The sequence below is a fragment of the Ruegeria discodermiae genome (assembly GCF_030758345.1).
Taxonomy (GTDB): domain Bacteria; phylum Pseudomonadota; class Alphaproteobacteria; order Rhodobacterales; family Rhodobacteraceae; genus Ruegeria_C.
In genome coordinates this window covers 115,344-171,211 of sequence record NZ_JAVAMO010000006.1, presented here as the reverse complement: position 1 = coordinate 171,211, position 55,868 = coordinate 115,344, and the positions used below count along the sequence as shown (strand labels likewise).

Here is a 55,868-nt window from a genome sequence, read left to right as displayed (position 1 = left end):
CACCGATCACTGCCACTTTTGACGCTGCCTGTGCCACGTCCGGGGTGCGCAGATCGGCGCGATTAATATCCTCGGGCAGCAGGCTGCGCGCCGCAGCAACCGGGTCTTCGCCGCCCAGCATCCGACACCCGACGGCGCGATAAAGCAGGCCGGTATCCAGATGACCAAACCCGAAATGCGCCGCAAGCCCTTTGGAGAGTGTCCCCTTGCCCGCCGCTGCCGGGCCATCAACGGCTATGGTGAACGGCATCCGGCTGCTCACCGGTTGTTGCGCTGCAGGCGCGCGCCCAGACCTGCCATCAGCGGCTCGAAGATCGGGAAGGAGGTGGCGATCGGGCCGCCGCTATCAATCGTGACCGGCGCTTTCGCGCCCATGCCCATCACCATGAAGGACATGGCGATGCGGTGGTCCAGAAAGGTCTCGCAAGTGCCACCGCCCGGAACCTGTCCGATACCCAGGCCTTCGACCGACCACCAGTCCTCGCCATCCTCAATGGTCACACCATTGGCGCGCAGCCCGCGCGCCATGGCGTCGATCCGGTCACTCTCTTTGACTCGCAACTCTTTCACGCCCGCCATCATCGTGGTGCCGGTGGCATTGGCGGCCACAACCGACAGTACAGGATATTCATCGATCATCGAGGCGGCGCGTTCCGGCGGCACCTCGATCCCTGTCATGTCGGGCGAGTATTTCGCCCGCAGATCGGCGACCGGCTCGCCGCCCTCGACGCGTTCGTTCTCATAGGTCAGGTCCGCACCCATCTCGCGCAACGTGGTGAAGAGGCCTGCACGGGTCGGGTTCAGCCCGATCCCCGGCACCAGCACATCAGAGCCCGGTGTGATCAGGGCGGCGCAGACCGGAAAGGCCGCGCTGGAGGGATCGCGCGGGACCGCGATGACCTGCGGCTTCAACTCGGGCCGCCCGGTGAGCGTGATCACCCGGCCTTCGTCGGTCTCTTCGACCGTGATCTCAGCCCCAAAACCCGCCAGCATCCGCTCGGTATGATCGCGGGTTGCCTCCTGCTCGATCGCCACGGTCTGGCCGGGCGCGTTCAAACCCGCCAGCAGCACTGCGGATTTCACCTGCGCCGAAGGCACCGGAACCTCATAGCGCACCGGAATCGGATCAGCAGCGCCGACCAGCGTCATCGGCAAGCGCCCACCGGCACGCCCCACTGCCTGCGTCCCAAACAGCGCCAGCGGATCGGTGACCCGCGCCATCGGGCGGCCATTGAGGCTGGCATCCCCGGTGAAGGTCACCGAAATCGGACAGGTCGCCATTGCCCCCATGATCAGCCGCACCCCGGTGCCGGAATTGCCGCAATCGACCACTTGATCCGGCTCGGCAAACCCTCCTACACCCACGCCATGCACCGACCATTCGCCACCGCCATGATTGATGACCTCTGCCCCGAAAGCCCGCATCGCCTTGGCAGTGTCCAGAACGTCATCCCCTTCCAATAGGCCAGTGATCCGGGTCTCGCCCACGGACAAGGCACCCAGGATCAGCGACCGGTGCGAGATCGACTTGTCGCCCGGCACCTCGGCGGTTCCGGACAAGGGACCACAGGGATGCGAGGTCATCGGGATAGGCGTACCGTGTCCGGACATGGGGGCTCCTTCAATTCAGCGACCACAGGCCGATTACCGAATTGGTCAGGCCGGGTCCAGCAGGAATGGCGCAAGGCCGTTCGAACGGCCTTGGCGGCGGGGACACAGGCTCCGTTCAGGTCTCGCCCAACCATTTCGCCGGGTTCTCTTCGGCGATCCGTTGGAACACCTCTTCACCCAGCGCATTGCGCAACCGGAAGCACACGGCCTTTTCCGACAGCACCTCTTGCCGCGTCATGTAGAAATCCGACCCGAACAGAACCCGGCTGCGCAGGCGTTCCGACCCTTCATCCTCGCCCAGCAGAAACAGACGCAGGAAGGGGATGAAATCCTCGAAGTGAAACAAGGTGTAAGATATATCGGTCCAAAGGCCGGGATAGTCACCGCTTTCAATCATCCGGCGGATTCGCACCTGCCAGTTGCTGCGGTATTCATCGGCAAACGGGGTGCGGCGGTCAGGGTTCACATAGGCCGACCAATCGCGCTGTCCGCCGAAATGGGCGAGGCAGATCCGCAGGTTCGGATGCGCCTTCAGTATCGGCGCATAGGCATCCGGCTCGGTGTACCGGTCCGCCCAGTGATCGCTCAACGCCCGCCCCTGCACGCCGCCGCGCGAGCAATGGGTCATCAGCGGCAGGTTTTTCTCTGCCATCTTCGGGTAGAGATGCCGCATCAGGCGCGGATCATCGGGGGCAAAGCCCAGCCGCGGATAGATTTTCACACCCCGGAACCCCAGCTCATCCACCGCGCGCCAAAGCTCGCTCGCCTGTGGATCTGCGCGCGGGTCGATGGTGGCAAACGGAATCACGCGGCCTTGCAACTCCGGATCACGGGCCAGTTCCGCCAACTCATCATGCTGTGCGGACATCGGAAGGCGTGGGCTGCCATAGCCAAAAGCCGACAACTCCATCGGCAGCACCACGAAGCGTGTATTGCCGGGATAGTGCTTCTGCACATTTTCCAGGATCACCCGCTGGCTTTCCGATTGGGTTTCCTTCTGAAAGCGGTAGAGCCGGTCCAGCTTTTCCGCCACCGGATGCTGACCAATCACCCGCATGAGAAAGGCCAGCCCGCGTACCAGAAACGGCGCTTTCTTGAACAGGCGCAGGAACCGGTAAGGGTAATCCTCGGGCACATGGCCGGCGTGAAACAGGTGGATATGGCAGTTGGTGATGCGAAATCCGGACATGGAAAATACCTTGTGAGGCGATATTGACGCAATCAGTCTACCGCCTGCGCCTCACCTGTCGATGCCGCAGACCCCGGCCCGGACATCCCATCTTCGCCGCACCCAGGGGTTGTGCTATGTTGGCTTCATTGTCGGGTCTATTTGCGAGCACCCCATGTCTTTGATGAAAACGTTTCTTGAAAAAGGCCCCGAGCGTCTGTTTCAGCCGCAACAGACCCATATCGACAACACGGCTATCCTCAACCGATTGGCAGTTCTTGTCGGTGGCGTCGCAATCGGATTGCCTTTGGTTCTGGGCATGGGGTCAATTGGGCTGGGCAGCTGCTTTCGTGACAGTATCAGCCATTTCTATTACGATCAGATACTTGGGCCGGTTTTTGTTGGCCTGCTCTATTTCATTGGCGGGTTTCTCATCGCCTATACCGGCGAGCATATTCTTGAAGACAGGGGCAGTACCATCGCCGGGTTCGGAGCGTTTATCGTGGCAACGGTCGCGACATTGGGCACTGGTTGCGAGGGTCGCGATATATTCCTGTCACGGGTCTTCGCGCAGGTCACCAATGGTGATCCTCTCACCGTCGCCGAGGCGCCCGGGCAGGGATTTTTCAATCTCTTCAGCGCGGCCAGCGATTGGCACTTAACGGCGGCGGGTATCCTGTTCATCTATCTCGGTCTTTACTGCCTGATCGTCCTGAAGCGGGTGGTCCCTGCCCGACACGAGCAGAACGGTGCTCTGATCGAAAGCAAGCGCAAGCGTAACCGGCTCTACAGCTATTGCGGCCTGACCATTCTGGCATGCGTCGCGCTTTTGGCCTTCAAGGGTGCGATCGGAGGTCCGGGCTTCCTTAACTGGTGGAACAGCCTAAACCTGACCTTCTTTGTCGAGGCAACCGCGCTTTGGGCTTTCGGGATCGCCTGGTTCGCAAAGGGCCGCGTGTTCAGCACGCTGAACGACGCCTAACCCGCGCGGCGGAAGGTCAGGTAATGCGGCACCCGGCCTTCGCGCAGCGCCTTTTGCTCGTAGCGGGTCGACAGCCAGTCGTCCCAGGGCGCGCGCCAGTCGGCGGGGCGCTCGGCCAACCAGTCAAAACCGGCCTTGGGCACTTCTTCCAGCGTCTGGCGCACATAGTCGGGGATGTCGGTGGCCACGCGAAAGATCGCGCCGGGCTTCAGGACCCGCGCCAGTGGCCCCAGATGCTCCTGCGTCACGAAACGGCGGCGGTGGTGGCGCTTCTTGGGCCAAGGGTCAGGATAGAGCAGGAAGGCTCGCGCGATCGAGGCCTCGGGCAGCACATCCATCAGATCACGCGCATCGCCGGGATGCACGGCGAGGTTACTCACGCCCGCGCGCCTGATCTTGCCCAGCAGCATCGCCACACCATTGATGTAGGGCTCTGCCCCGATAATGCCCACATCCGGGTTCGAGGCTGCCTGATGCACCATATGCTCGCCACCGCCGAACCCGACCTCCAGCCAGACCAGCTTGCCGTCAAAGCGCGCGTCCAGATCAAGCGGGGTGCGTTCGGGGTTTTCCTCCCAATTCACCGCGCCGGGTGACAGCGCGGCAAGGTCTTCGTCGAGATAGGCCTTCTGGCTCTGCTTGAGGGCCTTGCCCTTCAGGCGGCCATAGAAGTTTCTGTGCGGGCGGGCGGGCGACTTGGTGCTCATGGCGAGGCCCTTAAAGCCTTGCGCGGCGCGCGGCAATAGCGGGCTGAAAAACCAAAGGCGGCCCGTTGGCCGCCCCTGCGAATTCGCTTGAGGCCAGTCAGGCCGCGCGCTTGAGCGCTTCTGCAAGGTCGGTGCGTTCCCAGCTGAACCCGCCATCTGCGCTTGGCTCGCGGCCGAAATGGCCATAAGCGGCGGTGCGCTGATAGATCGGCTTGTTCAGGTCCAGATGCGAGCGGATGCCGCGCGGGGTCAGGTCCATGATCTGGTCAATCGCCTTTTCGATCTGGGCATCAGGCAACAGACCTGTGCCATGGGTATCGGCATAGATCGACAGCGGCCGGGAGACACCGATCGCATAGCTGAGCTGGATCGTGCAGCGTTCCGCCATGCCCGCCGCAACCACGTTCTTGGCCAGATAGCGCGCCGCATAAGCCGCCGAACGATCCACCTTGGTCGGGTCCTTGCCGGAAAACGCGCCGCCGCCATGGGGGGCCGCGCCGCCATAGGTATCCACAATGATCTTGCGCCCGGTCAGGCCGGCATCCCCGTCGGGTCCGCCAATGACGAACTTACCGGTGGGGTTCACGTGCCACTCCGTCTCGGGGCTCAGCCAGCCATCGGGCAGAGTTTCGCGAATGTAGGGTTCGACGATCTGGCGGATATCGTCCGAGGTCAGCGCCTCGTCCAGATGCTGGGTCGACAGCACGACCGAACTGACACCGACCGGCTTGCCATCGCGATAAATCACCGATAGCTGCGACTTGGCGTCCGGGCCAAGCGCGGGTTCGGTGCCGTTCTTGCGTACTTCGGCCAGCCGCCGCAGGATCGCATGTGAATACTGGATCGGGGCCGGCATCAGCGCCGGAGTTTCGGTGGTAGCGTAGCCGAACATGATGCCCTGATCGCCCGCGCCTTCGTCCTTGTTGTCAGACGCATCGACGCCTTGCGCGATATGAGCGGATTGTTCGTGCAGCAGGTTGGTGATCTCGCAGGTATTCCAGTGGAACTTGTCCTGCTCGTAGCCGATATCGCGAATGCAATCGCGGGCGATCTGGTCGATCTTGCCCATATATTCGTGCAGCTTGTCCTGATCCGACAATCCGACCTCGCCGCCGATCACGACACGGTTGGTTGTGGCGAAGGTTTCTGCGGCAACGCGCGCTTCGGGTTCTTCGCTCAGGAAGGCATCGAGAACCGCATCCGAGATCCGGTCGCAAACCTTATCGGGATGGCCCTCGGAAACGGATTCCGAAGTGAAGATGTAATTCTGTCGGGACATGTAAGTGCTCCATTAAATGTTTCCCAACCACGCCAGGAAGCCGTTGTGGTGGGTTCGACCCCGGATACGCGCGGCGCAGGCGCGGGTCAATCGCAAAATCAGCCAGAGCGCTTGCGTTGCAGGGCGATCACGCCGCCGAGTCCAAAGAGAAGGAACAGAAGTGCCGGCAGATCACCGCTCTGCGCATAAAAGGTCGGTCCGCGTGGTGCGGGCAGGTTTGCATCGACATATCCGTCGACGCCCAATGGGATATCAGCGATTGTCCTGCCATATGGGTCAATCATGGCCGACACGCCGGTATTGGCCACACGCACCATGGGCAGCCCCTGCTCGATCGCCCGCATTCGGGCTTGCGCCAGATGCTGATAGGGGCCAGACCACGACCCGAACCAGGCATCATTGGTCACTTGCAGCAACATGTCGGGGCGCGGCGGGGCCGCGCCCACATCCTGCGGGAACACCGCTTCGTAACAGATCAGCGGCAGGGCGGTACCGATGGGTCCCAGTGACATAAGCTCCGGTCCCGGCCCCGCGCTGAACCCCTGCCCGGCATTGGTGGCGAAGCCTTGAATACCGACTCGGGCCAGCAGATCGCCAAAGGGCACATATTCTCCAAACGGCACCAGATGATGCTTGTCATAAACACTTAACGGCGCACCTTTGCCATCCAGATAGACTGCCGAGTTGTAAATCCGGGTCCCATCATAGCGGCGGATGCCCAGAACAACCGGGACATCGCCTGCGGCATCACTGATGGCCTGGAACACATCCCCGGCCTCGTCCAGCCAGGTCGGTATAGCTGTTTCCGGCCAGACGATCAGATCGGGCCTTGGCCCGGCTGCTGTGAACTCGATCTGGCGCCGGAAAAAGCGCGGAATATGCGCAGGGTCCCATTTCTGGTGTTGCGGCGCATTGGGTTGCACCAGCCGCACGATCTTGTCAGTCAGCATGGCCGGAGGCTGCCCGGCGCTGAACAATACCGCAACCGCCAGCAGGCAGAGCGCGGGCGCGGCGTTCAACACGCGCGGCAGCGCGGGTCCCGTGCCGCTTATCGCGGCCCCCAATGGCAGCGTGGCCGCCAAGGTGGAGATGGCCAGCCCCTGCGGGCCGATATAGGCCAGCGATTGCGCCAGCGAGGTGTCGACCCAAATCTGTCCGAACGCGGCCCAGGGGAACCCGGTCAGCACATAAGCCCGCGCGAACTCAGCCAGCGACCAGCTGAAAACAAGGAACCAACTGCGCCCGATGCTCCCCAGGCGCGGCGCTGCCGCCGCCCAGAACGCCGCCGCCCAGAACAGCGCAAGCCCGCCTGCCATGAACACCAGCGCAAAAGGTGCCATCCAGCCATGGCGGGGAATGTCCACCAGAAACGGTTCGACGATCCAGGACAGGCCATGGCCGAAATATCCCAGCCCGAAGGCCCAGCCGATCAGGGCCGCCTGCTTGCGCGTGCGGCCTTGCAAACCAAGAACCGGAAGACAGATCAGCGCACCCAGCGTCGCCGGCCACAGATGATAGGGCGCCAGACCCAGCGCCGCCACGATGCCAAGCACCACTGCGAGCGCCAGCCGCGACCGCTGAGACCAGCGCAACCGCTGGCTCATCCGGCGCTGTCCGACAGCATGACGCGCAATCGCTTGATGCGGCGGGGGTCGGCCTCGATCACTTCGAATTCGGGGCCGTCGGGATGCACCACCACCTCGCCCCGCGCGGGCACACGCCCCGACAGCATGAAGACCAGCCCGCCCAGCGTGTCGATTTCTTCCTCGTCCACGTCTTCGTGGCTGGTCAGGGATTGACCGATCTCAGCCTCGAATTCATCCAGCGGAGTTCTCGACTGCGCAATATAGCAACCCGGCTTGACCTTGATCCAGGTCTGATCCTCGCCCGGATCATGCTCATCCTCGATCTCTCCGACCACCTGTTCCAGCAGATCCTCAATGGTCAGCAACCCGTCAACGCCGCCATATTCGTCTATCACCAGCGCGATATGGCATCGATCGGCCTGCATCTTGGCCAGCAGCACGCCCAGCGGCATCGACGGCGGCACATAGAGCATCGGACGCAGCATCGTGGTCAGATCGAAGGCAGCGGAATTGCCGTTGAACCCATGGGTCAGCGCAAAATCCTTGAGATGCACAAATCCCAGCGGGGTGTCGAGTGTGCCCTCATAAACCGGCAGCCTCGTCAGCCCGCTTTCGCGGAAGACCTTCACCAGTTCCTTTCGGGCAATCGAGTCTGGAACCGACACGATCTCGGCGGTGGGGATGGCAACATCCTCGACCCGCAACCGCCGCAAGTTGACGAGGCCGGGCAACTGCGTTGCGGGCAGGCCGGGTCCGTTTTGTGGTTTTTCTTCCGGTGGCTCACCCGGAGACAGGGCCCCCATAATCCGACCGAGCAATCCTGCCCTGTCGCTGGTCTGGTCACTGTCAATCTCACTCTGCGCGCGATGCGCTGCGCTAGAACTGCCTTCTATGTCGCCCATTAATCCTGATCCAAATCCCGCGGTCCATCTGGCCCCGCAAACTCATTATATGGGTTATCCAGACCCAGTTTGCCAAGTATCTCGACCTCAAGCCCCTCCATAAGAGTGGCATCAGCGTCACGGACGTGATCATACCCCAGCAAATGTAATACACCATGAACGATCAAATGGGTCAGGTGATCTTGCAGATTTTTGCCCGCCGCATCGGCCTCTCTGGCGCAAGTATCAAAAGAAATCGCAATGTCTCCCAAGGCGATTTCGCCGGTGAAATCGGGCTTTGGCAATTCGGGCGTGCCGCCATCCCTGTCTGCGGCCAAGTCGACCGAGGGCCAGCTGAGCACGTTTGTGGGCGTCACTTTGTCGCGAAAGGCCGCGTTCAGCTCGGCAATCCGTTCGTCGCCGCAGGCAAGCAGGCTCACCTCGCAACTCTCCGATTCGATCCCCAGATGGTCCAGCGCCGCGACGACAGCCCGTTCTACCAGCGTCGACAGGTCGCCCCAGCGGGTGTCTTCCAGTGTCAGGTCCAGCTCCATGCATGCCTCGGCAAAATCAGGGACATTGCCGCGCTGCCGGACCGCGCCTAGCCGGTCCGGGAGGCGGAATCGCGTCCGGAGTCGGCCTCATACGCTTCAATTATGGCGGCGACAAGCGGGTGACGCACCACATCCTTGGCGGTGAAGTAGTTGAAGCTGATCCCAGGCACATCACCCAACAGGCGTTCGGCATCGGCCAAGCCAGAGGGCACACCGCGCGGCAGGTCCACCTGACTGCGGTCGCCGGTGATCACCATGCGCGAGCCCTCACCCAACCGGGTCAGGAACATCTTCATCTGCATGGTTGTGGCGTTCTGCGCCTCATCCAGCACCACAAACGCATTGGCCAGCGTCCGGCCCCGCATAAAGGCCAGCGGCGCGATCTCGATCTTCTTTTCCTCGATCAGCTTGGCAAGCTGTTTACCCGGCAGGAAATCGTTCAGCGCGTCATAAAGCGGCTGCATATAGGGATCAACCTTGTCCTTCATGTCGCCCGGCAGGTATCCCAGCTTCTCGCCCGCCTCGACCGCCGGACGGCTGAGAATGATCCGGTCCACCAGCCCGGTGATGAACATCGACACGCCCACCGCCACGGCCAGATAGGTCTTGCCTGTCCCGGCGGGTCCGATTCCAAAAGCCAGTTCGTTTTCAAACAGCGACAGCACATAGGCTTTCTGCGCATCCGTGCGAGGCTCGACCAGTTTCTTGCGGGTCTTGATCTCGACCTTTTCGCCGGTGAACATTTCGAGCTGGTCGCCGTCGCGCGCGCCGGTGCCCTGCTCGGAATTGCCCATGCGCAATTCGCGGTCGACATCGGCCGCTTCGACCGGGCGGCCATCCTGCAGCCGCTCATAGAGCGACTCGAGCACCTCCTCGGCCTGCTTTTGCGCGGTCTCATCGCCGAGAATCGCCAGCTGGTTGCCGCGCCGCAGAATCTGCACGCTCAACTTCTCTTCGATCTGGGCGAGATTGCGGTCGTATTCTCCGCAAAGATCAATCAGCAAACGGTTGTCGGGAAACTCAAGAAGCACCTCGTTCGGCGCATCTTCCTGCGGTGGGTTCAGGGCACCTATGGCCATCCGCTCTCCTGTGTTGGCAGTCTGGGCCGAGCGTAGCCAACATCCCGTCCCGCGTGCAAGCGCATGTCGCGCTTTTTCATCTCGCTGAAACAAATCGTGGTAGTGCAGCCCGATTGTTGCGCTGCACCCCCAGCTGATCAGAACCGAAAATTCAGCCCAAGCCTCAAGCCATGAAATCCTGGCGTTGACTTGGTCGTAACGTCATCCGTCACCTGGACGGATTTGGAGTTCAGGTTGACGTATTCGTATTCCCCGGTGAGCGACAATTGCTCGGTCAGCTTGTGCTCGACCCCCACCCCGATCGCATATCCATCGCGGCGGTCGTCGCTTGCACCCGAGAGCGTGCCACCCCCGGCGCTGCTGTCGATACTGGTTTCGACCTCTGAATTCACATACCCGATGGAACTGAAATACAGCGTCCTGCCAGAACGATTGGTGATCCCGCCCTTGAAGCGCAGGGCGAACATATCCTTGATTTCCGAACGCCCTTCGAGGGTCGCGCCAAGCGCATCGCCAGTGACGGAATCCTCAATACTGGCAACATCGTAGCCGACCTCGAATCCGTAAACGTACTGACGTCCCGTGGCAAATCGAATAGAATCGCGCCAACCGCCACGCACCCCCCCGTAAAGGCCATCGGGCTCCATGTCGCCAAGGCTTTCAGCTCCTCCGCCATTGCGCGAGACGCCAAACCTGTCTTCAAAACCGAACCCGTAGCCGAGGGAGCCACCTGCATAAAACCCGTCCCAGTTCGGCGGCTCCGGCGCATCGACAACCGGGTCCTGCAAGGGCGATTGCACATTACCCGCAAGGGCGGAACCCGCAGCGCTGGCCGCCAACAGGATTGCCGGGATCGCTTTGAATCCCAGAACGGATTTCCATTTGTTCATCGTGAGCCCCCTCACATACTCGAAGTTTCGCACTTGATTGACCAGCGCATCGCTTTACCTGCCCTGCCACACGTAGACTACTACATCTGGGCCGGTGTAGCGCAAAAAACACAACCTGTACACTGCCACCACAACGCCATTTACGGCGCGGCGGCGTTTTTATGCCAGAACGCCCCGCAGGGAATTTGCTGCCGAGTCAACGATGCGCACGCGGCGCAGATCACCGATCTCGACATCGGCGTCATCGACATGCACCGCATGCAGATAGTCTGACTTGCCCCCCATCTGCCCCGGAAGACGTCCGGGCTTTTCAAACAGGACCTTGACCTCACGACCTACCATCGAATCCTGAACAGATCGTTGATCCCTTGTGATCAGGGCTTGCAGACGCTGTAGGCGATCATCGGCCTCAGCCGGGTCGACCTGGGGACGCTCCGCCGCTGGCGTTCCGGGCCGGGTCGAGTATTTGAAGGAATAGGCGTAGCCATATTTGACCTCTTCCACCAGATCGAGCGTGGCCTGAAAATCCGCCTCGCTCTCTTCGGGGAAACCGACAATGAAATCGCCCGACATCAGGATATCGGGCCGCGCCGCGCGGATGCGTTCAATCAACCGCAGATAGCTTTCGGCGGTGTGTGAGCGGTTCATGCGCTTGAGGATTCGGTCTGAGCCCGATTGCACCGGCAGATGCAGATAAGGCATCAACTTGTCACATGTGCCATGCGCCTCGATCAGGTCATCGTTCATGTCATTGGGGTGCGAGGTGGTGAAGCGGATGCGTTCCAGCCCGTCGATCTTGTCCAACTGCCAGATCAGTTGCGCCAGAGTCATGTCGCCCGCTGGCCCGGCACCGTGATAGGCGTTGACGTTCTGGCCCAGCAGCGTGATCTCGCGCACGCCGCGTTCGACCAGATCGCGGGCCTCGCTCAGGATGCGATCAACCGGGCGGCTGACCTCGGCCCCACGGGTATAGGGTACCACGCAGAAGGCGCAGAACTTGTCGCAGCCTTCCTGCACGGTCAAAAAAGCGGTGGGACCGCGTTTCGCCTTGGGGCGCTTCTTTAACTGCTCGAACTTGTCCTCTTCGGGAAAATCCGTGTTCAGAGCCTTGCCGCCCTGGCGGGTCTTGGCCTCCATCTCGGGCAGGCGGTGATAGCTTTGCGGGCCGACAACCAGATCGACCAGAGGCTGACGGCGCATGATCTCTTCGCCCTCGGCCTGCGCCACGCAACCCGCAACGCCGATTTTCAGATCGGGTTTTTCCGCCTTCAGCCCCTTGAAGCGGCCAAGCTCGGAATAGACCTTTTCCGCCGCCTTCTCGCGAATATGGCAGGTGTTCAACAGGATCATGTCGGCGTCATCGGCGCATTGGGTTTCGACATAGCCCTGCCCGCCCAGCGCCTCTGCCATGCGTTCGCTGTCATAGACGTTCATCTGACAGCCATAGGTCTTGATGAATAGTTTTTTGGGTTTGGACATCGGGCATTGCCTTTGCACTGGCGGGATCGACGCAGGCGTCTATACGCAACGCGCATCGCTTGCAATGCGGCTGCAATTAACCGAATTTGTGCCAGCATGCCAGCGCGGCAAATCACAGGACCCTGATGCAGCACCCTACTCTCGACCGATTTCTGGAACAGGACACCGCCCTGCCGGGGACCGCGCCGCTGGCGATGATCTTCGTCGAGGATGACGTCGAGGTCGCAACGACGTTACGCCATCACCTGCAATGCGGCTTTGGAACGGTCCTGGCGCTGATGCCGGATGCGTTTTCACTGCCTCAGGATGTCGAGTCGCGGGTGCATCGCATCAGCTTCGACTGCGGCCCCGACGGCGCGGTCACCGCCGCCGTCAACAAGGTGATCGCAGCCACACCGGGGCGCTGGATGTATTACTGCTATAATGCGGAATACCTATTCTATCCGTTTTGCGAGACCCGCAGCGTGGGCGAGATGCTGGCCTTCCACCAGGAAGAGCGCCGCGACGCCATGCTGACCTATGTGATCGACCTTTATGCCGACGATCTGGGGCATGCGCCCAACGGCGTGTCGCTGGATCGGGCACATCTGGACAAATCAGGCTACTACGCCCTTGCCCGAACCGACCCGGTCACCGGACAACCGAGGGAACGCCAGTTGGATTTCTTCGGCGGCGTGCGTTGGCGGTTTGAAGAGCACATCCCAAAAGACAGCCGCAAGATCGACCGGATCGCCCTGTTCAAATCCGCACCCGGTCTGGAACTGCGCCCAAATCACACCTTTGCCGAGCAGGAATACAACACCTATGCCTGCCCATGGCACCATAACCTGACGGCGGCGATCTGTTCCTTCCGCACCGCCAAGGCGTTGAAGCGCAATCCCGGATCAAAATTCGATATCCACAGTTTCCACTGGCACAATTCAACTCCCTTTGAATGGCATTCCCGCCAATTGCTGGATCTGGGGCTGATGGAACCCGGACAGTGGTTCTGAGCGCAGAGGAGCCGGCCGGCGCGCGGATTACATAGGTGAATCAGGGCTTTGCCCGGAGGCTAAGGATCGTTGTATAGGTGGCCCTTACAACTCATGCATGCAATAAAAATGTGAACTGCTCAACACGTAAAAGCAATTTCCAAGAACAGTCAACGATGGTTTTTTAATAGTTGCTCAAAACGGGAGAATTGAGACGTGGCAAGGATTATTCGCACTGGTGATTTCGGCGGCCCCAATTTTGTAAGGGGCCTCGCCCTGCAAAAAGAGAGTTTTGTTGTCGTGAGTGACAGCGTCGCCACGCTCGGGCCGTTTCAGGGCGGATTTGATTCCACGTCTTCGATCACGATGGTCGTCTTTGGCAGCGGCTTCGGTCTTACAGGTGACGGGCGCTATACCGGGCGGGTGTCAAGCTTCATGGCAACTGACAATGACGGCAACAGCTGGCATGTCACTGATTACGGGCCAACGCTGAATACGTTGAACACCGCCGCGATCGAGCAGACCTTTGTCGAGAATCTGCTTGGCCCGACTCAATGGGACTATGTCGGGAACGATTTCGATGATGTCTTTATCGGCGCGACCTTTGCCGACAAGTTGCGTGGTTTTGGCGGCAATGACAGTTTCGAGGGGCTGGGCGGGAATGACACCATCTGGGGCGGCAAGGGCAATGACAGTCTGCGTGGCCAACAGGGCGATGACACCATAGGGGGTGGAACCGGACATGATCTGATCGAAGGCGGAACCGGGCAGGACCTGTTGTTCGGTGCCAAGGGGAAAGATCAGATCAACGGTGGCGACGGGGCCGATCTCATCTTTGGTGGCGCGGGAAGCGACGGGCTGCGCGGACTTACCGGGGCCGATACGATTGTCGGTGACTCAGGTTGCGACCGTATCTTCGGCGGCGATGGAGCAGATCTTCTGGAAGGGGCCGGTGGTACAGACAGGCTGTTTGGGCAAAATGGCGGAGACACGATTCTGGGCGGCGAAGGAAACGACTTTGCGCAAGGCGGCGGCGGCGTCGATCTGGTGTTTGGAAATGCAAATGATGACACGGTTCAGGGCGGCGAAGGCGCTGATTTTATCATTGGCGGTCGTGGAAACGACACGATCTCCGGCAACACATCTCTGAATGTCTCCTATGACGGCGCACCCGATACGTTCCTGTTCAACGGAGCTTTCGGTGATGACACGATCAGCGATTTTGAGATCGATTGGGATGCGATCTGGTTGATCGGCGTCACGGAAGCGGACGTCGAGGTAGTGACCGCCGGATCAGATGTTCTGATCCGGGTCCAAAACGACGGCGAGCAAAGGATACTTGTGGAGGGTGTGGCGTCAGAGTTCGATCGCGATGTCGATATCGTTTATCTTGAGCGCGACGATGATCAGGTTACGGACGCGATCGGCGATTTCTGGATTTGAAAGGATATCCCGAGGGAAGTCGCAAGGTGCCGCGCGTGGCTTGAACAAAAAACGCTCGCCGCGCCCGGACCAGCAGAAGAGCCCATCAGAGGCATTTGCAAAAGCGATGGTCAGGGACCATCGCCGCCGCCCGGTCCAATATCGTCCAGATAATCCTCGTCGATCGCCGCCTGTACCGCGCCTGTCACGGCCTCTTTCTGGTTTGGTGACAGTTCTTCTTCCTTTTTGCCATCGGCGAGCCGCACCGTCACCTCGCGATGCGCAAAACGGATGCCTTCGCGTTCAAAGAGCGCGCGGATTTCCTCGAACACCTTCTTGCGCACCAACCATTGATCGCCCGGCTTGGTCATGAACTTGACCCGGATGATCATCGCCGAATCCTGCATCTCGATCACCCCCTGCGATTTAAGGGGCTGGATGAAGTTCTCACCGATCACCGGGTCTGTCAGCAGCTCTTTTCCGAGGTTCTTGATCAGTTTGCGTACCCGTTCCACATCGGTGTCATAGGTCACCCGCAACGGCAGCTTCATGATGACCCAATCGCGGGAATAGTTAGTCAGCACCTTGATCTCGCCGAAAGGAATGGTGTTGAGCGCGCCCAGGTGGTGGCGCAATTGGAACGAGCGGACCGAGATCTTTTCGACCGTCCCCTTCACCTCACCGATATCGATGTATTCGCCCTTGCGGAACGCATCATCGACCAGAAAGAACGCCCCTGAAAAGATGTCGCGCACCAGGGTCTGCGCCCCGAAACCAACGGCCAGACCAACCACACCGGCACCGGCGAAGAGCGGGCTGACATTGATGCCCAATTCCATCAAAGCAATAAGCGTGATCGTCACAACGACCACCGCCAGGATTGCCCCGCGAAACAGAGGCAGAAGCGTCGCCAGCCGCGATGCGCTGCTGCCGCCGCCTTCATCGCCCAGTTCGGCCTCTCCTGCATCGACGGTTTCCTCGGCGATCTTGCTGTCGATCCAGATACGGAAGAAATGATAGACGATATACCCGATGAACAGGATCACCATCACATCCAGCGCCCGTTCGACCGGCAGGTCCTCAGTCCAGCTGGCATCGGGATACCAGATCACCACCAGCGCATAGGCACCAACCACAAAGGCAAGCGCCCCTGCGACGCGGCGGGCCAGATCTTCGTAAGTGGCGATCGGGTGGGCCTTGGGGGCGGGAACCTCTTCTTCCCAATCCTCTTCGGCATCTGCAATTGCCAGTTCCTCGTTGATCTGCTGCACATGGCGCGAGCGGGCAAAATACCGCTCCAGCAGGTAGTTCATTGCGCCATAAGCCACCACCACGGACATGAAGATCGCATAGGTTCCGGCGATCAGCGGGATCGGTGAGGGTTTTTCCAGAACCAGATCAAGCGCCAGATCGAACCAGCCGAACACGATATAAAGCAGGATCACCGGGGCCCAGGCAAACGAGATCAGCCGCAGCAGAAAAGATACCTGCTCAATCGCTCTGCCCCCCCGGATCGCATGGGAAATCGCGCGCGCATTGAACAGCACCATCAAAATATTGGCCAGCGCTCCGACCAATGAGAGCACGCCGTAGACCATCGCATAGACGTTGTAGTTCAGCCCGAAATCAGCGACCCAGGTAGAAAACAGCACCGCTGAAACATCATAGGTCGCCACAAAGCTCGCCCAGATATACAGCCGCTTGGCATCACGATCCGAAAACGGCGGCAGGCGATATTGCGACAGGTAGGGCGACAGAATCATGCGCCACAGATCCGAGATCGTGCGCGACAGGAAATAGGCGGTGAAAATCGCCGTCACCGAAAACTGGATCGAGATATCGTCGGTGGGACCAAAGATCAGATACCCGATGATCGCCGCAAAGAGCATCGCAAACACGGTGCCACCGATCCCCATGAGGAAGCGATAGACCAGGAACGGCATCTTGTCGCGAAAGCCCTGCGGGTCCTCCTTGATCCGCGCGACCACATAGCGTTTCGCGATCCGCTTGCCGTAGATCTCGACCGACAGCCAGCGCCCGACAAGCAGCAAAAGCACGTTCCAGAACAGCACCTCAGCATAGGTCATGATGCGCCCGTCCGGGCTGGTCTGCCGCAGGATGTACTGCACTTCGAAGATCGAATAGGGCAGTGCTTCCAGCCGCGAATCCAATGACTTGCGGAATTCCGAGAACCGCTCCTGCGCCTTCATCAGCTGCGAGCCTTCGGCCATCGGATCGGCGTTTTCAGCCGTGTCGGCTTCGGTGTTGCCCGAAGCGCTGACCAGCCTGCCGGTACTGTCGATCACGATCACGCTTGCACCAGCTTCTGACGCGTTGCGGATCGCGGTGGCCAGATCCCCCTCGGTGGTGGTCGCGATCTCTTCCGATGACGACACCCCGGGCAAATAGGATAACTGCGCCCGAGACGGCCCGGTCAGGGCCAGCGACAGCCACACAGACAAGGCCAGGCAGAACAGAATGCGGATCATGGGATCGTGACTTCCGGAATTGTTTACTGACAGGACGTTACAGGACTGTGTTGCACTGTTCAAATGACATGGAAGCACCGCTGCGCGAGCGTGTATTGAGGCCACAGCTTGGATCGCCTATGTCGGTTTCGAGTTTCCAAAGCCCGGGCTTTTGACTAACAGGGCGCGGTGGCGAGCGCGGGCGCCGGAAACAAACAGATTGCCGTCGGAGATCAACAGCGTGACAGGCCAAACCGCAGGGGAAAAAATTGCCGTTCTGGGCCTTGGCTATGTTGGGCTGCCGCTGGCGCTCGGGCTGGCGCGCGCGGGCTTTGACACGTTGGGCTTCGATATCGACCAGGCCCATGTCACCGCGCTGTTGAGCGGCCACGACCGGGCCGGTGAAGTCTCGGGCCAGAGCTTGCGGGAAACCAGCGCGCATTTGTCAGCCGACCCTGCGGATCTGGCCGATTGCACCACTTACATCCTTGGAATACCAACCCCGATCACCCCCGCCAAGACGCCGGACCTTGGCCCTTTGCGTGCTGCCTGCCGGATGATCGCGCCGCATCTTGTGCCCGGCGATCTGGTGATCCTGGAATCCACCGTCTATCCCGGTGTGACCGAAGAGGTCTGCGGCCCGCTGCTGGCCGAAGAGAGCGGGCTGCGGCTCTATGATGATATCCGACTGGGATACTCGCCAGAACGGGTCAATCCCGGCGATGCGGCGCATGGGCTGGAAAGCCTGATCAAGGTAATCTCGGCGCAGGATGAGGCCACACTGGACCGGGTCGAGGCGATCTATGCGCCGGTGATCAAGGCGGGCGTGCACCGGGCCAGCTCGATCAAGACAGCCGAAGCTGCAAAGGTGATCGAGAACACCCAGCGCGACATCAATATCGCCCTGGTCAACGAGTTCTCGCTGATATTCTCACGCCTGGGCCTTGATACGCTGGAGGTGCTGGAGGTGGCGGGCACGAAGTGGAACTTCCTGCCTTTCAAGCCCGGACTTGTCGGCGGGCATTGCATCGGGGTCGACCCCTATTACCTGACCTATCGCGCCGAGCAGGCAGGTTATCACCCCGAGGTGATCCTGGCCGGGCGCCGCATCAACGATACGATGGGCCGCCATGTGGTCGCCGAGCTGATCAAGCTGATGCTGGCGCGTCAGATCAACCCAAGCACGGCGCGGGTTCTGGTCATGGGTTTCACCTTCAAGGAAAACTGCACCGATATCCGCAACACACGTGTGGCCGATATCCTGACCGAGTTGCAGGATTACTCCGTCACCGTCGATCTGCATGACCCCTGGGCAGATGCCGAGGCGATCAAGCAGGAATACGGGTTCGATGTGACACCCGCGCCCGAAGCCGGCAGCTATGACGCAATCATTGTGGCTGTCGGCCATCGTCAATTCGTCGACATGGGCGCGCCGAAAATTCGCGCACTTGGCCGTCCGGGGGCGGTTTTGTTTGACATCAAGGGCGTTTTTGACAAAACCGAAGCTGATCTGAGGCTTTAGGCAAGGCATGAACTGGGGCAGCACACACGACGAAACCGGGCGCGCGCCACGCATCATGCTCTATAGCCATGATACGTTTGGTTTGGGCCATCTACGCCGGTCGCGCGCGCTCGCCGCCGCGATCACCGCCGCGCAACCCAGCGCCTCGGCGCTGATCCTGACCGGATCGCCCATTGCCGGGCGTTTCACCTTCCCGCGGCGCGTCGATCATGTGCGCCTGCCCGGCGTGACCAAACGCAGCGACGGCTCTTACGCCTCGCGCACCATCGGCATGGGCATCGAAGAGGTCACCGAACTGCGCGCGCGGCTGATTCAGACCACCGCCGAGCAATATGACCCCGATATCCTGATCGTCGACAAGGAACCGACCGGATTCCGCGGCGAGTTGCTGCCGACCCTTGAAAAGCTGCTGCGACAGGGCCGCACGCGGCTGGTGCTGGGGCTGCGCGATGTTCTGGACGCACCCGATGTGCTGGCCGCCGAATGGGAGCGCAAGGATGCGGTTGCCGCAACCGAGCGTTTCTATCACGAGATCTGGGTCTATGGCCTGCGTTCCATCTATGATCCGACAGCCGGGCTGCCGCTGTCCAACGCGGCACAGGCAAGGATGCACTGGACCGGCTATCTGCGGCGCGAATTGGGCAGCACCGACGAGCCCCCCGAACAGCCCTATGTGCTGGTAACTCCCGGCGGCGGCGGCGATGGCCGCGCCTTGGTCAATCTTGTGCTCAGTGCCTATGAACAGGACCCCGACCTCAAGCCGCGTGCCGTGCTGGTCTATGGCCCTTTCCTATCGGGCGATCTGCGCGCTGAGTTCGAGGCCCGCGTCGCCGCGCTGAACGGGCGGGTGACGGCGGTGGGGTTCGAATCCCAGATCGAAACGCTGTTTGCCGGGGCCGCCGGTGTGATCTGCATGGGCGGCTACAATACGTTCTGTGAGGTACTGTCCTTTGACAGCCGCGCCGTCATCGTGCCGCGCATGGTGCCGCGTATGGAACAATGGCTGCGCGCCTCGCGGGCTGAACAGCTGGGCCTGATCCGCATGCTGGACGAAAAACGCGACGGGCTGTCGCCCGAGGCGATGATCCGCGCCATTCGCGAATTGCCGCAGCAACCCCTGCCCTCGCAGGCGATCCGTGACGGGTTGCTGGACGGGCTGGATTACGTCACTCACCGGGTGGCGGTTCTGCTGGGTGAAGTGGGCGAGCAGGCCGCCGAATGAGCCACACCCCGCCAAAGCTGGCGGTGCTGGTCAAGGGCTGGCCGCGCCTGTCAGAGACCTTCATCGCGCAGGAACTTGTTGCGCTGGAAGAGGTGGGCCAAAGGTTCGACATCTGGTCCCTACGCCACCCGACGGATGTGAAACGCCACCCGCTGCATGACCGCCTGCAAGCCCCGGTGCACTACCTGCCGGAATATCTCTACCAGGAACCGGACCGGGTCTGGGCCGCCCGCGCCATCGCCGCCGCTCTGCCCGGATATGCCGAGGCCTGGCGTGTCTGGCGCGCCGATCTGCGCCGCGACCCGACCCACAACCGCATCCGCCGCTTCGGACAGGCCTGCGTGCTAGCCGCCGAACTGCCCGATACGATAAACGGGCTTTACGCCCATTTCCTGCATACGCCCTCGTCGGTGGCGCGCTACGCCGCCATCATGCGCGGCCTGCCCTGGAGCTTTTCGGCCCATGCCAAGGATATCTGGACCTCGCCGGAATGGGAGCTGCGCGAAAAACTCACCGCCGCGAGCCATGGAGCAGCCTTTGGGGCCACCTGCACCGCCTTTGGCGCGCGGCATCTGCGGTCGCTCTCGGATGACCCGACGCGGGTCGATCTGGTCTATCATGGGCTGGACCTGACCCGCTTTCCGCTGCCCGATCCGCGCACGCCCCGCGCCGCCAACGCGCCGTTTCATATGCTCTCGGTCGGGCGCATGGTCGAGAAGAAGGGGTTTGACCGGCTGCTGGACGCATTTGCACTGCTGCCGGATCATCTGGACTGGCGCTGGACCCATATCGGCGGTGGCGAACTGACCGGCAAGCTGACCGAGCAGGCGCACCAGCTTGGCCTGTCCGACCGGATCACCTGGCGCGGAGCCTGCGATCAGCCCGAGGTGATCGCCGCTATGCGGCAGGCCGATCTGTTTGTGCTGCCCAGCCGCATCGCCGCCAATGGCGATCGCGACGGCTTGCCCAATGTACTGATGGAAGCCGCCTCGCAGCGTTTGGCGATCCTGTCCACTCCGGTCTCGGCGATCCCCGAATTCATCACGTCCGGCACCCATGGGCTGCTGGTGGCAGATGATCCGCAATCGCTGGCAACTGCCATCACGCAGATGGCGGCTGACCCCACAGGGACGCAACAGATGGCCGAGGCCGCACTCGAACGCCTGCGCGACGCCTTTGGCATGGCACCCGGCATAACCCGCCTGTCCGCCCGGTTGTCCGATCTGTGCGGGGCGGCCTGACCCATGCCGCGCGCTGCGTTCTACGCACCGATGAAATCGCCGCATAGCCCGGTTCCCTCGGGCGATCGCGAAATGGCCCGCAACCTGATGCGGGTGCTGCAGCGCGCCGGGTACGAGCCTGATCTGGTCTCGGACCTGCGCATCTATGACAAGCACGGCGATGCCGCAAAACAGAATGGGCTTCGCGCTAAGGCCCGGGACGAAGCCGCGCGTCTGATCCGCGACCTGCCCGATGAGACCGCGATCTGGGTCACCTATCACAGCTATTACAAATCCCCCGACCTACTCGGCCCGGCGGTGAGCCAAGTGCGCGATATTCCCTATGTGCAGATCGAAAGCACCCGCGCCAGCAGTCGCCTCACCGGCCCCTGGGCGGGGTTCGCACGGGCTGCACATCAGGCCAGCGACGCGGCTGATGCCATCTTCTACCTCACTGCCAATGATCTGATCACGCTGGAGCGCGAGCGCTTTGGCGACCAGAAGCTGGTTCATCTGCCCCCCTTTCTGCCGGATGAGGCGCTGCCGCCCGCCGCCGCGCTGGATGGCCCGATGCTGACGGCAGCGATGATGCGCGCGGGCGACAAGCTGGCCTCTTATACGCTGATTGCTGAAACGTTGGCCCTGTTAGAGGGCGACTGGCAGTTGCAGATCGCAGGAGACGGCCCTGCCCGATCCCAGGTCGAAGACCTGATGGCCCCGTTTGGAGATAAGGTGCGGTTTCTGGGCCAGCTTGACCCCAACGCCATGCGAGACGCCTATCGACGCGCCGCGCTGTTCTTCTGGCCCGGCCTAAACGAGGCGTTCGGCATGGTCTATCTCGAAGCACAGGCCGCGGGCCTGCCGGTGGTGGCTCAGGACCGCCCCGGCACCCGTGACATCTTGTTGCCCGCGGTCTACCCAGACCCAAGCGAAGGCCCGCAAGCGCTGGTGCAACGGATCAGAAACTTGCGTGAAACGCCTCAGATGCGGCGCGACCTGGGCGCGCGGGCTCGTGCCATGATTGCGCGGACCCACCTGCTGCCCTCGGCGGCGGCCATCCTGCGCGACACGCTTGATGATCTGGTGAAAGGCTGAGCGATGCCCAAACTTGCCCTTCTGCGCCACGGTCATACCGAGTGGAACCGCGCCGGTCGCATTCAGGGGCGCAGCGATATTCCGCTGGATGACGAGGCGCGCACAACCCTGATGCAGTACCGCCTGCCTGCCGAGTGGCAAGACGCACAGCTCTGCTCAAGCCCGCTTGCCCGCGCGGTCGAGACCGCACAGATCGTCTCGGGCCGCGATCCGGAGCCGGTTGCCGCGCTGACCGAGATGGATTGGGGCGACTGGGAGGGGCAGCGCGGCACCGATCTGCTGGCCACGCCCGATAGCGGCTTTCGCCATATCGAGGATTGGGGCTGGGACTATCACGCGCCAGGCGGTGAAAACCCGGCCCGGCTGCGTGACCGGTTGCATCCCTGGCTCAACAGGCTGGATAACGACACGCTGGCGGTTTGCCATATCGGCGTGATGCGGGTGCTGCTGGCGCAAGCCTGGGGGTGGAATTTCTCCGGCCCCGCCCCGTTCCGGATCAAACGCAACCGGCTCTATGTCCTGTCCCTGCCCGACCTGACGCCCGAGCCCGAACCCCTCCGCCTTTCCGCCAGAGACGCCCCGCAATGAAGCTGCTGATCGCCGTCACGCATCTGCTGGGCACCGGCCATCTGAGCCGGGCGCTCACGCTGGGCCGGGCCTTTGGCGCGGCGGGACATCAGGTCTTTCTGATCTCGGGCGGCATGCCAGCGCCGCAGTTGAACCATGACGGCCTGAACACCCTGAACCTGCCACCCCTGCGCTCGGACGGGGTGGATTTCACCCGTCTCTTGGACGAAAACGGGCAAGCGGCCACGCCTGAGTATCTGAGCGCGCGCACTGCCGCACTCTGCACCGCGCTGCGCCAGTTCGAGCCCGATATCATCATCACCGAATTGTTCCCCTTCGGCAGACGCATCCTCAGCGCCGAATTCACCGCCTTTCTCGACACCGCCGCGACGCTGCCCAAAGCGCCCATGATCCTCTCCTCGATCCGCGACATCCTCGCGCCACCTTCGAAACCCGCCAAGGCCGAGAAGGCCGAACAGATCATCGCGCAGCACTATAGTGGGGTTCTGGTCCATTCCGACCCGGCCCTGACCCCGCTTGAGGTCAGCTGGCCGATCACCCCCGCCCTGCGGGCCAAACTGCATTACACCGGCTATGTCGCCCCGCCCCCATCCGGCCCGCATCCCGAGGGAGCGGGCCATGGCGAAGTACTGGTCAGCGCCGGAGGCGGCTCGGTCGGGACACCGATCTATCGCGCTGCCCTTGGAGCAGCGGCATTAACGCCAGATCTGTACTGGCGGCTGCTGGTCGGGGGCAAAGATGCCGCTGAGCGCATTGCGAGCCTTCGGGGCGCGCATAATCTGGCAAATGTAGCGCTGGAAAAAGCCCGCCCGGATTTCCGGCAGATGCTCTATCATGCCGCCGCCTCGGTCAGCATGTGCGGCTATAACACCGCGCTGGACCTGCTGCAGGCGGGTACGCCCTCGGTGCTGGTTCCGTTCGATGATGGCAACGAGGTCGAACAGGGGCTACGCGCCGAGAGCCTTGCCCGTGAACCCGCGATGGAGGTGCTGCGCAGCGGTGAGCTGAGCCCCGAAGCGCTCGCCGCGTCGGTCCGACAGGTCGCGCGTCAGCCGCGTCAGACCGGCTCGACCGGCCAGTTCGATGGTGCTACGCGCAGCGTCGAGATCGTCGAAACCCTACTGGGGTCGGAACCATGACACATGATTGGAGCCCGCTCGACGCCGAACTGGCCCTGTGGAAACGCGCAGGCCTGACCCTGCCGCTCTGGTGGCGAGATGATGATGCCACCGCACCCTCACCCGCGCTTGACCGGCTGAACGACCTGTCCGTTGAAACCGGGCTGCCGGTGCATCTGGCGGTGGTACCGGAACCGGCGGTTCCCGAACTGGCGGCATATCTCTCCGGGCGCGAAAACCTGATCCCGGTGGTGCATGGCTGGGCGCATCGCAACCATCAGAAGCCTGATGCCAAAAAATCCGAATTTGGCGCCGGTCGGCCTGTCAAAGCCGCCCTAGAAGATGCCCAGCGCGGTCTGGCCCGGATGTGCGATCTGTTTGGGGATGATCTCTCCTCGATGTTCGTGCCGCCCTGGAACCGCATCTCGGATACGGTGAGCGCAGGGCTACCGCTGCTGGGCTATAACATGCTGTCGACCTTCACCCCGCGCAAAGCACAAGAGGCCGCCCCCGGGCTGACCCGGATCAACACCCATCTCGACCCGATCGACTGGCGCGGCACGCGCGGGCTGGCTGACCCTGATGCGCTGATCGCTCAAGCCACGACGCAATTGCGGGACCGGCGCGACGGGCGCGCGGACAATCACGAACCTTATGGCCTGCTGACGCACCACCTTGTCCATGACGATGCGATCTGGCAGTTCACGCGGGACATCGTGACACGGCTGATCAAAGGACCGGGCGTGCCGTGGACCACGCCAAGACAATGAAGGACGCCAAGATATGAGCCGACTGGATTCGATGCTGCGCAGGCTGAGCGCCCAGCGCGACGGGCTGAACTGGGCGGTGGCGCAGATCGCAGGCCATCCCGGAGAGGTGCTGGACATGGGGCTGGGCAATGGCCGCACCTATGACCACCTGCGCGAAATCCTTCCCGACCGCCGTATTCGCGTGATGGACCGGGTGCTGGCCTGCCACCCCTCCTGTACGCCACCCGAGGCGGATTTCTTGCAGGGCGAGGCCGAGGTAATGCTCAATCATCTTGCCAATGAAGGCGCGCAGATCATCCTGGCCCACTACGATTTCGGACGCGGAATCAAGGAAGAGGACGTGGCCGAGGCCGCCCGGCTCAGCCCGCTGATCGCGCGGGTTCTCGCGCCCGGCGCGCTGCTGGTCTCGGGTCAGCCGCTTGTGGGGTTCGAGCAGATCAGCGGCCCGGACACGATCGCCAGGGACCGCTATCTGTTCTATCGGGCATGAGCGCGACAAATTCCCCACCACCCCCTATCGCCCCGCGCAGGCAGCCTATATATGCCTGCCAAAACCAGATCCCGAGGTGCCGCAATGAGCTTTGACCGCAATATCAAGATCGCCCCGTCGATCCTCGCCGCCGATTTCGCCAATTTCGGGGCCGAATGCGAAGCGATCGAGGCGCAGGGCGCGGATTGGGTGCATGTGGATGTGATGGATGGGCATTTCGTGCCCAACATCACCTTTGGCCCGGCGACCTGCGCGGCGATCCGCAAACATATCAAGGGCGTGATGGATGTGCATCTGATGATCGCGCCGGTTGATCCCTATATCGACGCTTTCGCGCAGGCGGGCGCGGATGTGATCACCGCCCATGTGGAGGCCGGACCGCATATTCACCGCACGCTGCAAGCCATCCGCGCGACGGGTGCCAAGGCCGGTGTCGCACTCAACCCCGGCACGCCTGCTGAGGCGGTGGCGCATCTGCTGGACCTGACCGATCTAATCTGCGTGATGACCGTGAACCCCGGTTTCGGCGGTCAGAAGTTCATCGACATGAGCGCCAAGATCCGCGCGCTGCGCGCGATGATCGGCGACCGCCCGGTGCATATAGAGATCGATGGCGGCGTCGATGCCAAGACCGCGCCATTGGTGGCGCAGGCCGGGGCCGACGTGCTGGTCGCGGGATCGGCGGTGTTCCGGGGAGGCTCGGTTGGTGATCCAACGGCTTATGGCAAAAACATCCGCGATATCCGCGCCGCCGCCGAAGGGGTCTATGCCTGAGCGGCGATCACCCCACGCGCCACCCAGTCGTCGAATATTTCAAGCACGCGCGCGCTGAAGTCGGCGTCATTGATATGCGCATCCAGCGCGTGCAGGTCTGCGTTTTCCGGCAATGTGGCCTCGACCTCGGCGCAGAAGGCGGCCAAACTTGAGGCATCGTGCAGGTCACCATCGGGCCGGTCCCATTCATTGCAGCCTCCGCGCGGCAGCAGGAAGGCCACCGGCGCGCTTGCCTTTGACAGTTTGTCTGCTAACGCGCGCGCCACCTGCCGCCGCTCATCCGCGTTCAGCACGGCGGAGGTCAGCAGGCGGTTATGGGCATGGACGGGGCGATCCCGGAAGTGTTCCGGCAACGGCTGCCAGCCCACCACGTCCACCAGATCATAGCAGCCGGGTGCCACCAGCTGCGGAATGCCCGCGCGGCCCGCATTGGTCATCCGGTCTTCACCCGCCGAGAGCCCGCCAAACAGGTGATTGGCCACCTCCTGCGGGGCGAAATCCATCACCGCCGCAAAAGCGCCCTCAGCCGCGAGGCTTTCGAATGCGCGCCCGCCCATGCCGGTGGCGTGGAATACCGCTACCTCGAAGCCGCGTTCTTCCAGCGCCGGTTTCAGGGTCACCATGTAACGCAGCACGGTCTTGCCGAAGCTGGTCATGCCAATCAGCGGCCGGTCGCGTTTGGGCGGCTCCACCGCCTGTGCTGCGCCCAGAACCGCTCCAGCGGCTTGGGAGAGCGAGGCCTTGCAGATCGAGTTCAGCCCATAAAGCCCACCGGCCCAAAGGATCATCTGCACATCCGCAGGCAGTCGCTCTGGGGGCATCAGGGGCGAGAAGGACACGGTTGAGACGATGTATTTCGGCACGCCCACCGGTAGTGCGGCGCACAGATCCAGCGCCAGATCGGTACCCATCGTGCCACCCAGCACGATCACCCCGTCGATCCGTCCCGCGCGATAAAGCTCCAGCGCCTTGGCAGCGGCCCCGGTCGCCATGATCTGCATCGCGGTGTTTTCATCGCCCGAGTCGATGGCCGCCTGAATGGAGCTTCCGCCCGCCTCTGCCACCGCATGTTTGGACACGTCCGTTGGTTTTGACGGATCACCGAGTACGCTCACATCCATGGACAGCAGATCGCCGCCCTGTCCCCGGATTACATCGGCGATATAGTGCAGTTCTTCGTCTTTGGTGTCATAGGTCCCTGTAACCAGTATGGTTTTCATCCCGTCCCTCACAGCTGTATCCACGCGGTCTTGAGATCGACGAATTTGTCGAGCGCATGCAGCGACTTGTCATGCCCGTTACCCGATTGCCCGACCCCGCCCAGAGGCACCGTATTGTCCGCCCCGCCATAGGTGTTCACATGCACCACGCCCGCCCGGATGCCGGCCACCATCCGGTGCGCGCGACTGAGATCAGCGGTCCAGACCCCCGCCGCCAGCCCGTAATTGGTGGCATTGGCAAGGCGCAGCGCCTCTTCCTCGGTTTCGAATTTGGTCACCGACAGGACCGGGCCAAAAACCTCGCGCTGGAACAGCACCGCGTCGGGTTGCACATGGGTCACGATGGTGGGTGCCATGTAAGTTCCGCCCGTGCCCTCCAGAATGCGCGTGCCGCCGGTGATGATCTGCCCGCCCTCGGATTGCGCCATGTCCATGAAGGACAGGTTGCGTTTCAACTGATCTTCCGAATTCACCGCCCCGATCTGACTGTCCAGATCGAGCGGGTCGCCCACGCGCAGCGCTTCAGCCTCTGCCCTGAGCAGCGCGACGAATTCGTCGTGCACGGAAGCCTCAACCAACAACCGGGAACCGGCAACGCAGACCTGCCCGGAATTGCGGAAGATGCCCATGGCAGACACCTTGGCCGCCTTGGCCAGATCGGGCGCATCGGCGAAGACGATATTGGGGGATTTGCCACCCAGTTCCAGATAGACCCGCTTGAGGTTTGACTGTGCCGAGGCCTCCATCAGCCGCCGCCCGGTCTCGCCCGAGCCGGTGAAGGTGAGCACATCTACCCCCATCGACCGCGACAGCGCCGCGCCGGTCTCAGACCCCGACCCGGTGACCACGTTCAGCACCCCGTCAGGCAGCCCGCATTCGACGCAAATCTCGGCCAGACGGAGCAGCGACAGAGAGGCCGTTTCCGCCGGTTTCAAAACTACCGAATTGCCCATCGCCAGCGCAGGCGCGAGTTTCCACGCGCCGATCATCAGCGGGAAGTTCCACGGCACGATGGCCCCGACGACCCCAACTGCCACGCGATGCACCAGCCCCAGCACATCATGTGCGGTGGGGGCAACCTCACCCGCCACCTTATCCAGCGCCTCGGCATAGTAACGGAAGGTCCCCGCAGCCGAGCCGGGTTCAGCCTTGAAGGCCATGTTGAACTCGGTGCCATTGTCGCGCACGCCGAGCACAGCCAGGTCCAGCGCCTCGGCCTCGATCCGGTCGGCGATGCGGTGCAGAACCTTCTTGCGCACCGCCGGAGCCATCCGCGACCAGCGCCCATCCTCAAACGCTGTGCGCGCCGAGGCCACGGCGCGGTCGACATCCGCAGCTGACGCGCCCGCAAGCGTCGTCAGAACAGATCCGTCAATCGGCGAAGTAGCCGTGAGTGGCGCGCCCGTACCTTCTTGCCATGATCCTTCAAGAAAGAGTTTCTGCGGCGCCACATCAGCCCGCCGAAGCGCGTCGATGCTGTTTTGGTCTGCCATTCGGCCTCCTTCAGTTCCTTGCGGTCCTTCAGCACGCGGATGATGTGGACCAAGAGAACGATGATGATGAGTAGAAACAGGATGAACGCGACTGGGCGATCGATGAAATCCAGGGGCTCCTTTACCCGCGCCATGCCCGCGCGCAGCTTGACCTCCATGATCCCGCCCAGAACCATGCCAAGGATGATCGGCACCGCAGGCAGAGAGAGGCGTTTCAGTACATAGCCGACCACGCCAAAGATCGCGGCAAGGATGCAGTCGATCACGGAATTGCGCAGGGAATAGACCCCGACAAAGCTCAGCGTCAGAATGCAGACGCCCAGAAAGCGGTTCGGGATACGCACCACCTGGATCAGCGATTTGGTCGCCACCAGCAGGAAGATCAGAACCAGCACGTTCAGGATCAAAAGCGCCAGATAGAGCGCGACGACAAAATCCATCTGGTTCTGAAACAGCCCCGGCCCCGGCACCACGTTATGCACGTAGAACACGCTCAGCATCATCGCCGTCAGCGCCTCACCCGGAATCCCCAGCGCTAGCAAAGGCACCATGGCGGCGGCAGGCACGGCATTGTTGGCGGTCTCGGCCGCGATCAGACCCTCAGACGAGCCATTGCCGAAATCCTGCGGGCGTTTCGAGGTCTTTTGCGCATAAGTGTAGGACATGAACTGCGCGGTGAATTCCCCCACACCGGGGATCATGCCCATCAGCACGCCGAAACTGGCCGAAACACTGGCGACACGCGGATGGCGGCCCAACTCCCGCAGCCCCTGAAACATGCCGCCGCGCAGCTTGGTCAGGCGGATTTTCTCGTCATCCGAGGTGAGCAGAACAAAGGCTTGGCTCAGCGCGAACAGCCCCAGCACCACCACGATCAGGTTGATGCCCCCCGACAGGAACGGCTGATCGAAGGTGTAACGCGAGGTGTATTTGACCGGCTCCAACCCGATGGTTTGCAGGAAGATGCCGAAACACGCCAATGCACCGGCAATCAAGGACTGGCCGCGATGGGCGACCACCACCAGCAGGATGCCCAGCAGAGCCGCAAGGAAGATCTCGCGCGAGCCGAACATCGGTGCGATCTTGGCCAGAACCGGCGCAAAGAGGATCAGGCAGACAACCGAGAAGATGCCGCCGAAAAAGGACGAGGAATAGGCCAGCGACAGCGCCCTGCGTGGTTCGCCCCGCGCGGTCATCGGATAGCCGTCATAAGTGGTCAGCGCATTGACCGCCGTGCCAGGCGTGTTGATCAGGATGGCGGGGATCGAGCCGCCATACATCGAACTGCCATAGATGCCCAACAGCACCGTCAGCCCCACGATCGGGTCCATCGAGAAGGTCGCAGGCAACAGGATCGCAATGGCAACGGCAGGCCCGACCCCCGGAATGGCCCCGATCAGCACGCCGCCCACCGATCCCGCCAGCAGCGCCAGCGCCACGTCCCAGCGCATCAGGATTTCGAGGGCAGAGAGGATCAGGTCCATCAGAGATACAGGATGAAGAAGCTGCGCAACGCGCCGGGAAGATACTCATAGATCGCACCGCCGGGGATTTTCACGCCCAAGAGCGATTTGAACAGGATCACAACCGCAAAGGCAAAGCCGACGCTGATCCACATCATCTGCTTGTCGCGATACCCCATCCGCCAGGCCAGCGCGGGCACAAAGACCAAAGTGACCGGCAGATAACCCAGAACAGGCACCAGCAGCACATAGCCCATGAACCAGCCAGTATATTCCAGCACGGTCAGCCACTTGCGCGCTTCCCACCAATCATAGCGCGTGTTGCGCCACCACGGCAGACGGTAGAGGTGCAGCCCGGCCAGCGCGAGCATGCCGAGAATACCTACTGCGGGCCAGAATCGGGGCTGCGCAAAAAATTTCGACTTTTCCACCCACTGTGTCTGCGTGGTGATCTGGCTGATCAGCAAGACCGACAGGCCGACAAAGCCCACAGCAAAGATCAACTGACCGCGCCGGGGGCCGACGAAACGGCGTTCACGTTCGGATGGCATGAGTGGATGCGTCCCTGCTGGAGGGGCGGGCCAATGCGGCCCGCCCGATAGGGTTACTGGAGGATCTGGCCGATGCGGCCCATCGTGTCGATATCGTTGGAGATGCGCGTGGCGCTGTCATCGGCACCCTGCCAATAGACCAGCGCGCCGGTTTCTGCCGCGACCTTCTGGGCACGCTCGCTCATGACCGTTTCCTTGGCCACCTCGATGATCTTTTCGCGCACGTCCTGCGGCGTGTCCTTGGTCACGAACAGCCCATTCCAGAGCGCGATGTTCAGCCCCTCGTCCAGTTCGCCAATCGCGGGCGCATCGGGTACCAGTGGGATACGTTCATCAGTGATTGAGGTGAGAACTTTCACATTGTCCAGACAGGGCAGGATCAGCTGCAACGTGGTGTTGATCACGTCCGCATCACCCGAGGCCAATGTGTTGCAGTCCAGAGCATCAAAGGCCGCATCCGACCCCCATTCAAACCCCGCATTCTTGGCAAAGGCCTTGGTCACCTGCGTCGGCGTCAGCACATCTCCGAAATGACCCAGCGCCACGTCGTTTTCCTTGGCATAGGCGGCAAGCTCTTCCATCGAGCTATAGGGCGCATCGCCACTGGTGGCGATCACGAAAGGATAGGTCAGAAAGATGCCCAGCGGGTCGAACTTCTCGGGCGTGAGCGGCGCGATGTCGATTTGGTGCCCCATCACCGGCACCCCGATCACGAAGGACCCGATCGTGTAGCCATCGGCTGGCGCATTCGCCACCTCAATCGCACCCGGGAACGGACCACCGCCACCGCCGGGCTTGTTCACCACTGCGGCGGCCACGCCGAATTTCTCCTGAAAGTCCTCGGCGATCATGCGAGTCAGCACATCTTCCAGATCACCCGGAGGCCAGGGCACGATAAAGTTGACTGGCTTTTCCGGGTAATCGGCCAGCGCTGCCCCAGCCATCAGGGCAAGTGCCGCCGCTGCGCCTGCGATCTTGGTCTTGAAAGTCATCGTTACCTCCGGGTCCTGTTGAGACGTTGTTGGTTCATTATTTGAACCGTTGGTTTGAAATTAGATTGACAGGCCACCCCCTCCTCTGTCAACACTTTCCACAACGGCGCGGGGTAAACGCCCTTGCCGAAGGATGGAACCGGATCGTCAAAAGGTTAAACCCGGAAATGGGAACAGTCTCTAAGGCACTGTCATTGCTGAGTTTGTTCAACCATGGCCGCTTGGAAATCGGCCTGAGTGACATCACGCGCCTGTCCGGAATGAACAAAGCGACCGTCTATCGGCTGATGAGCGAATTGCAGGCTCAGGGATTCGTCGAACAGATCGGCAATGACCGTGCCTACCGGCTGGGGCCTGAGGTTCTGCGGCTCGCCGCCCTGCGCGAGGCGACCGTGCCTTTGCTGTCCGTATCGCAGGACATCCTGCGGCAACTTTGCGAAAGCACCGGCGAAACCGCACATATGTCGATCGTGCAGGGACGCCAGTTGAATACGCTCACCCATGCCTACAGCCCGCAGCACGGCACCCGTGTCACGATGGAGGATGCCGAGATCCTGTCCTTTCACGGCACCGGATCCGGACTGGCCTTCCTGAGCTATGCCAAGGAAGAGTTTGTGGACGAAATCCTTTCGCAGCCGCTTGCGGTTCACACGTCCCAGACGCAGACCGATCCCCAAAAATTGCGGGCGGCGCTGGCACAGGCGCGCGTGCTGGGCATTGCTGAATCCATCGGCGGGTTTGAGGCCGATGTGCATTCCCACGCCGCGCCGATTTTCGGACCCGACCAGCGCCCCATCGGTGCGCTCGCCGTGGCCGCACCGATGTCGCGCATGACCGCTCAATTAAAATCCAGAATACGTCGCGAACTGAAAGCCGCCGCGCTTGACCTGACCCAGCGGATCGGGGGGTTCTGCCCGCCCGATTACCCGCAGGACCAAGCCGCTTGAACCCCCGGGAGGCCTCCAAATGAAAGACAGCAACTTCCTCAAGGAAATGAATGCCCGCTCGGTCTGGCACCCGATGGCGCACCCCGCCGATTGCCAGGCCAACCCGCCCACCATCGTCACTGGCGCCTCGGGCGTACGGATCAAGGACATTGACGGGCATGAAGTGGTGGATGCGGTTGGCGGGTTGTGGAACGTCAATCTCGGGTTTTCCTGCGACCCGATCAAGGCCGCGATCACCGCCCAGATGGAACGTCTGCCCTATTACTCGATCTTCCGTGGCACCACCAATGACACGGTGATTCAGCTGGCCGAGGAACTGCGTGACTTCTTCGAACCCGACGGGCTGAGCCGCGCCTTCTATACCTCGGGCGGGTCCGACAGCGTGGAGACCGCCCTGCGGCTGGCGCGGCAATATCATCAGGTGCGGGGCGAGGCCGGGCGCACCAAGTTTCTGAGCCTCAAGAAAGGCTATCACGGCACCCATTTCGGCGGGGCCTCGGTGAATGGCAACGCCAATTTCCGCTCGGCTTATGAGCCGCTTCTGGCCGGATGCCACCACATTCCCGCACCTTACACCTATCGCAACCCCTTCAATGAAAGCGATCCGGAGCGGCTGGCGCAGCTCTGCCTCAGCATGCTGGAGGATGAGATAGCCATGCAGGGCGCAGGCAGCATCGCCGCTTTCATCATGGAGCCGATCCTGGGGGCGGGTGGGGTGATCCCACCACATGAAAGCTTCATGCCCGGCGTGCGTGAGATTTGCACACGGCATGGCATCCTTCTGATCGCCGATGAGGTCATCACCGCCTTTGGCCGCACCGGCAGTTGGTCCGGGTCACGTCATTGGGGCGTGCAGCCCGACCTGATGTGCACCGCCAAAGCGATCACCAACGGTTACTTCCCCTTCGGCGCGGTGATGATCGCAGAACATGTGGCACAGGTCTTTGAGCAGGACGAGACCGGCCAGGCCAATATCGGGCACGGTTACACCTATTCCGGCCACCCGGTTGGGGCCGCTGCGGCGCTGGCCTGTTTGGAAGAGACGATCCGACTGGACGTGCCAACCAATGCAGCGGCGCGCGGCGCGCAACTGTTCGAGGGGTTGCAGGCGCTGCAACAGAGATATGAGTTGATCGGCGATGTGCGTGGCGGGCACGGGCTGATGTGTGCGCTGGAACTGGTCTCGGAACGCGCGGCAAAGACACCCATCGACAAGGCAACCATCGGCAAGGTTCAGGACGCAGCCTATCAGGCGGGCGCCATGGTGCGCATGTCAGGCGCCAACCTGATCATGTCACCGCCGCTGGTGCTGACCGAGGCGGATGTCGACACAATCCTGAACGCTTTGGATGCGGGTTTCGTGGCCGTGTCCTAGCCTTGCGGAGTTCAAGAACGATCTGATTGCGGAGCTACCTATCACCTGGGGCTAACGCAAACATAAGCTTGCGGGCGAGTTCATCCATCCGCTTCGGAGCGTGGAGATTGGTCGCAACTGCAACCACCAGGTCCTGCTCGGGATTGAGCATCAGAACGACGTACCACATGGTATTTGATCCATTGTGCCAGACAATCGGACCTTTCTCGCCCGCATCCCCGATCACCCATCCCAGCCCATAGTTAGAGGAATCCGGCGTTTGCATGGCCTGACAACTCGCTTGGGCAAGATATTCGGGCATGTGGCCAGCGCATGCCCGCAGGTGCATTTGCCCCCACCTCACCAGATCCGCCATATTCAGGTGGATTGTCCCTGCCGGACCCAACCATCTTGGATTATCCGATGCCGGGCTTTCGGGCTGAACCGACCGCCGGAAGCCCAGCACCGATTGGTGCCCTCTGGCGGCATCCGATTGGGTTGGCGCGCCAAATCCCAAGCTCGTCAATCCAAGAGGCGCGGCGATTTCGGACATTATGAGCTCTTCCCATGACGCTCCCGTCACCTCCTCAGCGACGAAGCCAGCAAGTACATAGCCGATGTTTGAATAATGAAACTCGCCGCTTTTTCCCGGCAAAGGATCGCCCCACATCGCGGAAAGGACCGCGCGCCGTCCAGCGTATGGCGCATGCGCGAATGTTTCGCGGGTGACGTGGCGAGGCGCGTTTGCCGGCATGCCCGCCGAATGACTCAGCAGTTGCCGCAAGCCGACTGTCCTCCAGTCGGGATGCATGCTGTCCTTGTCGCGTGCAAGATACGTCCCGATTGGCGCATCCAAGGTCACCTCGCCCCTATCGACCAACCGCATCACCAAGGTCGACGTAAATGATTTGCTGATCGACCCGATATGCCAGGGCGCGTCATTCGCGACGCTGCCTGATACACCTTTGGTGGTGGGCCCGGCGATCATCACCGTTGGCGCGTCTTGGCCCAAGGCATAGGCAAAACCCAATGCGTATTCAGGATGCGCTTGCGCGGCATGATGAAAGATATCCTCTGGGCTCGTTTGCTGAGCGCTCAGGAGCGTCGGCAGGATTGCCGCCAATGATAGGCCAAACACGCAGGCAGAAGCCCAAACCATGCAGTCTAGGTGGAGAGTGCGTGGGAAGAGTTCAATCCGGCTGGCGAGGAAGAAAGGCTTTTGCAAGCTTGGAGCTTGTCCTCGTCATTCAGTGACGCGGTGGCTCCAAGTCTCAAACAAAATAGACGTAGAAATCCCTGAGCGCGTCACCTTCCAGGTCGCGGGTTTTGCGGACTTCCTTTTGTTTCATATAGACGTGATTGGCAACCAGTTCGGGGCCAACCGCCTGCGCCAGAGCGGTATCCCGTTCCAGATCAGCCACCGCGCCTCGCAGGTCGATGGCGGTGCCATCTTTGGCGTCGGTATGATCGAACCCGTCGCCGGTTTCCATCGGCGGCAATTGATGGCCGTTCTCATCTCCCAGCCGCGCGGCATGCAGCACGGCGGCCACGGCGGTGTATGGGTTGGCCGAGGCATCCGCCATCCGGTGTTCCAGCCGCGCCTTGGCCCCGCCTTCGGAACTGATCCGCGTGGTCACGTTGCGATGATCGCCGCCCCAGTTCTGCCAGAAGCCCGACAGCGATCCGGGCTGCAGCCGCAGGTAAGAATTGGCGGTCGGTGCGATCAGCCCTGCCAGCCCCTTGTGGTGATGCAAGAGCCCCGCAAGACAGCCCCGCGCCAGATCGTTCATATGCTCCGGCCCGCCACGCGGCCCGGAGGACAACGCATTACCGCCCGCCTCGTCGGTGAAGGAGAAGTTGACATGCATCCCCGATCCGCCGCCCTCGGCAATGGGTTTGGGCATGAAGGTCAGCACGATCCCGTATTCCAGCGCGACCTCGCGGGCCATCAGGCGGAACAGTACGATATCGTCCACCGCCTTGACCGCATCGTCAAAGGTCAGCGTGTATTCGAATTGCGGGCTGTCGAACTCGGCGGTGATCATGTCGAGCGAGAAACCCATCTCATCCGCCATGGCCCAGATCCGGTCATTGAAGCGCAGCGGGTCAGAATAAGGCCCGGTGCCATAGACCACGCCGCCCGGCGCATCATAGGGCACCAGCCGCCCGGCATCATCGGCCTGCAGGGCAAACGCCTCCAACTCGATCCCGACCTTGGGGGTCAGCCCCTTGTCCTGCCAGGCCGCCACCGCACGCTTGAGCGCCCCGCGCGGACAGAGCGGCAGCAGGTTCCCCTCGTCATCATAAAGATCGCCCAGAACGATCTTTGTGTCGGCATGCCAACTGTCGCGAATATCGTCATGCAGCCATTTCAGTTCCATATCCGGCAGGCCCGCCTTGACCTTGGAGCCGGGCGCATCCAGCAGGTCCTTGTCGTAATGCGTCCCGAAGACCGACAGGCAGAACCGCGTGCTGCTATCGGCGATCTTGGAATTGGGCAGATATTTGCCCCGCATGATGCTGAGATGATCGCAGAACAGCGCGCGCAGTCGGGTCTTCATTTTCCGGTTTCCTCCCCTTGGTCCCTGTACAGCTTAGGCCAGAGTGACCGTCACCGGCAGTTCCTTTATGCCGCCCACGAAATTCGAGCGCAGAAACCGGTGCGGACCGGCTGGCTCGATGGCGCTAATCCGCTTTGCCAGCTCCTCAAACAACACCCGCACCTCAAGCCGGGCCAGCCACATGCCAAGGCAGACATGCGGGCCACCTTGACCAAAGCTCAGATGCCCCTTCGGATTGCGGGTCAGATCCACGCGGTACGGGTCATCGAAGACCAACTCATCGCGATTGGCTGAGGCCCACCAATACAGCACCTTGTCGCCCTCGCGGATCATCTTGCCATGCATCTCGACATCCTGCGTAGCGGTGCGGCGGAAATAGAGCGCGGGCGTAGCCCAGCGGACGATCTCATCCGGGGCAGTGTCCCAGATGTCGCCACCGGCCCGCATCTGGTCCAGCAGTTCCGGCTGGTGACACATGGCCTGAATGCCGCCCGCGATGGAATAGCGCGTGGTGTCATTGCCTGCCGCCACCACGAGGCAAAAGAAGTTGCGGAACTCGGTATCGCTGATGACCGAGCCGTCCTTGGCCGGTTGCAGGATCATATGCAGCACGCCCGATGTGTCGCCGGATTGCTCTTTCGACGCCATCAAATCCTTGGCATAGGCGTATAGCTCGGCCCCGGCAGGTGAGTTGAAGGGCATCATGCGGAACTCATCCGTTTCCAGTTTGTCCAGCACATGAGAGGTGAAATCGGGGTCGGTATTGGCGATCAGCGCATCGCCCTTTTCCACCAGCCAGGGCAGGTCCTCATCCGGCAGGCCGACGATCCGGCCCAGCATCCGCATCGGCAATTGTCGAGCAATTTCCTTGGTGGCGTCGAAAGTCTCGCGCTCCAGCACATCATCCAGAATGTCGACGCAGATCTGGCGGATATCGTCCTCGTACTGCGCCATCGTTGTGCGTGAAAACGCCTTGAACAGCTTCATGCGCGTCTGGCTGTGTTCCGGCGGGTCGGTTTCCTGAAAGGTGCGGCGGGCTAGATATTCCTCATAGCTCTGATCCTCCATCCGAATCCCTCTTGCCGAGGAAAACACCTCCGTATTCTTATTCATCTCGCAGATGTCGGCATGCCGGGTCACCGACCAGAAATCCTGCCCGTTGGCATATTCGGTCCAGTGCAAGGGATCATCGCGCCGCAGCCGCGTAAAGGTGTTGTGCGGGGGGCCATTCACAAAGGCATCGTGGCTGGTCAGATCGGCATACCCGTCGTCGCTTGGCGTCCAGACTGTCATTGACGTCTTCCAAAATCGATTAACATGTGTATATTATTGGATGCTATAAATATGTAAATGAAAAACTTGGGCGCAAAATCATGCATTTGGCAATCCTGATGACCAACACGGATGAAAGCGACTTTGCGCAGCAGCATCCCAAGGATGGCGAGAAGTTCACCGATCTTATCCAGTTGTCCCGCCCGGATTGGACCACCGAGGTTTTTTCGGTGAAAGATGGCGTTTTCCCCGATGATTTGTCGCGGTTTGACGGTGTGATAATCACCGGCAGTCCGGCTTCGGTCCGCAATGATGCGGGGTGGACGCGGCGGCTTCTGGATCTGATCCGCACCCTGCATGGGCAGGAGATGCCAATCTTCGGGGCCTGTTTCGGCCACCAGGCCATCGCACTGGCTTTGGGGGGTGCGTTGGATGACAATCCCGAAGGTTGGGTGCATGGGCTCACCCCGAATGAGATCATTGCGCGGGAAAGCTGGATGGGATGCCTGCCCGACCGCATTCACCTTTGTGCCAGTCACAAGGAGCAGGTGAGCGCGCTGCCCGAAGGCGCGCGCAATCTTATGGTCTCGACGCAATGCATGACATCGGGTTTCGCAATCGGCCGACATATCTACACCACCCAGCACCATCCCGAAATGAGCGCCGGTTTCATCGCGGCCTTGACCGAGGACATGGCGCCCATTCTGGGTGCCGAGCTTGCAGAGCGTGCGCGATCCTCTCTGACCCACATGGCGAACCAGCGAGACTATGCGCTGAGTATAGCTGAGTTTTTCGAGCAGGCCCGCAGCGTTTAAACCGGGACAAGGTGCCTCGCAGCGCCCTGCCGCCGTCTCAACCAAGCGCTGCCAGCAGGTCCATCACCGTGACTTGGTCAAATTGCACATGGCGCGTCATGCGCTCTTCGGCCTCGTCGCGCTTGTGGTCCAGGATCAGCGTCGCGATCTCGCGGTGCTCCTGCGCCGAGGTGCCGATAGAGCCGGGATAGCGGTAGCGCGCGCGGTAATAGGCCAACAGCTTGCGGGCATGGGTCTTGATCATCTCGACCAGATAAGGGTTGCCCGCGCCCAGTGCGACGCATTCGTGAAAGCGCAGGTTCAGCCGGTAATAGCCATAAGCGTCGTCATCACCCTTGTCGCGGGCATGGGCCTCGCAGGCCGCAACCACGGCCTCAAGTTCCGCCGCCTGCGACGCCGACATGCGCCGGGCCGCAAGGCCTGCCGCCTGCCCTTCGAGCCGTGCGTGTACTTCGAGAATGGCGAGGAATTCTTCCAGCGTGGGCTTGAACAGCACCGCCCCCTTGCGCGGCAGGCGCCGGATCAGACCCACGGTTTCCAACTGGATGAACGCCTCGCGCACCGGTGTGCGCGATACGTCATGGCGCGCCATCAGCGCGGCCTCTTCCAGCACGTCGCCAGGGTCGAGCCGCCCGGCATCGATATCCGCCAGCACCGCGTTCAGCACCTGTTCGGTTTGACCGGCCATTTGTCCTCGCACCCTCTGCCGCGTCAACCTAGGCGGCTGAGAGGATTTCCGCAATCCGCCAACTCGGGGCTGGACCGAAGGCCAAGTCCTTGATTAGGCTGGCCCGAGGCAGGGTTTCGCAGGCTCCCGTCGCAGCGGTTCAGTCCAATGAACTCAGGGAGACCAGCAATGTGTGATGTATGCGTGATGAACGCGGTAAAGGATCGGATGCTCTCGCGCCGTTCCTTCTTCAAGGGTGGCGCGGCAGCAGCGGCGGGCGCAGCTCTGGCGACAGGCGCAACAACACCGGCGCTGGCCATGGGGCATGACTCCGTCGTCGATATGACCCATGTCTACGACGCCGATTTCCCGACCTATTTCGGCGCACCGGGCATTTCGACCGAGCAACCCTTCAATTTCGCCGACAATGGCTTCAACCTGTTCAACCTAACCGTCAACGAACATACCGGCACTCATATTGACGCGCCGCTGCACTTCTCGGCTGATGGACAGGCAGTGCATGAAATCCCGGTTGAAAACCTCGTGGCTCCGCTCTGCGTCGTGGACATCGCCGCGCGGGCCGCCGAAGATGCCGATGCGCAGGTGACGCCCGATGACCTCAAGGCCTGGATCGACACAAACGGCCCGATCCCCCCGGGGGCCTGCATCGCGATGCATTCGGGCTGGGCCGGAAAGACGGGCGGCGATGGTTATCGCAATGTGGATGACGAGAAAAAGATGCATTTCCCCGGCTTCCATGTGGAAGCGGCGCAGATGCTGATCGAGGATGGCAATGCCAGCGCGATGGCGGTCGACACCCTGTCTCTGGACCACGGTCCATCGACGGATTTTGCCACGCACTACGCTTGGCTGCCCACCAATCGCTACGGCATCGAGAACCTTGCAGGGCTGGAAAACGTCCCCGCCAGCGGTGCCACGCTGATCGTGGGCGCACCGACCCATCGCGGCGGCTCGGGCGGGCCTGCGCGGATTCTGGCGCTGGTCTGACCCGGCCCAGCCACGCCGGACACGGTCGATCAGAAAGGTAGCGACGGTCCTTGCGGATCGCGAGGCTTGCACCCGCTGCAAGGCGGGCATTCCGCAACGGGCCTTTTCCCTTTTGCGGTTGCAGCATAAATTTGCCGCAACTGCAAAATAGGAGTCTGTGTCGATATGACCCAGTCCGTTACATATCCCAATGGTCTCGCGCACGCCGGCAAGGCGGTCGGCGAGTTTTTCAACGGTATTTTCGAGGCCCTGATCCGGGTTGGCGAAGCAAACTCACGCGTGCGGCGGATCGAGGCGCTCTGCAAGCTGAGTGACGAGGAACTCGCAGCGCGCGGTATGCGCCGCGAAGACATCGTCCGCGTCGTGATGCACGACTTCATCTGAACGCCTCAAGCTATGGCGGCGGCGGCCTTCAGATAGGCCGTCTCGGTCAGGGCAAAATCATCTTCGGTCAGTGCGAGCGACGGATAGGTCTTGCCCGGCGATTTGAACACGCCGTTCTGCATCAGCACGGCATTGAAACGTGCCGCCATCGACGTGTCTGAGCGGAAAACATCGCGATAATCCCGCACATCGGCGCTGGTGAACACGATCTCGAACAGGGTGGGGTCACCCACGATCTTGTAGGCGACACCCTGCGCGTCAAGCGCTGCGGATGCCATCTGCATCAGTCGGTTGCCATTCGCGCGCAGGCGGTCATATTGCCCGTCGCGACGCAGGATCTCCATCGTCTTGAGGCCCGCGACCGCCGCAACCGGGTTGCCCGAGAGTGTTCCCAGTTGCATCAGCCATTTATCCTCTCCGACGGCGGATTTGTCGAAATGCGCCATGATGTCGGCCCGCCCGGCAATTGCCGCCAGTGGAAAACCCCCACCAATGACCTTGCCAAGCGTGGTTAGGTCGGGCGTTACGCCATAAAGCTCCTGCGCACCGCCATAGGAGAACCGGAACCCGGTGACCACCTCGTCATAGATCAGCACGATGCCATAGCGGTCGGCCTCATCCCGCAACATTTGCAGGAAGCCGGGTTCAGGCGGGATGATCCGTTGCAGCGGCTCGACAATGATCGCAGCCACCTGATCGCCATGTTCGGCCAACAGTGAGCGGATGTAATCGGGATCGTTGAAGGGCGCGATCAGCATTTCGGCGCGCACGCTGTCGGGGATACCGGCGCTATCGGGCACGGCTTGCGGGAAATTCACCATCTTTGAGGGCGCGAGGCTCATCTGTGCCTCGGCGCTCATGCCGTGATACCCCCCTTCGAACTTGACAATCCTGTCGCGGCCGGTGAAGGCGCGCGCCAACCGGATCGCATACATATCCGCCTCGCCGCCAGATGAGACGTAACGCAGTTGCTCGGCGCAGGGTACGGCGTTGCAGATCTCTTCGGCCAGTTCGACAGCGCGGGCATTGTTGGCAAAAAAGGTCATGCCCCTGGGCAATTGCTCGGCCACCGCCTCCAGCACTTCGGGATGGCCATGGCCCAGCAGCATCGGGCCGGAGCCGATCAGATAGTCGACATATTCGCGCCCGTCTTCGTCCCAGACCCGGCTGCCTTTGCCATCGCGGATAAAGACCGACGGATCAAAATTGCCAAGCCCGCCGCCGGGAAGCACGGATTTTGCGCGATCGATCCAGTCGGCCTGGCTGAGGATGTTGAGCATGATGACCTCCTAATCCAGTATCATATCGGGCGGGCCCAGCGCCTCGCGATCCGGAGCCACACCCAGCCCCGCGCCCGAAGGCGGGGCGATCCGTCCGTTGTCGCGGATCGGCCCGGCGGGGGCCAGCCTTGGGGCGACATAGCCCGAGAGGTCACACACATTTGTGACCCGCTCCGGCATGGTCGCGGCCCCGAGATGCAGCAGGGCGGCGGTGGTGATGTCCGAGCCCCACGTATCCTCGATACACATGCGCGCGCCCAGATGATAACACAGATCCCGCGCCCGCCGCGCGGCAGAGAGCCCGCCGAATTTTGAAAGTTTAACGGCGACCACATCCATGCACCCTTTGGCATGACCTTCCAACAAGGTGGCAGTGTCATGGGCGCTTTCGTCTAGCTTCATCGGCAGGCCCGTCGCCGCGCGCACCCGGGCGCAATCGTCGATGGTGGCGCAGGGCTGTTCCAGCATCACATCCAGATCGCGCACAGCGCGCCCGACGCGGGTCGCCTCCAGCGAAGTGGCGCCGCAATTCCAGTCGCCATAGACCAGCGGCCCCGGTCCCACTGCCTCGCGCACCATGCGCAGCCTAGCGACATCGGCCTGCCAGTCGGCATCGGCCCCCAGCTTGACCTGGAACTGGGTGATGCCCTGACCCTGCGCCTCAAGCGCGATCCGAACCATCTCTTCCGGGGCAATGCAGGTGATCGAATGATAGAGCGGCATCGTCTCCGCCTGCCGCCCGCCCAGCAGCGCATGCAACGGCAACCCCGCCGTCTGCCCCGTCAGATCCCAGAGCGCGATATCGATAGCGGATTTGGCGTAGACATGACCCTGCAAGTGACGCTCCAACCGCGCCATGACGGCCTCGGGGCCGACCGGGTCTGCGCCCAGCAGGATCGGCGCCATCTCCTGCAGGGCAGGCGCGACACCCCTGGCGTAAGCGGGCAGGTAATGCGGGATCGGACAGACCTCGCCCCAGCCTGTGCGATCCTCATCGGTATCAAGGGCCAGCAGGACGGTTTCGACGGTAGCGCATGTCTTGCCCGCCGCCATGGCATAGGTCACATGCGCGGTCAGCGGCACATGCCAGAGCGATATACGGGTGATCTTCACCGCGATTGTCCCGGGGTTTTGCGCCGCGCTGCGCACGCGGGCCGGTCAGGGGTGCCACCCCCCCTCTTGGCCAGCGGCCAATTCATCCCTCGGGAGACTTCTGGCAAGATGAAGAGACTGATCATACCGGGACCTCATAGGTTGCAACAGGTGAGCCGATGGCCTCATCGTCCGGTGCAACACCAAGGCCAGGCGCTTCGGGAAGGTGCAGGTGGCCGTTGACGTTGCGCGGGCCGCGCCCACCGGCGATGTCGGTGGTGATCATGTCCTGACAGGCCCAGACCGCGTGACAGACATGGTCGGGAATTGTGGCCGCCAGATGCAACGCCTCGGCATCGGCCAGAACGGTGCCGCCGGTGGCCATCACGAACATGTCGATACCGTGAGCCAGTGCGACATCGCGTATTCGGGCGGCCTTGGTCAGACCGCCAACACGGTTGAGCTTGATGCCAAAGACCTCTGCCAGCCCCTCGCGGGCGATACGCGTCGCATCCTGAAGCGTGACGAGGCTTTCATCGACGCTAACGGGCGCGGCGTGCAGGGGGCGCAGCGCGGCGATGTCATCCAGCGTTTCGCAGGGCTGTTCGAACATCACACGCAGGTCCTGCGTCGCCCGCATGACGCGCAAGGCCTGTTGCCGGGTCCAGCCGCGATTGACGTCATAGAGGATGATCTCCTCCGGTCTGCGCTGCGCCTCGACATCGCGGATACGGGCAATGTCACGCTCCACATCGCCGCCGATTTTCACCGAATGAGCGATGTAGCCGCGCTGGCGGTACCGCTCGATGACAGCGCGGGTCTCTTCGACGGTTTTTGCCCCGACCGAGGCGGCGATAGCGCGCGGCGTGCGGGAGCCCCCGCCCATCAGATCTGCAATCGGCAGTCCCGCCGCCTGTCCGGCGATGTCCCAGCAGGCCATATCGATGGGAGATTTGGCATAGAGATGCCCCGGCAGCGCCAGATCCATCGCCCGCTCGACCTCAAGCAGCTTGCGCGGGTCGAGGCCAAGGACAAAGCGCGCCATGGTTTCGATCCCGGCACGGATGCCCGGACCATGGGCAGGCACATAAGTGTGCCCCCAGGGCGTGCCCTCGCCCCAGCCAATCAGCCCAGCATCGGTTACCAGCCTGACCAGAGTCGCATCGAGGCATTCAAACTTCAGCCGCCCGCCGGACAGCCAATAGGGATGCTCCAGCGGCAGGTCGACCTGATAGACCGAGATCCGGATGATCTTCATTTCAACTCAACCTCGACAAATGACATTGGGGTGTCGCCTGCGTTGATGACATTGTGCTCGACTCCCTCATCGCGGCGATAGGCGGTGCCGGCAGGGACGGTGACCTCATTCGAGCTGCCATCGGGTAGGTCTAGGCGCATGTGGCAGTCGGTGATGGCGGTGATAACGTAATCCATCGCGTGGCGATGCCAGCCGGTTTCGGCACCGGGGGCAAAGTCGAACCGGGTCACCCGGACGCGTGCGTCATCGATCATCAACGTCGCATTTGCCTGTTCCGTCATAGGGCATACTCCTCCACCGGGTCGCCAAGGCTTTCGAAATCCGGCACGACACCAAGGCCCGGCATGTCGGGCGCATAGAGCTTGCCCTGCCTCGCCACAGCCCCGCCCACGCCGGTCGAGCGGGTGTTGTAATTCATCAGGTCGGTGGTGTTGTGCAGATAGTCAGGCGGGGTCGTTGCCGCGAAATGGGACAGGGCTGCGGTCGCGATCTCGCCGCCCCAGCTATCCTCAGCCACAACGGGGATGCGGTTTTCGACCAGAAAATCCCGCACGCGGCGCGCCTTGCTGAGCCCGCTGAGATTGGAGATTTTGAGGCACACCAACTCCGCCCCGCGATCGGCCACGATGCGCTGCGCCATGTGCATGCCGGTGACGCATTCATCCAGCTTCATCGGCAGATCGATCCGGGCGCGCACCTGCTGGCATTCCTCGTAGCTGCGGCAGGGTTGTTCGAAGATATAATCCAGATCGCGCGTCTCCCTCGCCACGCGCAGCGCATCATCGACGCGCCAGCCCTGATTGGCATCCGCCATGGCTGTCTCACCGGGTTTCAGCAGCACAACGGTAGAGCGGATGCGGTCGATATCCGAAGCCCAGTCGCTGCCGACCTTGATCTGAAACTGGCGGTATCCCTGGTCGCGATAGCGGTCCATCTCGGCTATCGTGTCCTCGGTCCCTTTTTGCGGTGCGACACGATACATCGACGCTCCGTCGGTCAGCTTGCCGCCCCAGACCGCATACAGCGGCGCGTTCAGCGATTGCGCCAGAATATCCCAACACCCCGCATCGAAGGGTGATTTGGCATAGCCATGTCCCTGCACCAGATGATCCATGATCTGCTCGATGCGGGCCACGTTGCGCGGGTCTTCGCCCAGCAGATGCGGGGCCACCAGCCGCGCCAGCGCAGGCACACCTGCGGAATGGGCCACCATGTAGCTCTCGCCACAGGGCGTGAATTCGCCGCATCCCATCAGACCCGCATCCGTGTCGATCACGACAACCGAGGCCGTGGCCGTTTCGATCACATTCCCCGCCCCCCAGGCATAGGCCCCGCCCACATAAGGCAGGCCGGTCTGGTACAGACGGATGCGGGTGATCTTCATGCAACGTCCATCCTTGGCAGGCCCGTCAGCCCCGCGCCGCGCCACAGAATCAGGGTCAGGATCGGCTGATCTGCGGTGTCCATCGCGTGGCTTTGCCAACTGCCATGGAACCGGGTCTGTCCGGGGCCAAGATGGGTCGCGCTGCCGTCGACTTTGAAACAAGCGCTGCCTGCCAGCGTCACATACAATTCTTCTGCCTCGTGACTGTGCCAGTCATAGCTCAACCCCGCACCCCAATAGGCGATATAGCCGCGCAATTGGGCCGAGTGGTAATGTCCCGAGGGGCCAAACAATTCGTAATAGCCGTAGCGGCTGAGGAAATCTGCACCAACCTCCTCTTCGGTATAGGCCAGTTGCCAGTTGGCCAGATGTGCACTCGCCCGGACCGCCGCCACCAGAGCATGTGTCTGGGCCACGCCGGGCAATGCGAACCCCCCGACCAGGTCTGTTGCCGGGATCGGACATGGCTGCAGACCGGTTGGCGACAGATCGTCAGGCCAGGACGCATAGGCCGACAGGTCGGGATGGCTCTGATGCAGCGCGCGGGCCGCTTGCAGCACATCATCAAGGGGTGTCATGGCACCACCACGATGTTGCCGGTATGGGTCTTGTCGATGAAGGCCTGCTGGGCCTCCTTCAATTCGGCCAACGGATAGGTCGCCGCCAAGGCTGGTTTGATCTGGCCGTTTTCGATGTATCTCACGACATCGAAGAAGTTCTGAGGCGTGTTCACGGTAGAGCCGGTGAAGGTCAGGTCGCGCAGATAGAAGGTGCGCAGATCAAATTCGACGATCGGACCGGCGATCGCGCCCGAGCAGGTATATCGCCCGCCACGCGCGAGCATGTCGATCAGCCTGGGCCACATCGCCCCGCCAACGACATCCGCGACGACGGTGATCTTTTCGCCCTTAAGTGCCGCCCTCAGATTGTCCGGGCTGCGCGGCAGGATACGGTCGGGGCCAAGCTCTGCGACGTCTTGGTGCTTGGCTTGTGACGCCATGGCGATCACCCGTGCGCCGCGCAGTTTGGAGAGTTGAATCAAGGCACCGCCAACACCGCCCGAAGCGCCGGGGATCAGCACCGTGTCGCCCGCGCCAACCTGCGCACGATCCAGCATCCCTTCGGCTGTCACGTAAGAGCAACTGAATGTCGCCAGTTCCGCGTCGCTCAGATCGGATTGGACAGGTGCAATGCCCCGCATATCCGCCTTGGTGTATTCCGCGAAGCCGCCATCACATTCGGACCCGAAATAGCCCGCCTTGTCGCGATTCATCGGATCGCTCCAATCCCGCAGCCACCCGGCAACGATGACCCGCTTGCCGATCAGGGCCTCATCCGCGCCCTCGCCCGCGGCCACAACCACGCCCACCGCATCCGCGCCCTGAATGCGCGGAAAAGTCAGCGGCGCACCGCCCCAGGTGCTGTCCTCATCATCCAATTCGGAATAGGCGCCGCCGGTCGTGGCCTCATCGACGGCCTTGGAATACCAGCCCGTTCGCGTGTTCACATCGGTGTTGTTCAGACCGCAGGCTCTGACCTTGATCAGAACCTCCATCGGGCCGGGCTGCGGCACTGGCCAATCCTCGTGCCATTGGTATTTGTCCAGATCGCCATGCCCGGTCAGCACCATGGCCTTCATCGTTGCGGGGATATTCATTCTGCGGCCTCCATGGCGGCATCCGTGCGGGGCAGCAGGCTTTGCGGGTCATAGGCGGGCTCTCCCAGAACGCGCCCCTTGCGTGGCGCTCCGGCGATCACGACCTCAACCTCCGTACCCGGCACGTTCACATGCGGTTTGACATAAGCAAAGGCGAGGATCTTGCCCACCGTATGCCCGTAGGCGACCGAAGCGGTGGAGCCCACGACCTTGCCGCCCAGCAGCACAGCCTCGCCACCATGACCATCCACGATCCCGTCCGGTTCGATTTCCAGATATGCGCAAATCCAGCGCAGATCGGGGGCCAGGGTCTTGTCCTTGCCAAGATAGTCTTTGTCGGTTCGGGCAAAGCGTAGCACATCGGCCTCGGCCAGCGTGACCTCGTTGGTCAGTTCACCGGCCCCCTTGAAGCCTTTCTCCATCCGCAACGCGTTCATGCCAAACGAGCCGTAATCAGCAATCCCGTGCGGCGCACCCGCCGTCCAGAGCGCGTCATAGACCGCCAGGGCCTGATCGCGCGGGATATGCAATTCCCAGCCCAGTTCGCCTGCATAAGACATGCGGAAGGCCCAGAGCTTGTGCCCAGCCACCTCGATATCCCGCGCTGTGAGCCATTTGAACCCGGCATTACTCAGATCCGCATCGGTGCAGGCAGACAGGACATCGCGGGCTTTTGGACCATTCAGGCTCAGCGCCGCCCAATCGTTCGAGCGCAGGATGATTTCCACTTCTTCCTCCGCCCGCTGCTGATTCAGATGATCCAGCAGGCGTTGCTCGAAGAAGGCCGCGCAGACCAGATAAAAGCGCCCCTCGTCCAGCTTCACGATCGTGGTTTCCAGCTCGATCCGGCCCCGGCGGTTCAGCATATGGGTCAGCGCAATGCCACCCACCTTTTGCGGCACCCGGTTCGCGACCAACCGATCCAACAGCTTTTCAGCCCCCGGCCCGGTCACTTCGACCTTGGTGAAGGCCGAAATATCCATGATCCCCACCCGTTTGCGCACCGCCTCGCACTCGGCCCCGACAATGTCATGGACCACGTTGCGCTTGAACGAATAGTGGTCGTGCTGCGCGACACCGTTCCTGGCAAACCAGCGCGGGCGCTCATGGCCATAAACCTCCTCATAGACAGCGCCTTTCTGCTGCAGCCGGTCATAGAGCGGGGAGGGTTTGACCGGGCGTCCCGCCAGCCGGCTGAAATGCGGAAACGGGATTTCGTGGCGCAGCTTGTAATCCTCATGCGCTTTGGTGACCTGCCAATCCTTGGTTGCATAAGAGCCAAAGCGGCGCGGATCATAGTCCCGCATCGAGATGTCCGCCGCGCCATGTACCATCCATCGTGCCAGTTCGCGGGTCAGGCCCGGCCCCCAGCCGATACCGATCTGCGTGCCACAGCAGCACCAGTAGTTTCTGACCCCCGGCGCCGGGCCGATCAGCGGGTTCCCGTCGGGGGGGTGCGAGATCGCCCCGTGCACTTCGCGCTGAATGCCCAGATCAGCAAAGATCGGCATGCGGTTCAGGCTCTCCTCAAGCCATGGCATCACCCGGTCGTAATCCGCATCAAACAGCCAGTTCTCGTAATCCCAGGGGCAATGGTCGTGCCAGACCGAGTTCGAGTTCTCTTTCTCATAGATTCCGATCAGCCCGCGTTTCTGTTCCATCCGGATGTAACCCGAAACCTTGCGATCATCACGGATCACCGGCAGTTCTTTGTCGAGATGTTCGAATTCGGGCACCGGCTCGGTCACGAAATAGTGGTGGGTCATCGACGTCATCGGCAGTTGCAGCCCCGACCATTCGCCCATCTGCCGCGCATAAGTGCCACCCGCATTCACCACATGCTCGCAGGTAATGGTTCCCTTCTCGGTCTCAACGACCCATTCGCCGTTGGCCGCTTGCGTGATGTTGGTTGCCCGGCAATGGCGGAAGATGCGAACGCCCTTCTGACGCGCGCCAGCGGCCATCGCCATGGTGACATTCGTTGGGTCCACATGGCCGTCATCCGGCGTGTACAATGCGCCCAACACGCCGTCGAGATTGTAGAACGGATGCAGTTCGGCCACCTTTTCGGGCCCGACCAGCTCGATATTGAACCCCAGCGACCGGCCCACGGACAGGGTGTGGCGCAGCCAGTCCATCTCATCCTCTGTATAGGCCAGCCGGAACGAGCCGCATCCATGCCAAGTCACCGCCTGGCCGGTCTCGGCCTGCAACGCACCGGAATAGAGCCCGATATTGTAGTCCACACATTTGCCCAGGCCGAAAGAGCTGGTCGAGTGGGTGATCTGCCCCGCCGCGTGCCAGGTGCTGCCGCTGGTCAGCTCGGCCTTTTCCAGCAGAACAACATCGCTCCACCCCTCATGCGCCAGGTGGTAGGCCAGACCGACCCCCATGACGCCTCCGCCCACGATCACTACGCGCGCCTGTGACGGCAGTTCTTTCCCGGACATGATTTTTCCTCTTCCCGAGTCGCTTTTCTGCTCGACAGGCTAATTCCACATTTGTACCATCGTCAATCATGAATGACACAAATGTATCATCAATCGTTCTCGACCGCCTTACCGACGAGTGGGACGCGCTGACGCCAGAGGCGCAGAAAGCCGCGCGCTACGTGTTGGAAAACCCGACCGATGTGGGGGTTTCAACGGTGCGCGAGATCGCTGAGGCCGCCAATGTCAAACCCAACACATTCGTGCGCATGGCCCGTCAGGTGGGGTTCGAAGGCTACGAGGATTTCCGCGCGCCCTTCCGCGATGCGATTCGTCAGGGCAGCGTTTCCTTTCCCGACCGCGCCCGGTGGTTGCAGACCATCGGCAAGTCGGGCGAGCTGGGCGGGCTCTATGCCGACATGATCGGCGCTGCGATCCGCAATATCGAAGACACCTTTGCCGGGATCGACGCCGCGCGCCTGAAGGCTGCCGCCGAGGATATCTGGAATTGCCGTCAGATTTTCACGCTGGGGGTTGGGGTCAACAATTCGAACGCGCGCAACTTTACCTACCTTGCCTCCACCGGAATGAAACAATTCCACGCCATTCCCCGCCCTGGCTCGACCCCGGTGGATGACCTGGCATGGGCCGACGAGCAGGATGTGCTGATCGCCATCACCTGCCATCCCTATCGGACCGAAGTGATCGAAGCGATCAAGCTGGCCCGCCAGCAAGGTATGACCGTCATCGGCCTTTCGGACAGCCCGGCCAGCCCGGTCATCCTGAACGCCCATCATGGCTTTGTTGTCGCGGCAGACACGCCACAATTCTTCCCCTCCTCGGTTTCGACCCTCGCGCTGCTGGAAACGCTGCTGTCCTTCGTGATCGCCGTCTCCAGCGACGAGATCGTCGAGCGGGTCGAACGCTTTCATCGTCGCCGCCACCAGCTTGGCCTCTATGCGGAGAAGCCTGAATGAACGCCCCCCTGACGCACTCTCTGGATGCCCGCTACTATACCGACCCTGCGGTTTTTGTGCAGGAAATGCAGGGCCTTTTGGCACGAACCTGGCAATTCGCCGGGCATGTGGCGCAGGTGCGCGAGGTCGGGGACTATTTCGCCTTTGAGATCGCGGGCCAGAACCTGTTTTGCATCCGGGGTCGCGACGGAGAAATCCGCACCTTCTACAATGTCTGCCAGCACCGTGCACATGAAATGGTCAGTGGCGCCGGCAATACCCGCGTTGTCGTCTGCCCGTACCACGCCTGGACATATGAGTTGTCGGGCCAACTTCGCGCTGGCCCGAACATCAAATCGGTTCCCGGTTTTGACCGCAGCGCCATCTGCCTGACCTCGGTGCGCACCGAAGTCTTCAATGGCTTCATCTTCGTTAATCTCGACGACAATGCCGCGCCAATGGACACCTGGTTCCCCGGCGTGCGCGAGGAAATCCGCGCCTTCGTCCCCCATATCGATGATCTGGAGCCGCTGGAATGGGTCGAGATTCCGGAAAACTGCAACTGGAAGGTCAGTATCGAGAATTACTCGGAATGCTATCACTGCCCTCTCAATCACCAGACCTTCGCCGAAGGCGTGGTCAAGCCGGAAACCTATGACATTCAACCCGATGCGGGCGGCGGTTATGTCCTGCGGCACACCACCGAATGTCAAAGCCTCGACAAGATGACCTACCCCGTCGACATGTCCGTTCCTCATGCGGGCGACTACCAGTCGTGGTTCCTGTGGCCTATGTTCTCGTTCCAGTGCTATCCGGGGAACGTGCTGAACACCTATCACTGGCGCGCGCGTGATGCGGATCACTGCACCGTCTGGCGCGGCTGGTTCACCGAAGGCGGATCGGAAAGCGCGGTGATCCGGCAGTTGGCGGTGCAGGACCGCGAAACCACGGTGGAGGAGGATATCCGGCTGGTCGAGTCAGTCCATCGCGGGCTGAAATCGCGCGGCTACCGCCCGGGTCCACTCGTTCTCGACCCCGATTGCGGCGTGATGTCCGAGCATTCCATTGCTACGTTGCAGCGATGGATGCGCGAGTCGGTCGACATCTGAGCGCACAAATTTCTTGCAAGAAATTTGCCAAGAAAATTTGAATTTTCTTGGGCCTGAAACGAACGGAAAGGACCAGAATGACCGAAATCTTTGACGAAGACCTTTTCCTGAAAGGGTTGGAACAGCGCAAGGGAACGCTCGGGGCCGAGTATGTCGAAAACAATCTGGCAAAAGCGGATGAGTTTACCCGCCCCTTTCAGGAGGCGATGACCGCCTGGTGTTGGGGCTTTGGTTGGGGCGATGATGTGATCGAGCCCAAGACCCGGTCGATGATGAACCTCGCCATGATCGGCGCGCTGGGCAAGATGCATGAGTGGGAAATCCACTGCCGCGGCGCGCTCAACAACGGGGTCACCAAGGAAGAAATCCGCGCCATCATTCATGTGGTCGGCATCTATTGTGGCGTCCCGCAATCGCTGGAGTGTTTTCGCGTGGCGCGCAAGGTTCTGGAAGAGGCTGGTCAGCTTTGAGAGCCGGAGAGGCTTTGTGAAAATGGCGGGCTGCGATAGGCTGGCAATGACCCAACCCATCCCGGCGGCATGACATGCGATACCATCACCTCTATTCCGACGCGCAGGGCGAAAGCCATTGGCGCGAGGTCGATGTCGCGCTTGAGGAACGGGTCTTTGCGCCGCCCGCACAGAATATTCTTGTCTCGGAACCGGAAGCGGCCCGCGCCTTTGTCTTTCTGAGGCTTGAGGCGGGTTGGGATGAGCCCGCCCACCCCTCTCCCATCCCTCAGTTGCTGATCTGCCTTCAGGGGCGTGTGCAAGTCACGGCCAGCGACGGGGACATGCGCGAGATCGCCAAGGGCGACGTCTGGCGCATGGAGGATTTGGCCGGCAAAGGGCATCATACAAAAGTCGTGAGCAGCGAAGACTTCGAAGCGGCGATCGTCCAGTTCGGCTGAGGTCGTGTTGGCCGCGGAGCGTTGGCACGGCAAGAAACGTTACAGGATTTTCGCAGATAGGTAATTTGTGTTACATTTTACTTGCTCCGAATCATATTCCGCCCTATTCCCCGACCAATCGGTCACTTAATGCCCGCGTCGGTTCGGGACCTGTCCGGGTGATCGGGGCGCGTTTCTGAGGGAGGAGGCCGAAAATGTACGCACAGATGGTGAAATCTACCGGTCACGGCGTGAAAACGCGTGACGAGATGACGCCTGAGGAACGCGCTTTTCAGGATCGCATCGACCGGGGTGACAAGATCGAACCCAAGGACTGGATGCCCGATGGCTATCGCCAGACGTTGATCCGCCAGATCGGCCAGCACGCCCATTCCGAGATTGTGGGGCAACTGCCCGAAGGCAACTGGATCACCCGCGCGCCGACGCTGGAACGCAAGGCGATCCTGCTGGCCAAGGTGCAGGACGAGGCGGGGCATGGGCTCTACCTCTATTGCGCAGCCGAGACGCTGGGCGTGAGCCGCGACGAGTTGACCGAGATGCTGCTGGACGGGCGTATGAAATACAGCTCGATCTTCAACTATCCGACCCTGAACTGGGCCGATATCGGTGCAGTGGGCTGGCTGGTGGATGGCGCGGCGATCATGAACCAGGTGCCGCTGCAGCGTACCTCCTACGGCCCCTATGCCCGCGCCATGGTGCGTATCTGCAAGGAAGAAAGCTTTCACCAGCGGCAGGGCTATGACGCGATTCGCAAGATGGCCGAGGGCACGCCGGAACAGCACCGCATGGCGCAGGATGCGCTGAACCGGTTCTGGTGCCCGTCGCTGATGATGTTCGGACCGTCGGACAAGGACTCGATCCATTCCGCTCAATCGATGGCATGGAAGATCAAGATCAACACCAATGACGAACTGCGCCAGAAATTCGTCGACCAGACTGTGCCGCAGGCTGAGTATCTGGGCCTGACGGTTCCCGATCCCGATCTGACATGGAACGAAGATCGCGGGCATTACGATTTCAGCGAACCGGATTGGTCCGAGTTCTTCGAAGTCATCAAGGGCAATGGCCCCTGCAACACCGACCGGATGGCCGCCCGCAACAAGGCCTGGAATGACGGCAAATGGGTGCGTGACGGGCTGTTGGCACATGGCGAAAAGAAACGCGCGCGCGCCAAGGCCCGGCAGGTGGCCGCGGAATGACCATGCTGCGCGCCATGCCGGTTCTGCAGGTCCGCGATGTGGTGGTCTCAGCCGCGTTTTATGAACGGCTGGGCTTTTTCCATCACGGGTTCTGGGGCGACCCGCCGGGCTTCTGCATCGTGCAGCGCGATGGCATCAGCATCGCACTGGATGGCGGCGACACACCGGTTCCGACCAACCAATGGTGGGCGGTCTATGTCTATGTCGAGGATGTGGCGCAACTGCACGCGGAATTCAGCGCGCTTGAATTGAGAAATCTGACCGAGATCCGGCGTGGCAACCCCTATGGCTGTGATGATTTCGACGTGATCGACCCGGACGGGCACCGCATCGCCTTCGGGCAAGACATGCAGCCCGGCGCAAGCCCCGGTCTGGCCTCGGCCAGCGCGGAAGAAAAGGAGGACGCAGAATGAAAACCGAATGGCCCCTCTGGGAAGTCTTCATCCGTGGTCAGCACGGGCTGAGCCATCGACATGTGGGCAGCCTGCATGCACCTGACGCTGAAATGGCGATCAAGAATGCTCGCGACGTCTATACCCGCCGCAATGAGGGCGTCTCGATCTGGGTGGTTGAGGCGAATAATATCGCCGCCTCCTCGCCCAGCGATAAAGGCCCGCTTTATGAGCCGTCGGAATCGAAAATTTATCGCCATCCGACGTTTTTCGACATTCCCGATGATGTGGGGGCGATGTGATGGCGGATCGCGACGCCTTCCAGCAGTTTCTGCTGCGCATGGGGGACAATACGCTGGTCCTCGGTCACCGGGTCAGCGAATGGTGCGGCCACGCGCCGGTGCTGGAGGAGGATATCGCGCTGGCCAATACCGCGCTGGACCTGATCGGGCAGACGCAGATGTGGCTGGGGCTGGCGGCAGAGGTTCAAAGCGAAGGCAAAAGCGCTGATGATCTAGCCTTCCTGCGCGATGTCTGGGATTTTCGCAATGTGCTGCTGGTCGAAATGCCCAATGGCGATTTCGGGCAGACCATCATGCGCCAATTCCTGTTCGACGCCTGGCATTCGATCATGCTGACGCGTTTGCGCAGCTCTTCGGATGCGCGTGTCGCCGCGATTGCCGAAAAGGCCAGCAAAGAAGTGACCTATCACCTGGAACGCTCCGGCGACACGGTGGTCGGGCTTGGCGATGGCACCGAGGAAAGCCACCAGCGGATGCAGGCTGCGCTGGAGTATCTCTGGCCTTATGTGGGCGAGATGTTTGCCAGCGATGCGGTGGATGCCGCCATGGCATCCGAGGGTATCGCGCCGGACCCGGCCAGCATGCGCGCAGACTATGATGACCTGATCGGACGTATTCTGAGCGCGGCCACATTGACCCTACCGGACGCGCGTTTCGCCCGTAAGGGCGGGCGGGATGGGCGGATGCATACGGAACATCTGGGCCATCTTCTGACCCAGATGCAATGGCTGCCCCGCGCCTATCCCGGCGCGAGTTGGTAACCGCCATGGCCCAGCCTTCGACAGATCAGGTCTGGGACTGGCTGGATGCTGTGCCCGACCCCGAGATCCCGGTGATCTCGGTGGTGGATCTGGGCATAGTGCGCGACGTGGCCTGGGCGGGCGATACGCTGACGGTCACCGTGACGCCCACCTATTCGGGCTGCCCCGCAACCTCTGTGATTGCGATGGATATCGAAACCGCCCTGCGCGATCACGGCGTGCGGCAGCTTGAGTTGAAGACGCAGATCGCACCCGCCTGGACCACCGACTGGCTCAGCACGAAGGGCCGCAAGAAGCTGGAGGAATACGGCATTGCCCCGCCGAACCCTGCGGGAGGCCCGAAACACTGCCCCCGCTGCGGCAGCGCATCGGTTGAGAAGGTCAGCCAGTTTGGCTCTACCCCCTGCAAGGCCCATTGGCGCTGCACCGATTGCCTGGAACCTTTCGACTATTTCAAGTGCATCTGAGCCAAAGGCAAGGCGCACAAAAGACAAGGAGCGTGCGGATGGCACGATTTCACGACCTCGAAGTGACCG

The 55,868-nt window shown here is 61.7% G+C and carries 56 protein-coding genes and 1 riboswitch (2 of these 57 cut by a window edge); of the genes, 27 read left to right on the top strand and 29 right to left on the bottom strand.

What is annotated here, in order from left to right:
• From Q5Y75_RS15495 to Q5Y75_RS15485, 3 genes are all read right to left on the bottom strand, one after another.
• Positions 1-250 carry the 5' end (the start) of a (d)CMP kinase gene (locus Q5Y75_RS15495; protein WP_306199058.1) on the bottom strand. The gene continues 368 nt to the left of window position 1, outside the view, so 250 of the gene's 618 nt are visible here — the first part of the coding sequence; its start codon is at positions 248-250; the stop codon falls past the left edge of the window.
• A gap of 8 nt (positions 251-258) precedes the next feature.
• Positions 259-1,611 (bottom strand): 3-phosphoshikimate 1-carboxyvinyltransferase, encoded by a 1,353-nt coding sequence (aroA, locus tag Q5Y75_RS15490; protein ID WP_306199056.1) that lies wholly within the window; start codon positions 1,609-1,611, stop codon positions 259-261.
• 115 nt (positions 1,612-1,726) lie between these two features.
• The gene (locus Q5Y75_RS15485) at positions 1,727-2,800 is read right to left on the bottom strand and encodes an amidohydrolase family protein (RefSeq protein WP_306199054.1); all 1,074 of its coding nucleotides are present in this window, start codon (positions 2,798-2,800) and stop codon (positions 1,727-1,729) included.
• A gap of 154 nt (positions 2,801-2,954) precedes the next feature.
• Between Q5Y75_RS15485 and Q5Y75_RS15480 the strand changes: the two genes are divergently transcribed.
• A complete protein-coding gene (locus Q5Y75_RS15480; protein ID WP_306199052.1) occupies positions 2,955-3,761 on the top strand; it encodes a hypothetical protein in 807 nt (268 codons plus the stop codon).
• Here Q5Y75_RS15480 and trmB read toward each other — a convergent pair.
• The 8 genes from trmB to miaB form a co-directional block, all read right to left on the bottom strand.
• Positions 3,758-4,468: a tRNA (guanine(46)-N(7))-methyltransferase TrmB gene (trmB, locus tag Q5Y75_RS15475; RefSeq protein WP_306199050.1), complete on the bottom strand. Its 711-nt coding sequence runs from the start codon at positions 4,466-4,468 to the stop codon at positions 3,758-3,760. The two genes, Q5Y75_RS15480 and trmB, sit on opposite strands and share 4 nt — an antisense overlap.
• 97 nt (positions 4,469-4,565) lie before the next feature.
• Positions 4,566-5,747, bottom strand: coding sequence for a methionine adenosyltransferase (gene metK, locus Q5Y75_RS15470; RefSeq protein WP_306199048.1), 1,182 nt, complete (start codon positions 5,745-5,747; stop codon positions 4,566-4,568).
• Between the two features lie 5 nt (positions 5,748-5,752).
• Positions 5,753-5,802: riboswitch (SAM-SAH riboswitch) on the bottom strand.
• Between the two features lie 43 nt (positions 5,803-5,845).
• Positions 5,846-7,351, bottom strand: coding sequence for an apolipoprotein N-acyltransferase (gene lnt / locus Q5Y75_RS15465; RefSeq protein WP_306199046.1), 1,506 nt, complete (start codon positions 7,349-7,351; stop codon positions 5,846-5,848).
• Entirely contained in the window at positions 7,348-8,235 is an 888-nt protein-coding gene (locus Q5Y75_RS15460; RefSeq protein WP_306199044.1) for a CBS domain-containing protein, read from the bottom strand. The genes lnt and Q5Y75_RS15460 overlap by 4 nt, the downstream gene beginning before the upstream one ends.
• A complete protein-coding gene (gene ybeY / locus Q5Y75_RS15455) occupies positions 8,235-8,768 on the bottom strand; it encodes an rRNA maturation RNase YbeY (RefSeq protein ID WP_306199042.1) in 534 nt (177 codons plus the stop codon). Before ybeY ends, Q5Y75_RS15460 begins: the two co-directional genes overlap by 1 nt.
• Before the next feature lie 47 nt (positions 8,769-8,815).
• Positions 8,816-9,847, bottom strand: a complete 1,032-nt coding sequence (locus tag Q5Y75_RS15450) for a PhoH family protein (RefSeq protein WP_306199040.1) — start codon at positions 9,845-9,847, stop codon at positions 8,816-8,818.
• A 137-nt stretch (positions 9,848-9,984) separates the two neighbouring features.
• Positions 9,985-10,737, bottom strand: coding sequence for an outer membrane protein (locus Q5Y75_RS15445; RefSeq protein ID WP_306199038.1), 753 nt, complete (start codon positions 10,735-10,737; stop codon positions 9,985-9,987).
• A 159-nt stretch (positions 10,738-10,896) separates the two neighbouring features.
• Positions 10,897-12,216: a tRNA (N6-isopentenyl adenosine(37)-C2)-methylthiotransferase MiaB gene (gene miaB / locus Q5Y75_RS15440; protein ID WP_306199036.1), complete on the bottom strand. Its 1,320-nt coding sequence runs from the start codon at positions 12,214-12,216 to the stop codon at positions 10,897-10,899.
• A gap of 125 nt (positions 12,217-12,341) precedes the next feature.
• On the opposite strand from miaB, the gene Q5Y75_RS15435 reads away from it, so the two are divergent.
• Both Q5Y75_RS15435 and Q5Y75_RS15430 read left to right on the top strand, forming a co-directional pair.
• A complete protein-coding gene (locus Q5Y75_RS15435; protein ID WP_306199034.1) occupies positions 12,342-13,208 on the top strand; it encodes a hypothetical protein in 867 nt (288 codons plus the stop codon).
• Between the two features lie 195 nt (positions 13,209-13,403).
• Complete coding sequence (locus Q5Y75_RS15430; RefSeq protein WP_306199032.1) at positions 13,404-14,630, top strand: calcium-binding protein; 1,227 nt, start codon at positions 13,404-13,406, stop codon at positions 14,628-14,630.
• Between the two features lie 110 nt (positions 14,631-14,740).
• On the opposite strand, the gene Q5Y75_RS15425 is transcribed toward Q5Y75_RS15430, so the two are convergent.
• Positions 14,741-17,098: a mechanosensitive ion channel family protein gene (locus Q5Y75_RS15425; RefSeq protein WP_306199030.1), complete on the bottom strand. Its 2,358-nt coding sequence runs from the start codon at positions 17,096-17,098 to the stop codon at positions 14,741-14,743.
• 220 nt (positions 17,099-17,318) lie between these two features.
• Here Q5Y75_RS15425 and Q5Y75_RS15420 point away from each other — a divergent pair, with 220 nt between their 5' ends.
• The 9 genes from Q5Y75_RS15420 (at position 17,319) to rpe (ending at position 25,876) form a co-directional block, all read left to right on the top strand.
• Positions 17,319-18,599, top strand: a complete 1,281-nt coding sequence (locus tag Q5Y75_RS15420) for a nucleotide sugar dehydrogenase (protein WP_306199029.1) — start codon at positions 17,319-17,321, stop codon at positions 18,597-18,599.
• A gap of 7 nt (positions 18,600-18,606) precedes the next feature.
• Positions 18,607-19,821: a glycosyltransferase family protein gene (locus Q5Y75_RS15415; RefSeq protein ID WP_306199028.1), complete on the top strand. Its 1,215-nt coding sequence runs from the start codon at positions 18,607-18,609 to the stop codon at positions 19,819-19,821.
• Positions 19,818-21,062 (top strand): glycosyltransferase family 4 protein, encoded by a 1,245-nt coding sequence (locus Q5Y75_RS15410; RefSeq protein WP_306199026.1) that lies wholly within the window; start codon positions 19,818-19,820, stop codon positions 21,060-21,062. The genes Q5Y75_RS15415 and Q5Y75_RS15410 overlap by 4 nt, the downstream gene beginning before the upstream one ends.
• Positions 21,063-21,065: 3 nt before the next feature.
• Positions 21,066-22,136 carry a glycosyltransferase family 4 protein gene (locus Q5Y75_RS15405; RefSeq protein WP_306199024.1) on the top strand — a complete coding sequence of 357 codons (1,071 nt, stop codon included), beginning with the start codon at positions 21,066-21,068 and terminating at the stop codon, positions 22,134-22,136.
• A 3-nt stretch (positions 22,137-22,139) separates the two neighbouring features.
• Positions 22,140-22,724 carry a histidine phosphatase family protein gene (locus Q5Y75_RS15400; RefSeq protein ID WP_306199022.1) on the top strand — a complete coding sequence of 195 codons (585 nt, stop codon included), beginning with the start codon at positions 22,140-22,142 and terminating at the stop codon, positions 22,722-22,724.
• Positions 22,721-23,863, top strand: coding sequence for a glycosyltransferase family protein (locus Q5Y75_RS15395; RefSeq protein WP_306199020.1), 1,143 nt, complete (start codon positions 22,721-22,723; stop codon positions 23,861-23,863). The genes Q5Y75_RS15400 and Q5Y75_RS15395 overlap by 4 nt, the downstream gene beginning before the upstream one ends.
• The gene (locus Q5Y75_RS15390) at positions 23,860-24,612 is read left to right on the top strand and encodes a polysaccharide deacetylase family protein (protein ID WP_306199018.1); all 753 of its coding nucleotides are present in this window, start codon (positions 23,860-23,862) and stop codon (positions 24,610-24,612) included. The genes Q5Y75_RS15395 and Q5Y75_RS15390 overlap by 4 nt, the downstream gene beginning before the upstream one ends.
• A 13-nt stretch (positions 24,613-24,625) precedes the next feature.
• A complete protein-coding gene (locus Q5Y75_RS15385) occupies positions 24,626-25,102 on the top strand; it encodes a class I SAM-dependent methyltransferase (RefSeq protein WP_306199017.1) in 477 nt (158 codons plus the stop codon).
• Positions 25,103-25,186: 84 nt separating this feature from the next.
• A complete protein-coding gene (gene rpe / locus Q5Y75_RS15380; protein ID WP_306199015.1) occupies positions 25,187-25,876 on the top strand; it encodes a ribulose-phosphate 3-epimerase in 690 nt (229 codons plus the stop codon).
• Here rpe and Q5Y75_RS15375 read toward each other — a convergent pair.
• Genes Q5Y75_RS15375 through Q5Y75_RS15355 form a run of 5 tightly spaced genes read right to left on the bottom strand, consistent with a single transcriptional unit; the run spans position 25,867 to position 31,595 of the window.
• Entirely contained in the window at positions 25,867-27,096 is a 1,230-nt protein-coding gene (locus tag Q5Y75_RS15375) for a Tm-1-like ATP-binding domain-containing protein (protein WP_306199013.1), read from the bottom strand. The two genes, rpe and Q5Y75_RS15375, sit on opposite strands and share 10 nt — an antisense overlap.
• Before the next feature lie 8 nt (positions 27,097-27,104).
• Positions 27,105-28,547: an aldehyde dehydrogenase family protein gene (locus Q5Y75_RS15370; protein WP_306199214.1), complete on the bottom strand. Its 1,443-nt coding sequence runs from the start codon at positions 28,545-28,547 to the stop codon at positions 27,105-27,107.
• Complete coding sequence (locus Q5Y75_RS15365) at positions 28,454-30,073, bottom strand: tripartite tricarboxylate transporter permease (RefSeq protein ID WP_306199011.1); 1,620 nt, start codon at positions 30,071-30,073, stop codon at positions 28,454-28,456. The genes Q5Y75_RS15370 and Q5Y75_RS15365 overlap by 94 nt, the downstream gene beginning before the upstream one ends.
• Entirely contained in the window at positions 30,073-30,603 is a 531-nt protein-coding gene (locus Q5Y75_RS15360; RefSeq protein WP_306199009.1) for a tripartite tricarboxylate transporter TctB family protein, read from the bottom strand. Before Q5Y75_RS15360 ends, Q5Y75_RS15365 begins: the two co-directional genes overlap by 1 nt.
• 53 nt (positions 30,604-30,656) lie before the next feature.
• Positions 30,657-31,595 carry a tripartite tricarboxylate transporter substrate binding protein gene (locus tag Q5Y75_RS15355; RefSeq protein WP_306199007.1) on the bottom strand — a complete coding sequence of 313 codons (939 nt, stop codon included), beginning with the start codon at positions 31,593-31,595 and terminating at the stop codon, positions 30,657-30,659.
• A gap of 167 nt (positions 31,596-31,762) precedes the next feature.
• On the opposite strand from Q5Y75_RS15355, the gene Q5Y75_RS15350 reads away from it, so the two are divergent.
• Positions 31,763-32,542, top strand: coding sequence for an IclR family transcriptional regulator (locus Q5Y75_RS15350; protein ID WP_306199004.1), 780 nt, complete (start codon positions 31,763-31,765; stop codon positions 32,540-32,542).
• 19 nt (positions 32,543-32,561) lie between these two features.
• Entirely contained in the window at positions 32,562-33,917 is a 1,356-nt protein-coding gene (locus Q5Y75_RS15345) for an aspartate aminotransferase family protein (protein ID WP_306199002.1), read from the top strand.
• 34 nt (positions 33,918-33,951) lie between these two features.
• On the opposite strand, the gene Q5Y75_RS15340 is transcribed toward Q5Y75_RS15345, so the two are convergent.
• From Q5Y75_RS15340 to Q5Y75_RS15330, 3 genes are read right to left on the bottom strand one after another with little or no spacing between them, the layout of a single operon-like run.
• On the bottom strand, positions 33,952-35,121 hold the full coding sequence (locus tag Q5Y75_RS15340) for a serine hydrolase domain-containing protein (RefSeq protein ID WP_306199000.1): 1,170 nt from the start codon (positions 35,119-35,121) through the stop codon (positions 33,952-33,954).
• 46 nt (positions 35,122-35,167) lie between these two features.
• Positions 35,168-36,457, bottom strand: coding sequence for a type I glutamate--ammonia ligase (locus Q5Y75_RS15335; RefSeq protein ID WP_306198998.1), 1,290 nt, complete (start codon positions 36,455-36,457; stop codon positions 35,168-35,170).
• A gap of 33 nt (positions 36,458-36,490) precedes the next feature.
• Positions 36,491-37,750: a cytochrome P450 gene (locus tag Q5Y75_RS15330; protein WP_306198996.1), complete on the bottom strand. Its 1,260-nt coding sequence runs from the start codon at positions 37,748-37,750 to the stop codon at positions 36,491-36,493.
• Positions 37,751-37,830: 80 nt separating this feature from the next.
• Between Q5Y75_RS15330 and Q5Y75_RS15325 the strand changes: the two genes are divergently transcribed.
• Positions 37,831-38,544, top strand: a complete 714-nt coding sequence (locus tag Q5Y75_RS15325) for a type 1 glutamine amidotransferase (protein WP_306198994.1) — start codon at positions 37,831-37,833, stop codon at positions 38,542-38,544.
• 37 nt (positions 38,545-38,581) lie between these two features.
• Here Q5Y75_RS15325 and Q5Y75_RS15320 read toward each other — a convergent pair whose 3' ends face one another.
• The gene (locus Q5Y75_RS15320) at positions 38,582-39,232 is read right to left on the bottom strand and encodes a GntR family transcriptional regulator (protein WP_306198992.1); all 651 of its coding nucleotides are present in this window, start codon (positions 39,230-39,232) and stop codon (positions 38,582-38,584) included.
• Positions 39,233-39,400: 168 nt separating this feature from the next.
• On the opposite strand from Q5Y75_RS15320, the gene Q5Y75_RS15315 reads away from it, so the two are divergent.
• Positions 39,401-40,219: a cyclase family protein gene (locus Q5Y75_RS15315; protein ID WP_306198991.1), complete on the top strand. Its 819-nt coding sequence runs from the start codon at positions 39,401-39,403 to the stop codon at positions 40,217-40,219.
• Between the two features lie 165 nt (positions 40,220-40,384).
• The gene (locus tag Q5Y75_RS15310; protein ID WP_306198988.1) at positions 40,385-40,603 is read left to right on the top strand and encodes a DUF1127 domain-containing protein; all 219 of its coding nucleotides are present in this window, start codon (positions 40,385-40,387) and stop codon (positions 40,601-40,603) included.
• Between the two features lie 5 nt (positions 40,604-40,608).
• Here Q5Y75_RS15310 and Q5Y75_RS15305 read toward each other — a convergent pair whose 3' ends face one another.
• From Q5Y75_RS15305 to Q5Y75_RS15270, 8 genes are all read right to left on the bottom strand, one after another.
• On the bottom strand, positions 40,609-41,883 hold the full coding sequence (locus Q5Y75_RS15305; protein ID WP_306198986.1) for an aspartate aminotransferase family protein: 1,275 nt from the start codon (positions 41,881-41,883) through the stop codon (positions 40,609-40,611).
• Between the two features lie 9 nt (positions 41,884-41,892).
• Positions 41,893-42,996 (bottom strand): mandelate racemase/muconate lactonizing enzyme family protein, encoded by a 1,104-nt coding sequence (locus Q5Y75_RS15300; RefSeq protein WP_306198984.1) that lies wholly within the window; start codon positions 42,994-42,996, stop codon positions 41,893-41,895.
• A gap of 121 nt (positions 42,997-43,117) precedes the next feature.
• Complete coding sequence (locus Q5Y75_RS15295; protein ID WP_306198982.1) at positions 43,118-44,233, bottom strand: mandelate racemase/muconate lactonizing enzyme family protein; 1,116 nt, start codon at positions 44,231-44,233, stop codon at positions 43,118-43,120.
• Positions 44,230-44,514: a cupin domain-containing protein gene (locus tag Q5Y75_RS15290; RefSeq protein ID WP_306198980.1), complete on the bottom strand. Its 285-nt coding sequence runs from the start codon at positions 44,512-44,514 to the stop codon at positions 44,230-44,232. The genes Q5Y75_RS15295 and Q5Y75_RS15290 overlap by 4 nt, the downstream gene beginning before the upstream one ends.
• Complete coding sequence (locus tag Q5Y75_RS15285) at positions 44,511-45,617, bottom strand: mandelate racemase/muconate lactonizing enzyme family protein (protein WP_306198978.1); 1,107 nt, start codon at positions 45,615-45,617, stop codon at positions 44,511-44,513. Before Q5Y75_RS15285 ends, Q5Y75_RS15290 begins: the two co-directional genes overlap by 4 nt.
• Positions 45,614-46,195, bottom strand: a complete 582-nt coding sequence (locus Q5Y75_RS15280; RefSeq protein ID WP_306198976.1) for a dimethylsulfonioproprionate lyase family protein — start codon at positions 46,193-46,195, stop codon at positions 45,614-45,616. Before Q5Y75_RS15280 ends, Q5Y75_RS15285 begins: the two co-directional genes overlap by 4 nt.
• Complete coding sequence (locus tag Q5Y75_RS15275; RefSeq protein ID WP_306198973.1) at positions 46,192-47,274, bottom strand: alcohol dehydrogenase family protein; 1,083 nt, start codon at positions 47,272-47,274, stop codon at positions 46,192-46,194. Before Q5Y75_RS15275 ends, Q5Y75_RS15280 begins: the two co-directional genes overlap by 4 nt.
• Positions 47,271-49,724 (bottom strand): FAD-dependent oxidoreductase, encoded by a 2,454-nt coding sequence (locus tag Q5Y75_RS15270; protein ID WP_306198971.1) that lies wholly within the window; start codon positions 49,722-49,724, stop codon positions 47,271-47,273. The genes Q5Y75_RS15275 and Q5Y75_RS15270 overlap by 4 nt, the downstream gene beginning before the upstream one ends.
• 68 nt (positions 49,725-49,792) lie before the next feature.
• Between Q5Y75_RS15270 and Q5Y75_RS15265 the strand changes: the two genes are divergently transcribed.
• The 10 genes from Q5Y75_RS15265 to Q5Y75_RS15220 all read left to right on the top strand — a co-directional run.
• Positions 49,793-50,680 carry a MurR/RpiR family transcriptional regulator gene (locus Q5Y75_RS15265; RefSeq protein WP_306198969.1) on the top strand — a complete coding sequence of 296 codons (888 nt, stop codon included), beginning with the start codon at positions 49,793-49,795 and terminating at the stop codon, positions 50,678-50,680.
• A complete protein-coding gene (locus Q5Y75_RS15260) occupies positions 50,677-51,768 on the top strand; it encodes an aromatic ring-hydroxylating oxygenase subunit alpha (RefSeq protein WP_306198967.1) in 1,092 nt (363 codons plus the stop codon). The genes Q5Y75_RS15265 and Q5Y75_RS15260 overlap by 4 nt, the downstream gene beginning before the upstream one ends.
• 77 nt (positions 51,769-51,845) lie before the next feature.
• The gene (locus Q5Y75_RS15255; protein ID WP_306198965.1) at positions 51,846-52,238 is read left to right on the top strand and encodes a carboxymuconolactone decarboxylase family protein; all 393 of its coding nucleotides are present in this window, start codon (positions 51,846-51,848) and stop codon (positions 52,236-52,238) included.
• Between the two features lie 74 nt (positions 52,239-52,312).
• Positions 52,313-52,678 carry a cupin domain-containing protein gene (locus tag Q5Y75_RS15250; RefSeq protein ID WP_306198963.1) on the top strand — a complete coding sequence of 122 codons (366 nt, stop codon included), beginning with the start codon at positions 52,313-52,315 and terminating at the stop codon, positions 52,676-52,678.
• Positions 52,679-52,872: 194 nt separating this feature from the next.
• Entirely contained in the window at positions 52,873-53,877 is a 1,005-nt protein-coding gene (gene paaA / locus Q5Y75_RS15245; RefSeq protein WP_306198962.1) for a 1,2-phenylacetyl-CoA epoxidase subunit PaaA, read from the top strand.
• A complete protein-coding gene (locus Q5Y75_RS15240; RefSeq protein ID WP_306198960.1) occupies positions 53,874-54,290 on the top strand; it encodes a glyoxalase superfamily protein in 417 nt (138 codons plus the stop codon). Before paaA ends, Q5Y75_RS15240 begins: the two co-directional genes overlap by 4 nt.
• The gene (paaB, locus tag Q5Y75_RS15235) at positions 54,287-54,571 is read left to right on the top strand and encodes a 1,2-phenylacetyl-CoA epoxidase subunit PaaB (protein ID WP_306198958.1); all 285 of its coding nucleotides are present in this window, start codon (positions 54,287-54,289) and stop codon (positions 54,569-54,571) included. Before Q5Y75_RS15240 ends, paaB begins: the two co-directional genes overlap by 4 nt.
• Positions 54,571-55,332 carry a 1,2-phenylacetyl-CoA epoxidase subunit PaaC gene (paaC, locus tag Q5Y75_RS15230; RefSeq protein WP_306198956.1) on the top strand — a complete coding sequence of 254 codons (762 nt, stop codon included), beginning with the start codon at positions 54,571-54,573 and terminating at the stop codon, positions 55,330-55,332. Before paaB ends, paaC begins: the two co-directional genes overlap by 1 nt.
• Positions 55,333-55,337: 5 nt before the next feature.
• Positions 55,338-55,799 carry a 1,2-phenylacetyl-CoA epoxidase subunit PaaD gene (gene paaD, locus Q5Y75_RS15225; protein WP_306198954.1) on the top strand — a complete coding sequence of 154 codons (462 nt, stop codon included), beginning with the start codon at positions 55,338-55,340 and terminating at the stop codon, positions 55,797-55,799.
• 38 nt (positions 55,800-55,837) lie between these two features.
• Positions 55,838-55,868 carry the 5' end (the start) of a 2Fe-2S iron-sulfur cluster-binding protein gene (locus Q5Y75_RS15220; RefSeq protein WP_306198951.1) on the top strand. It continues 1,043 nt past the right edge of the window, so 31 of the gene's 1,074 nt are visible here — the first part of the coding sequence; it begins with the start codon at positions 55,838-55,840; the stop codon falls past the right edge of the window.

Excerpts from the sequence above, each read along its gene's own strand:
- aroA (WP_306199056.1), bottom strand. The coding sequence starts at position 1,611 with ATGTCCGGACACGGTACGCCTATCCCGATGACCTCGCATCCCTGTGGT.
- Q5Y75_RS15485 (WP_306199054.1), bottom strand. The coding sequence starts at position 2,800 with ATGTCCGGATTTCGCATCACCAACTGCCATATCCACCTGTTTCACGCC.
- Q5Y75_RS15480 (WP_306199052.1), top strand. The coding sequence starts at position 2,955 with ATGTCTTTGATGAAAACGTTTCTTGAAAAAGGCCCCGAGCGTCTGTTT.
- trmB (WP_306199050.1), bottom strand. The coding sequence starts at position 4,468 with ATGAGCACCAAGTCGCCCGCCCGCCCGCACAGAAACTTCTATGGCCGC.
- metK (WP_306199048.1), bottom strand. The coding sequence starts at position 5,747 with ATGTCCCGACAGAATTACATCTTCACTTCGGAATCCGTTTCCGAGGGC.
- lnt (WP_306199046.1), bottom strand. The coding sequence starts at position 7,351 with ATGAGCCAGCGGTTGCGCTGGTCTCAGCGGTCGCGGCTGGCGCTCGCA.
- Q5Y75_RS15460 (WP_306199044.1), bottom strand. The coding sequence starts at position 8,235 with ATGGGCGACATAGAAGGCAGTTCTAGCGCAGCGCATCGCGCGCAGAGT.
- ybeY (WP_306199042.1), bottom strand. The coding sequence starts at position 8,768 with ATGGAGCTGGACCTGACACTGGAAGACACCCGCTGGGGCGACCTGTCG.
- Q5Y75_RS15450 (WP_306199040.1), bottom strand. The coding sequence starts at position 9,847 with ATGGCCATAGGTGCCCTGAACCCACCGCAGGAAGATGCGCCGAACGAG.
- Q5Y75_RS15445 (WP_306199038.1), bottom strand. The coding sequence starts at position 10,737 with ATGAACAAATGGAAATCCGTTCTGGGATTCAAAGCGATCCCGGCAATC.
- miaB (WP_306199036.1), bottom strand. The coding sequence starts at position 12,216 with ATGTCCAAACCCAAAAAACTATTCATCAAGACCTATGGCTGTCAGATG.
- Q5Y75_RS15435 (WP_306199034.1), top strand. The coding sequence starts at position 12,342 with ATGCAGCACCCTACTCTCGACCGATTTCTGGAACAGGACACCGCCCTG.
- Q5Y75_RS15425 (WP_306199030.1), bottom strand. The coding sequence starts at position 17,098 with ATGATCCGCATTCTGTTCTGCCTGGCCTTGTCTGTGTGGCTGTCGCTG.
- Q5Y75_RS15415 (WP_306199028.1), top strand. The coding sequence starts at position 18,607 with ATGAACTGGGGCAGCACACACGACGAAACCGGGCGCGCGCCACGCATC.
- Q5Y75_RS15410 (WP_306199026.1), top strand. The coding sequence starts at position 19,818 with ATGAGCCACACCCCGCCAAAGCTGGCGGTGCTGGTCAAGGGCTGGCCG.
- Q5Y75_RS15405 (WP_306199024.1), top strand. The coding sequence starts at position 21,066 with ATGCCGCGCGCTGCGTTCTACGCACCGATGAAATCGCCGCATAGCCCG.
- Q5Y75_RS15400 (WP_306199022.1), top strand. The coding sequence starts at position 22,140 with ATGCCCAAACTTGCCCTTCTGCGCCACGGTCATACCGAGTGGAACCGC.
- Q5Y75_RS15395 (WP_306199020.1), top strand. The coding sequence starts at position 22,721 with ATGAAGCTGCTGATCGCCGTCACGCATCTGCTGGGCACCGGCCATCTG.
- Q5Y75_RS15390 (WP_306199018.1), top strand. The coding sequence starts at position 23,860 with ATGACACATGATTGGAGCCCGCTCGACGCCGAACTGGCCCTGTGGAAA.
- Q5Y75_RS15385 (WP_306199017.1), top strand. The coding sequence starts at position 24,626 with ATGAGCCGACTGGATTCGATGCTGCGCAGGCTGAGCGCCCAGCGCGAC.
- rpe (WP_306199015.1), top strand. The coding sequence starts at position 25,187 with ATGAGCTTTGACCGCAATATCAAGATCGCCCCGTCGATCCTCGCCGCC.
- Q5Y75_RS15375 (WP_306199013.1), bottom strand. The coding sequence starts at position 27,096 with ATGAAAACCATACTGGTTACAGGGACCTATGACACCAAAGACGAAGAA.
- Q5Y75_RS15365 (WP_306199011.1), bottom strand. The coding sequence starts at position 30,073 with ATGGACCTGATCCTCTCTGCCCTCGAAATCCTGATGCGCTGGGACGTG.
- Q5Y75_RS15360 (WP_306199009.1), bottom strand. The coding sequence starts at position 30,603 with ATGCCATCCGAACGTGAACGCCGTTTCGTCGGCCCCCGGCGCGGTCAG.
- Q5Y75_RS15355 (WP_306199007.1), bottom strand. The coding sequence starts at position 31,595 with ATGACTTTCAAGACCAAGATCGCAGGCGCAGCGGCGGCACTTGCCCTG.
- Q5Y75_RS15350 (WP_306199004.1), top strand. The coding sequence starts at position 31,763 with ATGGGAACAGTCTCTAAGGCACTGTCATTGCTGAGTTTGTTCAACCAT.
- Q5Y75_RS15345 (WP_306199002.1), top strand. The coding sequence starts at position 32,562 with ATGAAAGACAGCAACTTCCTCAAGGAAATGAATGCCCGCTCGGTCTGG.
- Q5Y75_RS15335 (WP_306198998.1), bottom strand. The coding sequence starts at position 36,457 with ATGAAGACCCGACTGCGCGCGCTGTTCTGCGATCATCTCAGCATCATG.
- Q5Y75_RS15330 (WP_306198996.1), bottom strand. The coding sequence starts at position 37,750 with ATGACAGTCTGGACGCCAAGCGACGACGGGTATGCCGATCTGACCAGC.
- Q5Y75_RS15325 (WP_306198994.1), top strand. The coding sequence starts at position 37,831 with ATGCATTTGGCAATCCTGATGACCAACACGGATGAAAGCGACTTTGCG.
- Q5Y75_RS15320 (WP_306198992.1), bottom strand. The coding sequence starts at position 39,232 with ATGGCCGGTCAAACCGAACAGGTGCTGAACGCGGTGCTGGCGGATATC.
- Q5Y75_RS15315 (WP_306198991.1), top strand. The coding sequence starts at position 39,401 with ATGTGTGATGTATGCGTGATGAACGCGGTAAAGGATCGGATGCTCTCG.
- Q5Y75_RS15310 (WP_306198988.1), top strand. The coding sequence starts at position 40,385 with ATGACCCAGTCCGTTACATATCCCAATGGTCTCGCGCACGCCGGCAAG.
- Q5Y75_RS15305 (WP_306198986.1), bottom strand. The coding sequence starts at position 41,883 with ATGCTCAACATCCTCAGCCAGGCCGACTGGATCGATCGCGCAAAATCC.
- Q5Y75_RS15295 (WP_306198982.1), bottom strand. The coding sequence starts at position 44,233 with ATGAAGATCATCCGGATCTCGGTCTATCAGGTCGACCTGCCGCTGGAG.
- Q5Y75_RS15290 (WP_306198980.1), bottom strand. The coding sequence starts at position 44,514 with ATGACGGAACAGGCAAATGCGACGTTGATGATCGATGACGCACGCGTC.
- Q5Y75_RS15285 (WP_306198978.1), bottom strand. The coding sequence starts at position 45,617 with ATGAAGATCACCCGCATCCGTCTGTACCAGACCGGCCTGCCTTATGTG.
- Q5Y75_RS15280 (WP_306198976.1), bottom strand. The coding sequence starts at position 46,195 with ATGACACCCCTTGATGATGTGCTGCAAGCGGCCCGCGCGCTGCATCAG.
- Q5Y75_RS15275 (WP_306198973.1), bottom strand. The coding sequence starts at position 47,274 with ATGAATATCCCCGCAACGATGAAGGCCATGGTGCTGACCGGGCATGGC.
- Q5Y75_RS15270 (WP_306198971.1), bottom strand. The coding sequence starts at position 49,724 with ATGTCCGGGAAAGAACTGCCGTCACAGGCGCGCGTAGTGATCGTGGGC.
- Q5Y75_RS15265 (WP_306198969.1), top strand. The coding sequence starts at position 49,793 with ATGAATGACACAAATGTATCATCAATCGTTCTCGACCGCCTTACCGAC.
- Q5Y75_RS15260 (WP_306198967.1), top strand. The coding sequence starts at position 50,677 with ATGAACGCCCCCCTGACGCACTCTCTGGATGCCCGCTACTATACCGAC.
- Q5Y75_RS15255 (WP_306198965.1), top strand. The coding sequence starts at position 51,846 with ATGACCGAAATCTTTGACGAAGACCTTTTCCTGAAAGGGTTGGAACAG.
- Q5Y75_RS15250 (WP_306198963.1), top strand. The coding sequence starts at position 52,313 with ATGCGATACCATCACCTCTATTCCGACGCGCAGGGCGAAAGCCATTGG.
- paaA (WP_306198962.1), top strand. The coding sequence starts at position 52,873 with ATGTACGCACAGATGGTGAAATCTACCGGTCACGGCGTGAAAACGCGT.
- Q5Y75_RS15240 (WP_306198960.1), top strand. The coding sequence starts at position 53,874 with ATGACCATGCTGCGCGCCATGCCGGTTCTGCAGGTCCGCGATGTGGTG.
- paaB (WP_306198958.1), top strand. The coding sequence starts at position 54,287 with ATGAAAACCGAATGGCCCCTCTGGGAAGTCTTCATCCGTGGTCAGCAC.
- paaC (WP_306198956.1), top strand. The coding sequence starts at position 54,571 with ATGGCGGATCGCGACGCCTTCCAGCAGTTTCTGCTGCGCATGGGGGAC.
- paaD (WP_306198954.1), top strand. The coding sequence starts at position 55,338 with ATGGCCCAGCCTTCGACAGATCAGGTCTGGGACTGGCTGGATGCTGTG.